General features: G+C 44.7%; 53 protein-coding genes and 1 tRNA gene (2 of these 54 only partly in view). 45 read left to right on the top strand and 9 right to left on the bottom strand.

All coding sequences use genetic code 11. From position 1 onward, the window contains the following. The 19 genes from ruvC to NL643_RS00920 form a co-directional block, all read left to right on the top strand. A protein-coding gene (gene ruvC, locus NL643_RS01010; protein WP_012841980.1) for a crossover junction endodeoxyribonuclease RuvC crosses the window boundary here: on the top strand, positions 1-65 show its 3' end. It extends 457 nt beyond the left edge of the window; the window shows 65 of its 522 coding nt (coding positions 458-522); its start codon lies off the left edge, out of view; it ends in the stop codon at positions 63-65. A 67-nt stretch (positions 66-132) separates the two neighbouring features. Next, positions 133-744 carry a Holliday junction branch migration protein RuvA gene (gene ruvA, locus NL643_RS01005; RefSeq protein WP_012841979.1) on the top strand — a complete coding sequence of 204 codons (612 nt, stop codon included), beginning with the start codon at positions 133-135 and terminating at the stop codon, positions 742-744. A 286-nt stretch (positions 745-1030) separates the two neighbouring features. Beyond that, complete coding sequence (ruvB, locus tag NL643_RS01000; protein WP_031780162.1) at positions 1031-2035, top strand: Holliday junction branch migration DNA helicase RuvB; 1005 nt, start codon at positions 1031-1033, stop codon at positions 2033-2035. A 461-nt stretch (positions 2036-2496) separates the two neighbouring features. Continuing rightward, the gene (gene cydA / locus NL643_RS00995) at positions 2497-4083 is read left to right on the top strand and encodes a cytochrome ubiquinol oxidase subunit I (RefSeq protein WP_012841977.1); all 1587 of its coding nucleotides are present in this window, start codon (positions 2497-2499) and stop codon (positions 4081-4083) included. Positions 4084-4100: 17 nt separating this feature from the next. Beyond that, positions 4101-5237, top strand: coding sequence for a cytochrome d ubiquinol oxidase subunit II (gene cydB, locus NL643_RS00990; protein ID WP_006742909.1), 1137 nt, complete (start codon positions 4101-4103; stop codon positions 5235-5237). A 12-nt stretch (positions 5238-5249) separates the two neighbouring features. Then, entirely contained in the window at positions 5250-5357 is a 108-nt protein-coding gene (gene cydX / locus NL643_RS00985) for a cytochrome bd-I oxidase subunit CydX (protein WP_000270284.1), read from the top strand. Beyond that, complete coding sequence (ybgE, locus tag NL643_RS00980; protein WP_046874743.1) at positions 5350-5652, top strand: cyd operon protein YbgE; 303 nt, start codon at positions 5350-5352, stop codon at positions 5650-5652. The genes cydX and ybgE overlap by 8 nt, the downstream gene beginning before the upstream one ends. Positions 5653-5824: 172 nt before the next feature. Then, positions 5825-6244 (top strand): tol-pal system-associated acyl-CoA thioesterase, encoded by a 420-nt coding sequence (gene ybgC / locus NL643_RS00975; protein WP_012841975.1) that lies wholly within the window; start codon positions 5825-5827, stop codon positions 6242-6244. Further along, entirely contained in the window at positions 6234-6932 is a 699-nt protein-coding gene (tolQ, locus tag NL643_RS00970) for a protein TolQ (RefSeq protein WP_005378301.1), read from the top strand. The genes ybgC and tolQ overlap by 11 nt, the downstream gene beginning before the upstream one ends. Positions 6933-6935: 3 nt before the next feature. Next, positions 6936-7379 carry an ExbD/TolR family protein gene (locus NL643_RS00965; RefSeq protein WP_005378298.1) on the top strand — a complete coding sequence of 148 codons (444 nt, stop codon included), beginning with the start codon at positions 6936-6938 and terminating at the stop codon, positions 7377-7379. A gap of 13 nt (positions 7380-7392) precedes the next feature. Next, positions 7393-8457 (top strand): cell envelope integrity protein TolA, encoded by a 1065-nt coding sequence (gene tolA / locus NL643_RS00960; RefSeq protein ID WP_053303231.1) that lies wholly within the window; start codon positions 7393-7395, stop codon positions 8455-8457. 15 nt (positions 8458-8472) lie between these two features. Further along, positions 8473-9825 carry a Tol-Pal system beta propeller repeat protein TolB gene (gene tolB / locus NL643_RS00955; RefSeq protein ID WP_005390758.1) on the top strand — a complete coding sequence of 451 codons (1353 nt, stop codon included), beginning with the start codon at positions 8473-8475 and terminating at the stop codon, positions 9823-9825. A 30-nt stretch (positions 9826-9855) separates the two neighbouring features. Beyond that, positions 9856-10380, top strand: a complete 525-nt coding sequence (gene pal / locus NL643_RS00950) for a peptidoglycan-associated lipoprotein Pal (RefSeq protein ID WP_005378293.1) — start codon at positions 9856-9858, stop codon at positions 10378-10380. A gap of 15 nt (positions 10381-10395) precedes the next feature. Further along, positions 10396-11148: a tol-pal system protein YbgF gene (gene ybgF / locus NL643_RS00945; RefSeq protein WP_006742904.1), complete on the top strand. Its 753-nt coding sequence runs from the start codon at positions 10396-10398 to the stop codon at positions 11146-11148. 253 nt (positions 11149-11401) lie between these two features. Beyond that, positions 11402-12463: a quinolinate synthase NadA gene (gene nadA, locus NL643_RS00940; protein WP_005390762.1), complete on the top strand. Its 1062-nt coding sequence runs from the start codon at positions 11402-11404 to the stop codon at positions 12461-12463. A 118-nt stretch (positions 12464-12581) separates the two neighbouring features. Beyond that, entirely contained in the window at positions 12582-13625 is a 1044-nt protein-coding gene (locus NL643_RS00935; protein WP_048626195.1) for a potassium channel family protein, read from the top strand. Continuing rightward, complete coding sequence (locus tag NL643_RS00930) at positions 13625-14041, top strand: DUF350 domain-containing protein (protein WP_152812465.1); 417 nt, start codon at positions 13625-13627, stop codon at positions 14039-14041. The genes NL643_RS00935 and NL643_RS00930 overlap by 1 nt, the downstream gene beginning before the upstream one ends. A gap of 8 nt (positions 14042-14049) precedes the next feature. Further along, complete coding sequence (locus NL643_RS00925) at positions 14050-14619, top strand: DUF1190 domain-containing protein (RefSeq protein WP_253643758.1); 570 nt, start codon at positions 14050-14052, stop codon at positions 14617-14619. A gap of 8 nt (positions 14620-14627) precedes the next feature. After that, positions 14628-15794, top strand: coding sequence for a glutathionylspermidine synthase family protein (locus NL643_RS00920; protein ID WP_253643757.1), 1167 nt, complete (start codon positions 14628-14630; stop codon positions 15792-15794). 73 nt (positions 15795-15867) lie between these two features. On the opposite strand, the gene NL643_RS00915 is transcribed toward NL643_RS00920, so the two are convergent. Further along, positions 15868-16479 (bottom strand): YecA family protein, encoded by a 612-nt coding sequence (locus NL643_RS00915; RefSeq protein ID WP_005390772.1) that lies wholly within the window; start codon positions 16477-16479, stop codon positions 15868-15870. A 53-nt stretch (positions 16480-16532) separates the two neighbouring features. Between NL643_RS00915 and NL643_RS00910 the strand changes: the two genes are divergently transcribed. The 7 genes from NL643_RS00910 to NL643_RS00880 all read left to right on the top strand — a co-directional run bounded on the left by NL643_RS00910 (position 16533) and on the right by NL643_RS00880 (position 27563). Beyond that, the gene (locus NL643_RS00910) at positions 16533-18953 is read left to right on the top strand and encodes an ATP-binding protein (RefSeq protein WP_253643756.1); all 2421 of its coding nucleotides are present in this window, start codon (positions 16533-16535) and stop codon (positions 18951-18953) included. Positions 18954-19471: 518 nt separating this feature from the next. Beyond that, positions 19472-19921 carry an L-alanine exporter AlaE gene (locus NL643_RS00905; protein ID WP_005390779.1) on the top strand — a complete coding sequence of 150 codons (450 nt, stop codon included), beginning with the start codon at positions 19472-19474 and terminating at the stop codon, positions 19919-19921. Between the two features lie 143 nt (positions 19922-20064). Then, positions 20065-20152 (top strand) — tRNA-Ser (locus NL643_RS00900). A 358-nt stretch (positions 20153-20510) separates the two neighbouring features. Continuing rightward, on the top strand, positions 20511-22148 hold the full coding sequence (locus NL643_RS00895) for a methyl-accepting chemotaxis protein (RefSeq protein WP_253643755.1): 1638 nt from the start codon (positions 20511-20513) through the stop codon (positions 22146-22148). 463 nt (positions 22149-22611) lie between these two features. Then, positions 22612-23751 (top strand): efflux RND transporter periplasmic adaptor subunit, encoded by a 1140-nt coding sequence (locus NL643_RS00890; protein WP_253643754.1) that lies wholly within the window; start codon positions 22612-22614, stop codon positions 23749-23751. A 2-nt stretch (positions 23752-23753) separates the two neighbouring features. Next, positions 23754-26915 (top strand): efflux RND transporter permease subunit, encoded by a 3162-nt coding sequence (locus tag NL643_RS00885; protein ID WP_253643753.1) that lies wholly within the window; start codon positions 23754-23756, stop codon positions 26913-26915. A gap of 192 nt (positions 26916-27107) precedes the next feature. Then, a complete protein-coding gene (locus tag NL643_RS00880; RefSeq protein ID WP_012841967.1) occupies positions 27108-27563 on the top strand; it encodes a MarR family winged helix-turn-helix transcriptional regulator in 456 nt (151 codons plus the stop codon). A 46-nt stretch (positions 27564-27609) separates the two neighbouring features. Here the strand turns inward: NL643_RS00880 and NL643_RS00875 are convergent, their stop codons facing one another. Further along, complete coding sequence (locus NL643_RS00875; RefSeq protein WP_253643752.1) at positions 27610-28566, bottom strand: AEC family transporter; 957 nt, start codon at positions 28564-28566, stop codon at positions 27610-27612. A 600-nt stretch (positions 28567-29166) separates the two neighbouring features. Here NL643_RS00875 and trpS point away from each other — a divergent pair. After that, complete coding sequence (trpS, locus tag NL643_RS00870; protein ID WP_253643751.1) at positions 29167-30189, top strand: tryptophan--tRNA ligase; 1023 nt, start codon at positions 29167-29169, stop codon at positions 30187-30189. 104 nt (positions 30190-30293) lie between these two features. Here the strand turns inward: trpS and NL643_RS00865 are convergent, their stop codons facing one another. Together NL643_RS00865 and NL643_RS00860 are read right to left on the bottom strand one after the other, a co-directional pair. Then, the gene (locus tag NL643_RS00865; RefSeq protein ID WP_253643750.1) at positions 30294-31250 is read right to left on the bottom strand and encodes an ATP-dependent dsDNA exonuclease; all 957 of its coding nucleotides are present in this window, start codon (positions 31248-31250) and stop codon (positions 30294-30296) included. After that, positions 31247-32575: a sphingomyelin phosphodiesterase gene (locus NL643_RS00860; RefSeq protein ID WP_253643749.1), complete on the bottom strand. Its 1329-nt coding sequence runs from the start codon at positions 32573-32575 to the stop codon at positions 31247-31249. The genes NL643_RS00865 and NL643_RS00860 overlap by 4 nt, the downstream gene beginning before the upstream one ends. Positions 32576-32867: 292 nt before the next feature. Here NL643_RS00860 and NL643_RS00855 point away from each other — a divergent pair, with 292 nt between their 5' ends. Together NL643_RS00855 and NL643_RS00850 are read left to right on the top strand one after the other, a co-directional pair. Next, on the top strand, positions 32868-33134 hold the full coding sequence (locus NL643_RS00855; protein ID WP_012841963.1) for a hypothetical protein: 267 nt from the start codon (positions 32868-32870) through the stop codon (positions 33132-33134). Positions 33135-33288: 154 nt separating this feature from the next. Next, positions 33289-34917: a methyl-accepting chemotaxis protein gene (locus NL643_RS00850; RefSeq protein WP_253643748.1), complete on the top strand. Its 1629-nt coding sequence runs from the start codon at positions 33289-33291 to the stop codon at positions 34915-34917. Between the two features lie 129 nt (positions 34918-35046). On the opposite strand, the gene NL643_RS00845 is transcribed toward NL643_RS00850, so the two are convergent. Both NL643_RS00845 and NL643_RS00840 read right to left on the bottom strand, forming a co-directional pair. After that, a complete protein-coding gene (locus NL643_RS00845) occupies positions 35047-35817 on the bottom strand; it encodes a tRNA isopentenyl-2-thiomethyl-A-37 hydroxylase MiaE (RefSeq protein WP_104974277.1) in 771 nt (256 codons plus the stop codon). Between the two features lie 97 nt (positions 35818-35914). Next, positions 35915-36679 carry a hypothetical protein gene (locus NL643_RS00840; protein WP_006742886.1) on the bottom strand — a complete coding sequence of 255 codons (765 nt, stop codon included), beginning with the start codon at positions 36677-36679 and terminating at the stop codon, positions 35915-35917. A gap of 313 nt (positions 36680-36992) precedes the next feature. Between NL643_RS00840 and cysB the strand changes: the two genes are divergently transcribed. Together cysB and NL643_RS00830 are read left to right on the top strand one after the other, a co-directional pair. After that, positions 36993-37967, top strand: a complete 975-nt coding sequence (cysB, locus tag NL643_RS00835; RefSeq protein ID WP_006742885.1) for an HTH-type transcriptional regulator CysB — start codon at positions 36993-36995, stop codon at positions 37965-37967. Positions 37968-38020: 53 nt separating this feature from the next. Next, positions 38021-39217, top strand: a complete 1197-nt coding sequence (locus tag NL643_RS00830; protein WP_006742884.1) for a methyltransferase — start codon at positions 38021-38023, stop codon at positions 39215-39217. Between the two features lie 93 nt (positions 39218-39310). Here NL643_RS00830 and ald read toward each other — a convergent pair whose 3' ends face one another. After that, the gene (gene ald, locus NL643_RS00825) at positions 39311-40435 is read right to left on the bottom strand and encodes an alanine dehydrogenase (protein ID WP_005378241.1); all 1125 of its coding nucleotides are present in this window, start codon (positions 40433-40435) and stop codon (positions 39311-39313) included. Positions 40436-40591: 156 nt separating this feature from the next. Here ald and lrp point away from each other — a divergent pair, with 156 nt between their 5' ends. The 5 genes from lrp to serS all read left to right on the top strand — a co-directional run bounded on the left by lrp (position 40592) and on the right by serS (position 47748). After that, on the top strand, positions 40592-41086 hold the full coding sequence (gene lrp / locus NL643_RS00820; protein ID WP_005378234.1) for a leucine-responsive transcriptional regulator Lrp: 495 nt from the start codon (positions 40592-40594) through the stop codon (positions 41084-41086). 152 nt (positions 41087-41238) lie between these two features. After that, a complete protein-coding gene (locus NL643_RS00815; RefSeq protein ID WP_253643747.1) occupies positions 41239-44292 on the top strand; it encodes a DNA translocase FtsK 4TM domain-containing protein in 3054 nt (1017 codons plus the stop codon). A 74-nt stretch (positions 44293-44366) separates the two neighbouring features. Continuing rightward, positions 44367-44993 carry an outer membrane lipoprotein chaperone LolA gene (gene lolA / locus NL643_RS00810; protein ID WP_253643746.1) on the top strand — a complete coding sequence of 209 codons (627 nt, stop codon included), beginning with the start codon at positions 44367-44369 and terminating at the stop codon, positions 44991-44993. Continuing rightward, positions 44994-46349 (top strand): replication-associated recombination protein A, encoded by a 1356-nt coding sequence (locus NL643_RS00805; RefSeq protein ID WP_212762630.1) that lies wholly within the window; start codon positions 44994-44996, stop codon positions 46347-46349. Between the two features lie 91 nt (positions 46350-46440). Then, entirely contained in the window at positions 46441-47748 is a 1308-nt protein-coding gene (gene serS, locus NL643_RS00800) for a serine--tRNA ligase (protein WP_167426732.1), read from the top strand. 69 nt (positions 47749-47817) lie between these two features. On the opposite strand, the gene bioA is transcribed toward serS, so the two are convergent. Beyond that, positions 47818-49095 (bottom strand): adenosylmethionine--8-amino-7-oxononanoate transaminase, encoded by a 1278-nt coding sequence (gene bioA / locus NL643_RS00795; protein WP_253643745.1) that lies wholly within the window; start codon positions 49093-49095, stop codon positions 47818-47820. A gap of 130 nt (positions 49096-49225) precedes the next feature. Between bioA and bioB the strand changes: the two genes are divergently transcribed. From bioB to bioD, 4 genes are read left to right on the top strand one after another with little or no spacing between them, the layout of a single operon-like run. Next, a complete protein-coding gene (gene bioB / locus NL643_RS00790) occupies positions 49226-50278 on the top strand; it encodes a biotin synthase BioB (RefSeq protein ID WP_047008583.1) in 1053 nt (350 codons plus the stop codon). Then, complete coding sequence (gene bioF / locus NL643_RS00785; protein ID WP_253643744.1) at positions 50265-51416, top strand: 8-amino-7-oxononanoate synthase; 1152 nt, start codon at positions 50265-50267, stop codon at positions 51414-51416. Before bioB ends, bioF begins: the two co-directional genes overlap by 14 nt. After that, a complete protein-coding gene (bioC, locus tag NL643_RS00780; RefSeq protein WP_253643743.1) occupies positions 51416-52222 on the top strand; it encodes a malonyl-ACP O-methyltransferase BioC in 807 nt (268 codons plus the stop codon). The genes bioF and bioC overlap by 1 nt, the downstream gene beginning before the upstream one ends. After that, complete coding sequence (bioD, locus tag NL643_RS00775; RefSeq protein WP_053807203.1) at positions 52219-52905, top strand: dethiobiotin synthase; 687 nt, start codon at positions 52219-52221, stop codon at positions 52903-52905. The genes bioC and bioD overlap by 4 nt, the downstream gene beginning before the upstream one ends. A 77-nt stretch (positions 52906-52982) precedes the next feature. Here the strand turns inward: bioD and NL643_RS00770 are convergent, their stop codons facing one another. Next, complete coding sequence (locus NL643_RS00770) at positions 52983-53150, bottom strand: hypothetical protein (protein ID WP_005378215.1); 168 nt, start codon at positions 53148-53150, stop codon at positions 52983-52985. 509 nt (positions 53151-53659) lie between these two features. On the opposite strand from NL643_RS00770, the gene htpX reads away from it, so the two are divergent. The 5 genes from htpX to NL643_RS00745 all read left to right on the top strand — a co-directional run. Beyond that, positions 53660-54529: a protease HtpX gene (gene htpX / locus NL643_RS00765; RefSeq protein ID WP_005390832.1), complete on the top strand. Its 870-nt coding sequence runs from the start codon at positions 53660-53662 to the stop codon at positions 54527-54529. A 224-nt stretch (positions 54530-54753) separates the two neighbouring features. Next, positions 54754-55173, top strand: a complete 420-nt coding sequence (locus tag NL643_RS00760; RefSeq protein ID WP_005390833.1) for a nuclear transport factor 2 family protein — start codon at positions 54754-54756, stop codon at positions 55171-55173. Further along, on the top strand, positions 55170-55895 hold the full coding sequence (locus tag NL643_RS00755) for an SDR family oxidoreductase (RefSeq protein WP_253643742.1): 726 nt from the start codon (positions 55170-55172) through the stop codon (positions 55893-55895). The genes NL643_RS00760 and NL643_RS00755 overlap by 4 nt, the downstream gene beginning before the upstream one ends. Positions 55896-55907: 12 nt before the next feature. Further along, complete coding sequence (locus NL643_RS00750; RefSeq protein ID WP_253643741.1) at positions 55908-57218, top strand: NAD(P)/FAD-dependent oxidoreductase; 1311 nt, start codon at positions 55908-55910, stop codon at positions 57216-57218. Position 57219: 1 nt separating this feature from the next. Next, a protein-coding gene (locus tag NL643_RS00745) for a DUF1365 domain-containing protein (protein WP_253643740.1) crosses the window boundary here: on the top strand, positions 57220-57671 show its 5' portion. 367 nt of this gene lie beyond the right edge of the window; 452 of the gene's 819 nt are visible here — the first part of the coding sequence; it begins with the start codon at positions 57220-57222; its stop codon lies beyond the right edge, outside the window.

Raw genomic sequence — 57671 nt, 5'->3', positions numbered from 1 at the left:
CGAACAAAACCCTCGTTGCCTTAGCGGGCAAAGCAACCAGTGCCAGAAAAGGGCGCTACCGATAAAATTAACTGGATGTCTATCCAGTTCTTTATTATCCTGTCGCAAATTCATTTCCAAAGAGTATTTATAGTGATTGGACGTCTTCGTGGCACACTGATTGAAAAACAACCACCTGAAGTATTAATTGAAGTTAATGGCATTGGTTATGAAGTCCAGATGCCAATGAGCTGTTTTTACGAGCTGCCAAATGTTGGCGAAGAAGCCATTATTTATACTCACTTTGTCGTCCGTGAAGATGCGCAATTGCTATACGGTTTCAACACAGTAAAAGAACGGGCACTTTTCCGTGAAGTGATCAAAGCCAATGGCGTTGGTCCTAAACTCGGTCTTGGTATTCTCTCTGGTATGACAGCAACGCAATTTGTTACTTGTGTTGAACATGAAGACGTTTCTACGCTGGTTAAGCTTCCAGGCGTTGGCAAGAAAACCGCAGAGCGATTGGTTGTTGAAATGAAAGACCGCTTGAAAGGGTGGGGTGCTGGCGATCTATTTACACCATTTACGGATGCTGCTCCTGCGGATTCTGGTGCGACATCCAACAACGCGGAAGAAGAGGCAATTAGCGCGCTTCTAGCTTTGGGTTACAAGCCGACTCAAGCGTCGAAAGTGGTGTCTCAGATCGCTAAACCGGACATGAGCAGTGAGCAAATGATCCGTGAAGCTCTAAAATCAATGGTGTAACGCTGGTTTCACAGTGAGCATTTGTTCAAGATAACTCATTCTCTAAGGTTAACGCCAATCGCTTAACGATATTTTTTGTGTCATTCCAGCGAGCCTAGCGAGACTGGGAATCTAATAGCAGCACGCTGAGCGGTTAATGAAACAATTTGACCATAAACCGCTCGGATAGAAGATCCTGTATCACGCTCCTTCGTCGCTGTACAGGATGACGAGATACAGAAATATGCCACTTGCTGTTAAACGAGCGGCATTATTCTCTCAGGTAACCATTTTTCAAGGTAAAAAGATGATTGAAGCCGATCGTTTAATCGCGCCAGAAAACCCTGCCTTTCGTGATGAAGATGTCATTGACCGTGCTATTCGACCAAAAAAATTAGCGGATTACCAAGGTCAGGACCATGTCCGTGACCAAATGGAGATCTTCATTAAAGCTGCTCAGTTACGTAGCGAAGCACTTGATCACCTGTTAATTTTTGGCCCTCCGGGTTTGGGTAAAACCACGCTAGCAAATATTGTCGCCAACGAGATGGAAGTAAACATCCGTACTACTTCAGGGCCAGTTCTTGAAAAAGCAGGCGATTTAGCCGCGTTACTAACCAACCTAGAAGAAAATGACGTTCTATTTATTGACGAAATTCACCGCTTAAGCCCGATGGTTGAAGAGGTTCTGTATCCGGCGATGGAAGATTATCAACTGGATATTATGATCGGTGAAGGTCCGGCCGCTCGTTCTATTAAGATCGATTTGCCACCGTTTACTTTGATTGGTGCAACGACCCGAGCTGGCTCTTTAACGTCACCATTACGCGATCGTTTTGGTATTACTCAGCGTCTTGAGTTTTATAAGATAAAAGACCTACAAGATATTGTGCAGCGCAGCGCGGATTGTTTAGGTTTGTCAATGGAACCTGAAGGCGCCTTGGAAGTGGCAAGACGTGCACGTGGCACACCACGTATTGCTAACCGTCTACTACGTCGTGTTCGCGATTATGCGGAAGTGAAAGGAAATGGTCACATTTGTGCAGAGGTTGCCGACAAAGCGCTGAATATGCTTGATGTGGATGCCGAAGGTTTCGATTATATGGACCGCAAACTGCTACTCGCAATTATGGAGAAATTTGGTGGTGGTCCGGTCGGACTCGATAACATGGCGGCAGCGATTGGTGAAGAAAAGGATACTATCGAAGACGTTCTTGAGCCTTATCTTATTCAGCAAGGTTATTTACAACGCACTCCACGTGGAAGAATCGCGACAGATCGTGCGTATTTGCATTTCGGAATTGAAAAATAAGATTCCCTCGCTGGGCCTTTGCGGCCCAGCGCTTCATTAAAGTTGACCAAACTCACATTTTTTGAATTTCTTCTCATACCAGTTTAGTAAGTAAAAAGCATTGATTGTTAACTCTATGTTTGCTCACAACTGGTTAATTTCTCTCCTGATTACTCTCTCTTAACATCCGTATCTAATACTGGTTGATCTGGATCAATGTGATGGATTTTTGTGCAAATTCCGCGCATAAACATTGATGTATATCAAAGCGCATTCCGGCTATAAACCTTTTGAAACAATCTGTTTTTACAAGTAATATTAGCCCTAGCTATATTAGCTGATGCTTAACAATTAACTAACCAATGAAGCACATTTTTGCAACAATGAGTTGTGATAATTCAACATTTTTCAAGTGTAAATAACACTTGAATATGGATTGCAATATGTAGAGAGTGTCATTCAGCCGACACATAGGAGTTACCATGATTGACGTAGTTGATCTATCGCGGTTGCAGTTTGCACTGACAGCGATGTATCACTTCCTATTCGTACCATTGACCCTTGGTATGGCCTTCCTTCTGGCCATTATGGAATCGATGTACGTAATGACGAACAAGCAAATCTATAAGGACATGACCAAGTTCTGGGGTAAGCTATTCGGTATTAACTTTGCACTTGGTGTGGCGACAGGCCTTACCATGGAATTCCAGTTTGGTACGAACTGGTCTTACTACTCCCACTATGTAGGTGACATCTTCGGTGCGCCGCTAGCGATCGAAGCCCTTGTCGCATTCTTCCTGGAGTCAACTTTTGTTGGTCTATTCTTCTTCGGGTGGGATCGTCTATCTAAACGTCAACACTTAGCGGTTACTTGGCTTGTGGCGTTGGGCTCTAACTTCTCTGCACTTTGGATTCTTATCGCAAACGGCTGGATGCAAAACCCAGTAGGCGCGGACTTCAACTTCGAAACTATGCGAATGGAAATGGTGAGCTTCTCTGAGGTTGTACTAAACCCAGTAGCTCAGGTTAAGTTCGTGCATACGGTTGCTTCTGGTTACACTTGTGGCGCAATGTTTATTCTAGGCATCAGTTCATACTACCTATTAAAAGGTCGTGACATTGCGTTTGCTCGTCGTTCATTTGCTATCGCTGCATCTTTCGGTATTGCAGCTATCTTATCTACCATCGTTCTTGGTGACGAATCTGGCTACGAGCTTGGTGAAGTTCAAAAAGTGAAGCTTGCTGCAATTGAAGCAGAATGGCACACAGAGCCAGCTCCAGCAGCGTTTACGTTGTTTGGTGTTCCTAACCAAGAAACCATGCACACAGATTACGCAATCAAGATCCCTTACGTAATGGGTATCATCGCGACACGTTCTTTTGATGAGCAAGTAACAGGTCTTCGTGACCTACGTGATGAGCACGTCGATCGTATTCGTGACGGTATGTACGCGTATGAACTTCTAGAGAAGCTTCGCGCAGGTGACAAGTCAGAAGAAAACATGACTGCGTTTGATGAAGTGAAGGGTGACCTAGGTTACGGTCTACTTCTAAAACGCTACACAGACAATGTTGTTGATGCGACAGAAGAGCAAATCCAAGCTGCTGCGGACGATTCAATCCCAACAGTATGGCCGCTATTCTGGTCATTCCGTATCATGGTTGCTTGTGGTTTCATCATGCTATTCGTTTTCGGTGCGGCGTTTATTCAAACGTGTCGTCAGAAGATCGAACAAAAACAATGGATTCTTAAAGCTGCATTATTCAGCATCCCACTACCGTGGATTGCGATTGAAGCGGGTTGGTTCGTTGCTGAGTACGGTCGTCAGCCATGGGCTGTTGGTGAAATTTTACCAGTGCACGTTGCAGCTTCTGCACTAACTGCTGGCGAAATCTGGACTTCACTCTTCGCAATTCTGGCGCTATACACGGTATTCCTGGTTGCAGAAGTTTACCTAATGTTGAAATTCGCTCGTAAAGGCCCAAGCAGCCTGAAAACGGGTCGCTACCACTTCGAGCAAAATGCTGACTCTGTTGAAGACAAAGTTAGTCGCCAAGTAGAAGCGTAAGGTAAGGAGATAACAAGATGTTTGATTACGAAATCTTGCGACTCATCTGGTGGGTACTAATCGGTGTTCTACTAGTTGGTTTTGCAGTAACAGACGGTTTCGATATGGGTGTAGGCGCGCTTGTACCTATCATCGGTAAAAACGACACTCAACGTCGTGTCATGATTAACTCAATTGCCCCTCACTGGGATGGTAACCAAGTTTGGCTTATCACTGCTGGTGGTGCATTGTTTGCAGCTTGGCCTTTGGTTTACGCAACGTCATTTTCAGGCTTCTACTTAGCGATGATTTTGACACTAGCAGCGCTATGGCTTCGTCCTCTGGGCCTAGACTACCGCTCTAAAATTGAAGATCCAAAATGGCGCAATACCTGGGATATCTGTATCTCAATCAGTGGATTTGTTCCACCAATCATCTTTGGTGTAGCGTTTGGCAACCTACTACAGGGTGTACCATTCCAATTGAGTGAGTTCTTGATGCCAACATACCATGGCTCATTCTTTGGTCTTCTAAACCCATTTGCACTGCTGTGTGGCCTAGTTAGCTTGTTCATGATTTTGATGCAAGGTTCGACTTGGCTACAAATGAAAACAACGGGCGAAGTGCATGTGCGTGCTCGCAACGTTGCTCAGTTGGCAGGTTTACTGACGGTTGCCGCGTTTGTAGCGGCTGGTTTCTGGATCCAAAATATCGATGGTTACGTCATTGTTGGCGGTATCGACACTAATGCAGCTTCTAACCCTCTAAACAAAGAGGTAATCCGTGAAGCTGGTGCATGGATGAAGAATTTTGAAAACTACCCACTACTATGGGCTGCCCCTGTACTAGGTGTTGCAATGCCGCTTCTTGCCGTATTGGCATCTCGTCTTGAAAAGTGTGCGATTTCGTTCATTACTTCAAGTCTGGGTGTTGCTGGCGTTATCTTTACTGCAGGTTTTGCGATGTTCCCATTCATCATGCCTTCAGACTTAATGCCAAGCCACAGCTTAACAATGTGGGATGCAACGTCATCTGAACTGACTCTGAACCTAATGACAGGCGTTGCGTTTGTTATGGTACCAATCATCCTTGGTTACACGTCTTGGACTTACTACAAGATGTTTGGTCGCCTTGATGATCAGTACATTGAAGACAACAAAAACTCACTTTACTAAGGAGCATTTACTATGTGGTATTTCGCATGGATTCTAGGTGTACTACTTGCTTGTGCATTCGGTATCATCAACGCTCTTTGGTTAGAGCACTCAGAAATGATGGACAAAGACAGTGAGTAATCTCGCTGATAAGGTAGCGCAACTTCACGCTCCGATGGATAAGACTCTGTTAAGAGTCTTATCTCTCATCCTTGGCTTTATGCATGTAGGATTGGTGATGTGGGATCCTGAAGCTTACCATCAAGCAATTGGTGGTTTTAACTCAATCATCGCACCAGCACTGATTTGGTCTGTATGCTCAAGCATGGTTTACGGTGTGGGCTTCAAACCGAGAAACTGGTACTGGCAAGTTTTGTTTAGTCCTTATTTCTCGTTAGCTATCTTAATTTATTTAACGGCACTTTATTTCTTTTAGGCTGAAATACGCTGTAATAAAGTCGGTTACTAAATCATCGAATAAAAGCTAGGTATTTCGCCTAGCTTTTATTTTTTCTACAAATTTCAAAAATATTCCCTTAGCTCGGTACCAATTGCTGTCGCTTCAGTTATAGTAATTACTTTAAAGAATTGAATATATTGGGACTCCCTTGCAAGGCACATCAAATCTCTTTCGCTGGCCGATCACCGTGTACTATGAAGACACCGATGCGGGCGGCGTTGTATATCATTCTAATTATCTAAAATTCTTTGAGCGCGCGCGGACAGAAATGTTACGTGCCAAAGGCATTTCTCAACATGTGTTACTGGAACAAAATATCGGCTTTGTTGTCCGACACATGGATATTGATTTCAACCAAGGGGCAAGGCTGGACGAGCATTTGACAGTATTAACCCGAGTGTCAGAAATAAAACGTGCTTCCCTGCAATTCTGTCAAGAGTTGGTCAATGATCAAGGCAAGATATTGTGCAAGGCCTCTGTTAAGGTAGCATGTATCGATAATAAGAAAATGAAACCAATAGCTATTCCAACCTTTATAAATTCGGAGCTAACAAATAGTGACTGCTGATATTTCCATTTTAGATCTCTTTCTTCAGGCTAGTCTGTTGGTAAAGCTTGTGATGCTGACGTTGCTTGGTATGTCAATTGTGTCATGGGCAATGATCATCAAGCGCAGCAAAGTGCTTTCTCAAGCCTCAAAGAATGCAGAGCAGTTTGAAGACAAATTCTGGTCGGGTACTGATCTTTCTCAGCTTTACCAAAAAGTAAAAGCGCGTAAAGACGAAATTGAAGGCACAGAAGAAATTTTTTACGCAGGTTTCACGGAGTTTGCTCGTCTACGTAAGAGCAACGCAAACTCACCAGCGTACATCATGGAAGGCACTGGCCGCGCAATGCGCGTTGCTGTCTCTCGTGAAGTTGATGAACTAGAAACAAGCTTACCGTTCTTAGCGACAGTCGGTTCTATCAGTCCTTACATCGGCCTATTTGGTACCGTTTGGGGCATCATGCACGCTTTTATTGCGTTGGGAGAAGTAAAACAAGCTACGTTGTCTATGGTTGCACCGGGTATCGCCGAGGCGTTGATCGCGACAGCGATGGGTCTATTTGCGGCTATTCCGGCAGTAATGGCGTACAACCGCCTAAGCAATAAAGTGAGTAAACTAGAGCACACTTACGCAACATTTTCTGAAGAATTCCACAGCATCCTTCATCGCCAAGCGATGGCTGGCCGAGACAGCGCGGATAAGGAATAAAGCATGGCGGGTTATCAACCTAAAAAGCGAAAAATGACAGCGGAGATCAACGTTGTTCCGTACATTGACGTAATGCTCGTACTGTTGATCATTTTTATGGCGACCGCTCCATTTGTGACTCAAGGCGTCGATGTTGATCTTCCGAAAACATCGACCGCTGAATCTATGCAAGACCTTGCTGGCGAAACTGACAGTAGTTTTATCATCATCGAAATTGATAGCGAGGGTAATTTAGGCCTAAGCGTAAACGATGAAGAAGTTCAGCGAGGTTTGTCGTTGCAAGATGTTATTGTGCGAGTGAAAGCGGAGCGAGAGGTTAAGCCAGATTCACCAGTTGCGGTAGGTGGCGACGCGGCAACACCATATGCCGATGTTGTACTATTACTGGATGAACTAAGTCGAGCTGGTATCCCTAAGGTAGGTCTAATGACCGATATCAGGGAATAGACATCAATTATCTATGAAAGATCACAAGAAGAAGCCCAACCAATACGCCAAACCGATAGCAATATCGGTTGGTTTGCATGCAATTCTAGTTGCAGCCCTGCTTTGGGGGACGGACTTCAACATGTCTAAACCAGAGCCTACAGGGCAAATGGTTCAAGCTGTTGTCATCGATCCAAAACTTGTGCAGCAACAAGCGAAAGAAATTCGCCAGCAACGCGAAAAGGCAGCGAAAAAAGAACAAGAGCGTCTTGATAAATTGAGACGCGAAGCAGAGCAGCTAGAAAAAAACCGTAAAGCTGAAGAAGAGCAAATTCGCAAGTTGAAAGAGCAGCAAGCGAAAGATGCTCAAGCGGCACGAGAAGCAGAAGCTGCACGTAAGAAAAAAGAACAAGAGCGCAAGCAGGAAGAAGAACGCGTTCGCAAAGAAAAAGAGCGAGCTGCTAAGCTAGAGAAAGAGCGTAAGGCAAAAGAAGAAGCTGTGCGTAAAGCTGAGCAGGAGCGTTTAGCAAAAGAAGCCGCTATTGCAAAAGCAGAGCAAGAACGTCTAGCTCGTGAAAAAGCTGCAAAAGAAGCGGAAGAAAAAGCACGTCGTGAGCGTGAAGCTGCTGAAAAAGCTGAACAAGAGCGCATCGCAAAAGAGAAAGCTGCAAAAGAAGCGGCAGAGCGAGAGCGCAAAGCGAGAGAAGCTGCAGAACGTGCGGAGCGCGAGCGTAAAGCGCAAGAAGCCGCGCTAGATGATATTTTTGCGGGCCTTGAGAGTGAGTCAGAACAGAATCAGCAAGCTAAAAATCAACATGTGCAATCTGAAGTCGACCGCTACGGTGCAATTTACAAACAATTGATAGAGAGTCGTATCATTAAGGACGATTATCTTGTGGGAAAGTCGTGTAGGCTTAATGTGAAGCTAGTTCCTACTGGGACTGATGGTATTGTAAGTAATGTTACTGTGTTAAACGGTGACTCTCGTCTTTGTAGTGCAGCTAAAAGTGCAGTTGCCCAAGTTGGTAACTTTCCGATGCCGAAAGACCGAGATGTTATTGATAAAGTTAGAGATATCAACTTAACCGTTGAGTACTAGAATAAGGAATAAGACGTGATTAGACGCCTTTTACTAGGAATGTTTGTACTGTTTAGCAGTATGACAAATGTGGCGAATGCCGCATTAGAGTTGGTCATTACCGATGGTATTGATTCAGCACGACCAATTGCTGTTGTTCCGTTTAAGTGGGAGGGCACTCAAGCGCTTCCAACGGATATTTCTGCTGTTATTGCCTCGGATTTGCAACGCAGTGGTAAGTTCAGCCCCGTTCCAACGAGCAAGATGCCACAAACTCCGTTCAGTGAATCAGAAGTCAATTTTGATGCCTGGACTAATTTAGGTGTAGATGCTCTGCTGACTGGCTCAATCAAACAAAATGCTCAAGGTGATTACGTTATCAACTACCAACTTGTTGATATTGTGCGTGGCCAGCTAACGGGCGGGAAAAGTAAAGCGCTTGGTAGCGATGGCGAATTAGTACTGTCAAAAGATCATGTGCTGTTCAATAAGGTCGCGACCGTTCAAGGCCCTCGCATGCGTGAGTACGCTCACCGCATCTCTGATTTGGTGTATGAGCAGTTAACGGGTGACCGTGGTGCCTTCATGACCCGTATTGCATACGTAGTGGTGAATGATAAAGACCGTTTCCCTTACCAACTTCGTGTGGCTGATTACGATGGTTACAACGAGCGCTTGGTTTTACGTTCTAAGCAACCATTAATGTCACCAGCATGGTCGCCAGATGGTAAAAAGCTTGCGTATGTTAGCTTCCAAAATGGTCAAGCAGAAATCTTTATCATGAACATCTACACCGGTGAGCGTGAGAAGATTACTTCATACCCACGTCATAATGGTGCGCCAAGATTTTCGCCTGATGGCAACAAGTTAGCGATTGTTCTCTCTAAGACAGGCTCGCTTCATGTTTATACGTTCGATCTTAACACTCGCAAGCTGACGCAAATTACGCGTGGCAGATCAAATAATACTGAACCGTTCTGGCATCCAGATGGAAAATCGTTGATTTTCACATCGGATAGGGGTGGTAAACCACAGATTTATCAAGTAAATTTGGGCAGCGGTTCTATTGACCGTTTGACTTGGCAAGGCAGCCAAAATTTGGGTGGCCAGATTACTCCTGATGGGCGATTCCTAGTAATGGTGAACCGCAGCAACGCAGGATTTAACTTGGCGAAACAAGATTTGGAAACTGGTGCTCTTCAAGTCTTAACTAAGACCTTGCTTGATGAGTCTCCTAGTATTGCCCCAAACGGTGGCATGGTTGTGTATAGCTCGATTTACAACAAGAAAAACGTACTATCGATGGTGTCAATTGATGGTCGATTCAAAGCTAGATTACCGGCAACAAATGGGCGTGTTAGAGCGCCTGCATGGTCACCGTTTTTGTAGTAATAAGTTTGATTAATAAAGGAAAATAAGATGCAACTGAACAAGGTTCTAAAAGGGCTACTAATCGCGCTTCCTGTAATGGCTGTTACAGCGTGTAGTTCAAGCGACGACGCTGCTTCTAACACTGGTGCAGCAACAAACAACAATGGCGCAGTTGAAACAACAGTAGCTACGCCAATTGATCAAAGCGGTCAGCTAACAGAGCAAGAGCTAAAAGAGCAAGCGCTACGTGAAACTCAAACAATCTACTTTGCTTTTGATAACTCAACAATTGCAGCAGATTACGAAGAGATGCTTGCAGCTCATGCTTCTTACTTAAGCAAGAACCCAGCTCTTAACGTAACTATCGAAGGTCACGCTGATGAGCGTGGTACTCCTGAGTACAACATCGCTCTTGGTGAGCGTCGTGCACAAGCAGTAGCGAACTACCTGCAAGCACTAGGTGTTCAAGCTGACCAAATCTCAATCGTTAGCTACGGTGAAGAGAAGCCACTTCTTCTAGGTCAATCAGATGAAGTTTACGCTAAGAACCGTCGCGCGGTTCTAGTATACTAATTCGAGGTAATCCTCATGTTCAGTAACACTAAGCGCGCTGTTGCGCTTACGTTACTGGCAAGTGCAGCGAACTTTGCGTTCGCTGCACCAGCTCCAGTATCCGATCTCAACAGCACATCATCCGTCTCTAAGAGCCGTTCATCTGAAACGGAAGTAGAGCGTCTAGAGCGCTTGCTACAAAACCGCAATCGCGTTCAGCTCCAAATGCAACAACAAATTGACCAAATGTCACAAGAGATCAGTGAATTACGTGGTCAATTAGAGCGAAATAGCTACGAAATGAAGCAAATGTTGCAACGTCAACGAGAGTTGTTTGTCGAGCTAGATCGTGTGCGTGGAGAAATCAAATCCGCGCCTGCGCAAGAAGCGAAACCGGCTAAAACAGGTGGTCAGTACACACCAAATGTTGATGAGCAAACGGCATACCAAAATGCAGTCGACCTCATTCTCAAGAAACGTGACTACACTGGCGCAATTGCAGCGTTCCAGCAATTCCAGAAAGATTATCCTGACTCCACATACTCAGCGAATTCTCACTATTGGCTAGGCCAATTGTACTTCGCTAAGAAGCAGGACAAAGATGCTGTAAAGAGCTTTGCTGCGGTGGTGTCTTATAAAGACTCCAATAAGCGAGCCGATGCTTTGCTCAAGTTAGGTGAAATCGCTGAGCGTAATAACAATGCAGCTCAAGCGAAAAAGTACTACCAACAAGTGGTTGATGAATACCCAGGTAGTGCATCTGCAAAACTTGCCAGCTCTAAGCTGTAAGACGTTATGTTTTAAAAAGGAAGCTTCGGCTTCCTTTTTCTTTTCCGTTTCTTTATCGGTGGTGATCGAATAAATCGAGAGGAATGGCATCGAGCCTTTTATCCCCATCTTGCAACGGATCCTTTCAATCAGAAATGCTACCTGTAACAAAGATATACGGCTAGATAGCTAGAAATCCCCGCGACAAGTTGGTTTTTGAAAATTAACGAGGTTACAATACTCGGATTAAAGGAAGTTGCGTAGAGCAAGAGCAATGAGCCATATATTAGATAAAATCGACACTGTTTACCCATTCCCACCGAAGCCAGTTCCATTAAGCGAAGAAGAAAAAGCGTCTTACATTGAGCGCATTAAAAAGCTGCTAAAAGAAAAGGATGCGGTACTTATCGCACACTATTATACCGATCCTGAGATTCAAGCCCTAGCTGAAGAAACGGGTGGTTTTGTTGGTGACTCGTTGGAAATGGCGAAGTTTGGTAATCGTCATCCTGCAAGCACACTGATCATTGGCGGTGTTCGCTTTATGGGCGAGTCGGCCAAAATCCTAACACCAGAAAAGCGAATTCTAATGCCAACGTTGGAAGCGGAATGTTCGCTTGATCTTGGCTGTCCAGCGGATAAGTTCAGTGAGTTCTGTGATGCTCACCCTGATCACACGGTTGTGGTTTATGCAAATACGTCTGCCGCAGTTAAAGCTCGTGCCGATTGGGTCGTTACATCAAGCATTGCGCTTGAAATCGTGGAACATTTAGACGCCGAAGACAAGCCAATCATCTGGGGACCAGACCGTCACTTAGGATCGTACATCGCTAATAAAACTGGCGCAGACATGCTGCTATGGCAAGGTGAGTGTGTGGTTCATGATGAGTTTTCTGCTGATGCGCTACGCAAAATGAAGAGCGTGTATCCAGATGCGGCTATTTTGGTTCACCCTGAGTCACCAGCAAGCGTCGTAGAACTTGCCGATGCCGTTGGATCAACGAGTCAGCTGATCAAAGCAGCGAAAGCGCTTCCTCACAAACAAATGATCGTTGCGACAGACAAAGGCATTTTCTTTAAAATGCAGCAACTAGTGCCAGAGAAAGAACTTATCGAAGCTCCAACCGCAGGTGCTGGCGCAACATGCCGTAGCTGCGCACACTGCCCTTGGATGGCAATGAACGGTTTGAAAGCGATAGAGAAAGCGCTTAGTGAAGGCGGTGAAGAACACGAGATCTTTGTTGATGAAGAATTGCGTGTTAAATCGCTCATTCCGTTAAATCGTATGTTGGACTTTGCTGAGCAGCTAAATATGCAAGTGAAAGGTAATGCTTAAAAAGTAGGCGTAACTGAAAGTAAATCTCAAAAACCAGCCGAATATGGCTGGTTTTTTTGTGTCTTACTATCAATGAGTTACTATTGATGCAATCAATGAATGTCGAGGTTATAAATTTATGGCGGTGTGGTTAGTAGTTAAAAAGTGGCTTAGTTCACACCTTTTTAAATTGAGCAACCGAAGTCTTCTCATCTTTAGTGGCTTATATGTGAGCGTTTCTTGGGGGGTGCTCATTCTCGCTGGTGAAACCGCATTAACAGACAGCTTCTCTAACTTTATCTATTACCTTATGGTTACGGCGAGTACGGTTGGCTATGGCGATTATTCTCCAGTGACAGATTTGGGTAAATGGGTTGTTGTACTGTTTGTGATCCCAGGCGGCTTGAGCCTATTCGCTGCATTATTGGGACGTGTCGCTGGAGCAGCGATGGATTACTGGCGAGCGGGTATTTTAGGAAAACGGAGAGTAAGAGTGGAAAACCATATTGTATTGTTGGGTTGGAATGGATCGAGAACGATGCACCTTATTCGCATGTTACAACATGAAGAAGAGGGGAAGCGTCCGATTGTTTTGTGCAGCCGTTCAGAAATAGAAAACCCGTTGCCAGGCGAGATCAGTTTTATCAAAGTGACCAGCTACACGGATTCGCAAGAGATGAAAAACGCCAATATTGCTGAAGCAGCTTGCGTTATTGTTGATAACCTCTCGGACGATATCACGCTGTCAGCCGCGCTGTACTGTGCTTCTGTGAATCCTTCCGCACATTTGGTCGCTTACTTTAAAGATGAGGCGTTAGGCCGTCTTTTAAGTCAACACTGTCCTAAAGCGGAATGCATACCTGCTGTTGGCGCAGAAATGTTGGCAAAAGCGGCGGTAGATCCAGGCTCAAGTGCACTTCACCAAGAGCTATTAGCTTCAACACGAGGCATGACTCAATACTCGGTTATTTATCCTGAAAGGCTGCCAGTAACTACTGTTGAGAGTCTCTTTGTTTTTCTCAAAAGACGTCATCATGCCACGCTAATTGCTTTTGACATTGGCCATGGTATCCAACTCAACCCAGATTTAGATGCAGAAGTACCACCGAGTACCAAGCTGTTTTACATTGCAGATGAACGTATTGAAGATTTTGCATGGAAAGAAATGAACAAGGAACAATAATGCACATGATTGCTGACCTGTTAGCAGGTTTTCCCAACTTTTTACTCTATTTTTCTGTTTCTATTATTTTCGTTTTGGCGTTTAAGTTCATCTACGTCAAGTTTACGCCTTACGATGAATGGCACCTGATCAAAGAAAAGCAAAATACAGCGGCAGCGATTGCACTGAGTGGCGCATTTCTTGGTTATTGTATTGCGATTTCGGGGGCGGCAAAAAACTCAGTCAACATTGTCGATTTTATGGTATGGGGCGTTGTTGCAATGCTGGCGCAGATCATTGCATTTGCGATTGTACGTTTTGTTTTACTTCCAAAAGTGACTGAGCGTATCGAAAAAGATGAGCTGCCTGCCGGTATTGTATTAGCGGCTGTTTCTATATCGGTCGGTGTATTAAATGCCGCTTGTATGACGTACTAGGAGGAACGATGAAGCGGAGTTCTAACGTTAAACGTTCTTCCATGGACAAAAGTTTAAAGCTTGGGAAAATTATTCCCTTTGCTGCTTTTGGCGGTATTTTCTTCTTTGCGACACAAGAATCGAAAACCGAAGGCTACATTTTTTCTGACGCTGATGAATGCAAATCAAACTCGCCAGAGTTCAGTGAGCAGTGTGACATTGCTTATCAAGAAGCTTTGGCTCGCGCCGAACGAAATGCCCCTCGCTACAACAATGAGTTCGAATGTGAAAATGATTTTTACGAAGACGATTGTTACTACAGTTCCAGTTCCCGAGCTTATGTGCCTCACTTTGGGGGCTTCTTTTACAGTCGAGCACTGAGCGGTTTGAAAGGTTACAACAAGAGCTATTACTCTGAACTAATGTATCGCTATAAATCCAAATTCTATAATGGTGCGGGACAATTTTTTGGTTCCTATCGTAATCAGCCGACGAAGGTTGCGACCAGTAACCTAAATAAACGTGGTGGCGGAACTATTGGTAGAGCGATGTCTCGAGGCGGGTTTGGTAAAGCGGTATCGGTCAGCCGAGGCGGTTAATAAGCACTATGTTTCGACGAGAAATACAAGAACGAGAAAACTGGCGTGAGTTAGCACGCCAGTTTGGTTTTGGCTTCCATTCCATGTATGACCAACCGTATTGGGATGAGAGTGCTTACTATCAATTCACGCTTGAGCAAATAGAGAACGATATTGAAGCACCCACTGAAGAGCTGCATCAGATGTGTCTGGCTATTGTGGATGAAGTAGTTCGGAGTGAGCGGTTGCTGACGCAATGTGCGATCCCTGAATTTATGTGGGAGCAGGTCGCTTCTTCGTGGCACCGAAATGAACCCTCGCTCTATTCGCGTCTGGATTTTGCATACAACGGAACTTCGCCAGCTAAGTTACTGGAAAACAATGCGGATACGCCGACCAGCCTGTTTGAAACGGGTTTTTGGCAGTGGGTGTGGTTAGAGGATGTTGTAAATAAAGGTCTAATTCACCAGAGCGCGGATCAATTCAACATTCTTCAAGACTTTTTGATTGAGCGTTTTTCCGAGATAGCCAAATATCAACCCGGGCAAACCCTTCACTTTAGCTGCTGCAAATACACTGAAGAAGATAAAGGGACTGTCCAGTATTTAGAAGATTGCGCGCGCGAAGCTGGGTTAGCGACGGCGTTTGTTTATGTCGAAGATATTGGTGCGACGGAAGATGATCAGTTCGTGGATGCAGATGACAGAGCGATTCGTTGGATGTTCAAGCTTTATCCGTGGGAGTTTATGTTTGAAGAGGAATATGCGAAATACCTAGCGACCGCGAAAGTGAATTGGTTAGAACCCATGTGGAAGTCGATTCTATCCAACAAAGCACTTTTACCGTTATTGTGGGAGCGCTTTCCGAATCATCCTAATCTTTTACCTGCCTATTTTGCTAACGATTCAAAAGCGAACGGTTTAAAAGACTATGTAATCAAACCACTATTCTCTCGAGAAGGCGCAAATATTGAGATCGTCAAAGGTGGGAAACGCATACTCAAAACGGCAGGGCCTTATGAATCTAAATTCAATATCGTCCAGCAGTATCATCCGTTACCCAAGTTTGGGCAAAGCCATACGTTAATTGGCAGCTGGCTAGTCAACGATAGAGCCGCTGGGATTTCGATTCGGGAAGACACTAGCTTAGTCACGCAAGATATGGCGCGATATATTCCACATGTGATTTTAACATGATCAAAAAAGCTCTCCATCCAGAGAGCTTTTGTCTATTCAGCGGTTCAATCTTGATGGTCGACAGCGTTGTGTCTTATTGTTCTTCAGCTAATGCAACACCGCGCTGAGTAAGACCACATAGCATCACTGGCATGGCATTGAAGATCTCTTCAAACTGTTCTAAGCCTTCCATGCCTTGTTCTGCCAACGTTTCAATGGTCGTTTCTGGATCGTAAAGCATTGTAAGAGAAAGCAAAACACCGCCGAGCAGAGCATTATCTTCGCTGTCCTCTGGCATTAGCGTTTCCCAGTCATCACGAGCAAGTTGCCAACCTTGTAATACACCTTCACAGAAATCACGGGTCTGGCTTGTTACGATATCTTGTTCATCTAACGCGCATCCTTCAGGCCACTGCCAAGATCCTTCTAGAAGAGCAGGACGAGTTTGGTTCCACATTTGCACAATCTCATCAATGTATTGTTCTAGTTGCTCACCGTCAGTAAATGGCGCTGTTTCTTCACCACCCCATAAGAATGGCAACCACTCTTGAGGCATTAATACGTTTGGCGCTGCAGCCATCGCTGTTACAAAGCCTTGAGTTTTTGCTAGGTTTAGTAGTTTACCGTCAAGTTCTGGGAGAGAAAGGATGTCTTGTAGTTTCAAAATAGAATACCATTTGTTAATGGGCTGGTTGATTGCGCTCATCTTACCAATCAATTTGTGATAAATCGATATTAGGGAATGATTCACAGACATCTATGGAAATTCGCTCATCACTTAGAAAAAAAAGCATTCTCGCCCTGACACTGTACCTGTGTTTCTTTATCGCAACGATTGGTTCTGTTGCCTATTTGGTTGTCGAGCCTCCGGTTAGGCAAAAGCTAGAGCAAAACCTAGAGTTACGCACCCAACTCCTTGCTCTAGAGATTAAAGAGCCTCTCCTTAGCTCTACTGGTGTATTGAGCAGCCTAGCAGGACTCGCCCAGGGGACTGAAAAAATTCAATCTCTCAACACGACAATTCCGCATATTCTCCAATTGAGTGATGAGATGCTCGTCAGTGGTGGCGTATGGCCTAAACCAGAACTCAAAGCTGAACAATGGCGATATAAAAGCCTATTCTTCAACAAAAACAGTGATGGCGGTATTGACCAAATTCACTCCTACAATAATCCTGAATCTGGCGGCTATGATAATGAACCATGGTATAAGGCAGCTGCTGACGCGCCAGTTGGTTCTGTGAGTTGGTCTACGGTTTATATCGACACTTTTACTCAGGTTCAGATGATTACTGCGTCTTCCCCATATTATCAAAACGGTCAATTCGCTGGCGTTGTAACGGTAGACTTATCGCTTGATGCACTTTTTCAGTTTATTCGAGAGCACACGAACCTGCACTCTTTAGGTGTGGTGGTTCGCGATGCTGACTCGAACGTGATTATTGAGCACAACTTCCAACTAACAGACGAAATTTATGTCAGTGAGCTTGATTTTGGAGAGTTCGATTGGCGCATGGAAGTTGTCAACGCGAAAGCTAAAGTAGCCGATCAAGTGTTTGAACAAGTCATGAGTGTTGAGGGGAGGATCATTCCATTCTTACTCTTGTGTGTACTGGTCGGGTATTACTTGCTGAATCGTTACATTGTCGAACCGATTGTCCGTATTGCGGCTAAGATTGATGACTCGAAAACTGGCGGGATCATAGACATTGATTACGATAGCGAAGATGAAATTGGACAGCTCATCGAGAAGTTCAATGAAAAAACCATCTATCTAGAGCAAGAGAGAATAAAAGCCCAGGCTTCGACGAACGCTAAAACGGCATTTTTAGCCACATTATCCCATGAGATTCGTACGCCAATGAACGGTGTATTAGGAACCGCTCAGATATTGTTAAAAACGCCACTCACCGATGATCAACGTAAGCACCTGAGAACACTTTATGACTCAGGTGATCATATGATGACGTTACTTAATGAGATTTTAGATTACTCAAAAATTGAGCAAGGACATGTTGAATTCGAAAATACGCCTTTCCCAATTGAGTCGATCATCGGCAGCATAAAAAGTGTTTATCAAACACTATGTGCAGAAAAAGGCCTTCGCTTTAGAGTAGTGTCTCATTTGCCAACAGGGCGCTGGTACAACAATGACAAAGCCCGTCTGCGCCAAGTATTGTTTAACCTACTAAACAACGCTGTCAAGTTCACCGACCGAGGCATCGTAGAGGTAGAGCTGACCGAGAAATCGAGCAAGGCAGGTACCAAGCTTATTCTCGCGGTGAAAGATACGGGTATCGGTATTTCTCAAGAAGCGCAAAAACGCATTTTCCGTCCTTTTGAACAAGCGGAGTCCTCGACGACTAGGCGGTTTGGTGGTACAGGGCTTGGTTTAGCGATAGTAAAAGAAATTGCCGAGCATATGGGAGGGCATGTGATTGTGCAGAGTCAAGAGAATGTCGGGACAACCTTTACCGTCGAGATCGCGCTTACGCCTTGTGAGCCTGGGAAAGTGGAAGCAGTCAATGCACATAAGCTGAATTGCAAAGGTTTGAAAGCGCTCATTGTCGAAGACAACCGAACAAATGCAATCATTATGGAAACTTTCCTAAGAGCCAAAGGCTTTGAGTGCACAAGTGTTGAAAATGGTCAGCTTGCCGTCGATGAGGTGGCCGTTCAGTCATTTGATTTGATATTAATGGACAATCATATGCCTGTTCTTGATGGTGTTGGGGCGATATCAGCCATTCGAGCGATGAGGTCGCCTGTAAAGTCGGTACTGATCTTTGGCTGCACAGCGGATGTATTCAAAGAAACACAAGAGCGCATGATAAATGTAGGAGCCGACCACATAATTGCGAAACCAATTGTGGAGTCTGAATTAAATGATGCGTTGTATCTCCATGCAGCACGTTTATACCAATACCAGTCGGACTTTGGTGATAATACAACGGATATCCTTGATGCGGAAAAGTGGCTACTAAACTTCTATGTTGCTCTAGATAATGGTCATCTCAACGAAGCGCTAGAGGCTATTTCAGCGATTATTGCTCAAGTCACCCCTGATGCTAATAAAGACGTTTCTTTAGTTGCCGAGCGAATAAGGCGTAACTTAAAGCGTCAGCAGTCTCCAAACCAAGATGATATCGACACATTAACGCTCTTGCTCGCATCATCATAGCTTAATCCATATAGCGCGATTCAACGCAATCATGAATTGTCTTTACTCTTCATACCTAACCTTAGCTGAATCGTCTGTTTTTTCCTTACTTTCAATGAGCTTAGCGCTGCTGTTGGATTCTGTCATAAGAGAAACGGTGCGGCTCTCAGTTGCGCTCACATCGGGAATACTCTGAATTTTTACAACTCAGTAGCATAAGTTATTAGAATGATCGTTTATTCCCCGAACTTTATCCTAACCCTCCATCCAAACAATCACTTATCCCACTTTTTGTGTAAGTTAAATCCGTATTTTTCTACCATTTTTACGTCATTTTAGGCGTTTTTAGTTGTTGGTGGTGAAAAAAACTACTTTCATTTTAAAAAATGGTTATAAATTTACAACTTGATTTCAAATACAGTGCCATACGCTGCTTTTTATGTGATTTAATTGCCTTATTAACTGGTCATTTATTTGTTTGATGGTTGATAGTTTTATTTTGTTTATTGTTGGTGGTATTTAATTTTAGGGGTTGATTAATGAAGTCTCGCGGACCATTTTGTATTCGTCACGCCGCAGCGGATACCTTTGCTATGGTTGTTTTTTGCTTTATCACAGGGATGATTGTCGAGATTTTGATTTCAGGGATGACGTTTGAGCAATCTTTAGCATCACGTACACTATCTATTCCAGTGAATATTGCTATTGCTTGGCCGTATGGCGTTTTTCGTGATTGGGTGCTACGTCAGGGCAACAAGGTATCGCCGTCTTCATTTATGAAAAACGTATCTGATCTGGTCGCTTATGTGCTTTTTCAGTCTCCAGTTTATGCAGGAATTTTATTCGCAGTTGGTGCGTCTACAGACCAAATAGTGACCGCGGTGACAAGTAACGCCATTATTTCTTGCGGTATGGGTGTGTTGTATGGGTACTTCTTGGACATGTGCCGCCGTTGGTTCCGTGTTCCCGGTTATTCTCAAAGTATCTAAATGACCCAGTTTTGCTCAATTTAGTTACTTAGTGAGCAATCGAGTGGAAAAGGGCGCTTTTTTTTATGTTTAGCCTTGACCATCAGGCACATAATCATTAAATTAGCGCCTCGTTAGCCAATGATGCTAACAAAAATTGATTCGGTGAGTTGTCCGAGTGGCTGAAGGAGCACGCCTGGAAAGTGTGTATACGGCAACGTATCGAGAGTTCGAATCTCTCACTCACCGCCACATTTGAGCCCTAGCAGAAATGCTGGGGCTTTTTCGTATTACGCGACAAGTTCAATCCCAGAGCTGTATATCGTATTGATTCTCAATTACTCATTGAGTCGGCAAGCCCTTCAAAAAGCCTCCTTTTTTATTCATCTTTTGTTACACATTTTCCGTACAGGTAGTGCGTTTTTATTCGCATGTTGTGATGAGCGTTCCTTATTGAATTTTCCATAAAATCAATTAATTGTTGAAATTAGAACGCTTGTCAAAAGTCATCAGATATCATGTTTAATAGAGTCTTTTACCTAATGGGATACTCTATTTGTTTGATATAATTTCTGGCAGTTTGTATACCATAATTAAAGAGAGTCTATTCATGTTCCAGAACTTAACGATCAAGCAGAAGATAGTGATTCCGCTGTCACTGATTATTGGATTGTTTATTGTGAGCTCTGTATTAAACGTTATGACAAGTTGGAAACAATCTGAGTTGAGTGAAACACTTAACGAGCAGATAGTGCCGAACTTATTAACGATTGAGGATGCTTACCGCGATCTTTACCAAGCTACATCTGCAATCCAAGGTGTTGCTCTTTCTGATACTCAAACCGATATTGACCACCACATCGGTGAATACAAAGACAACGCATACAAGGCGCTGCCTCGTATGGAGAAAATGATTGAGCTATCGCAAGCTGGCGTGATGCCTTCTTCGCACGGTAATGAAGTGAGAAAGCTTGTCTCCCTAGGTGAAAAATGGTTGGCGAGTTATGAAGCGATGTTGCGTTTACCTCAATCACAATGGCTTGGTTACTACAACGAACACAAACACACCTTTGAAAATCAGTTTATCGAGGTAAGAGCGCAACTGAATGTTGTGAAAGATGCGATAGAAGAAAAACAAAGCCTATTGAAAGATGAAATCTCAGCAGCCGCAACACGAGCAGAGTTAATTCTTGAAGCGGGCATTGTGATTGTTATTCTGGCCGCTATTGCGATGGCGTTTTTGTTGTTGCAAACCGTCGTGAAGCCTATCAACGATATCAAAAATGCGATGACAGAAATTGCTTCTGGTGAAGGTGATTTAAGCCAGCGAATCGATGTGAAAACACAAGACGAAATTGGCAATTTAGCGAACGCGTTTAATCAGTTTGTGTCTAAAATCCAAGCGACAGTTTCTCAAGTAATTGAAAGTTCGAATACCTTGCGTAATGAGATGGAAAATCTTAGCTCGTTGACCACGACCATCGCGAATTCGACCGTTTCACAGCAAAAAGACAGCGAGGCGGTAGCGGCGGCAGTGCATGAAATGCAAGTCACCAGCAGAAATGTCAGCGATAGCGCTAACGAAGCTGCGGTTGCGAGCCAAACAGCGAATGATGAACTTACCAATACCAATGTTATTTTGGATCAAACCGTTAGCTCAATTCGTAGCCTCGCAAGTGAAATCGAAAGTGCAAGCCACGTCATTAACACATTGGATCATGATGTGAGTAACATTGCTTCTGTATTGGATGTCATTCGTGGTATCGCAGAGCAAACGAACTTATTGGCGCTTAACGCAGCGATTGAAGCGGCTCGTGCAGGAGAGCAAGGGCGAGGCTTTGCTGTTGTAGCCGATGAGGTCCGCTCGTTAGCCAGTCGCACACAACAGAGCACGGGTGAAATCCAAACCATGATTGAAAAGCTACAATCTGGTGCGGGACAAGCCGTAGAAGTGATGCGTGGTAGCCAAAATAGCAGTGATGAAACAATTCAATCGGCAGGGAGAGCGAGTCAATCCCTTTCTGAAATCTTGAACGCGATTTCACGTATGAACGAGATGAACACACACATTGCAACGGCTGCGAGCCAGCAAAGTACGGTAAGTGACGAAGTAAATAGCAACGTACAAGGCATTGCAGATAGCAGTACATCTATTGTGGAAGTCGTCAACCAAGCGCAAGCATCTTTAGCCATGTTATCAGAGCAAACCCAGCGCTTAGATCATCAGGTTAGTCAGTTCAAAGTATAAGCTTGAGAACTGCAGTCTCACTGACGAAATAACCCGCTTCTTAGTGGGTTATTTTTTAGATAAGGGTCGAACCTGGCTTGTGAAGGCTCGACTATATTTACATTCCTCTTTTACTTAACTTTGTATACCAGAGGTGCAAATAATCCTAGACAGCGGTGACAAACTCTGTACAGCGTGATGATGCTTTTATCATCACTTTTGCTGCTTTTTAACCATTGCAATTGCTCACAGGAAAGTGTGATTTCCAACCCAAAATCTTCAAATTTGAGAACTTCATTACACCTTTACCATAAACGTTTTTCGTAAGCGTATAGAACTGTAAATTTTGTTGTATGTACAACACTGGGTAATTATCATCCTAATTAATTTGTTCTGGATATACATCCGTTAGTCATCATTAAGTCATTCTAGAAGTTTTTAGCAAGGAATCTTGAAGGCTTGTAGGTAAAAGAGAGAAAAATTCATGAGACGTAAAACCACGCTATCTCTGCTGATTGCGTCGAGCCTTTTTGTGGTTGGATGTCAACCTAGCGAAGAAGGAGCGAGCCAAGGTAGTGGTCCTGCGCCCGCAACCGAAGTTGAAGTGTTAACGGTGGAACCAACTCGCCAAGCGTTAACTGTCGAGTTGCCAGGTCGTAGCCGTGCATTCAAAGAAGCGGAAGTTCGTCCGCAAGTTACAGGCATTATTTCAGAGCGAAATTTTGTTGAAGGGGGCCTTGTTGAACAAGGACAGTCCCTATATCAAATTGATGATTCATCATTTCAAGCGGATTTGCTGAGCGCTGAAGCGGAATTAATCCGAGCTCAAGCAGCGGCAGAATCGACCCATGCCACAGTGAAGCGTTACAGAACCTTGATCACCAAAAAGTCCATCAGCCAACAAGATTTGGATGAAGCAGAAGCAGCATACAAGGAAGCGCAAGCACAGGTCCTAGTCGCAAAAGCTAAGATCAATACGGCAAAAATCCATTTAGATTACACGCAAGTGAAAGCTCCGATTAGCGGTGTGATCGGTAAATCGAGTGTGACGGCGGGTGCGTTGGTTACGGCTAACCAAGCAGCCAAATTAGCGACCATTCAGCAGCTTGATCCTATCAACGTTGATATTGTGCAATCATCCGCGCAACTGCTGCGTTTAAAAGCGGCTCTTTCCCAAGGTCATATGCAAGAAGATGACTCTGCGCAAGTTACATTGATGCTTGAAGATGGCAGCACGTACGAACATAAAGGCACGATGAAGTTTACCGAGGTCAATGTGAACGAAAGTACGGGTAGCGTGACGCTTCGTGCTGAATTCCCAAACCCTGACGGTTTGTTACTACCAGGAATGTTTGTTCGTGCGACGGTTATTACTGGTGTTGACCCTGACGCGATTCTGATACCACAAAATACCGTTTCTCGTGATGCGACAGGCAAAGCAACAGTGATGATGGTGAATGGTGAGAACAAAGTGGAAGCGAGACCAGTGAAGACAGCCGAAGCGATCAATAATCAATGGCGTATTATTGATGGTTTGAAAGCGGGCGATAAAGTCATTACTGCTGGGTTACAAAAGGTAGGTCCAGGCAGCCCTGTAACTATCCAAAACGGTGAGCAGGAGTAATCATGGCACGATTTTTTATCGATCGTCCGGTATTTGCTTGGGTTCTCGCGATTCTAACGATGTTGGCGGGGGTAATGTCATTATTCAATTTACCCGTCTCGCAATACCCAACGATTTCACCGACAACGATCACCATCAGTGCACGTTATCCAGGTGCATCAGCGAAAACCGTTGAAGACTCGGTAACGCAGGTTATCGAGCAAAATATGACGGGATTAGATTATCTTCGCTACCTATCATCGAGCAGTGATGCATTCGGTAATGCGACAATTACCCTGACGTTTGATAGCGAAGCTGATCCTGATATCGCGCAAGTACAGGTGCAGAACAAGCTGCAATTGGCATTGACATCATTGCCGATGGAAGTACAAAACCAAGGTATCGTCGTGAATAAATCCAACACGGCGTTTCTCATGGTGGTGGCAGTTTATTCTGAAGATCCTGACTTTACAGAAAACGATATCGGCGACTTTGTTGTAACGAATATTCAAGACCCGATAAGTCGTGTAACTGGCGTAGGACAAGTGCAGGCGTTTGGTGCGCAGTATGCGATGCGAGTCTGGCTGGACCCATTTAAGCTTACGCAGTTCAACTTGACCGCAATCGATGTAGCGAATGCGATCAGTGAACAGAACGCGCAAGTTTCTTCAGGTCAACTTGGTGCAGCACCTGCACAGGAAGGTCAGTTGTTGAATGCAACGATTTCGTCTGCAAGTCGTTTGAGCAGTGTGGAAGAGTTCCAAGACATCATTCTTAAGTCTGATGCCAATGGTTCGAATGTTTATTTGAAAGATGTAGCTCGTGTTGAACGTGGTGCAGAAAGTTACGATATTCGAGGCCAATATAATGGCTTCCCAGCATCGGGGTTAGGTATTTCATTAGGTACTGGCGCAAACGCGCTTGAGACAGCCAATGCGGTAAAAGAGCGCTTAGACCAACTGAGTGCTACGTTCCCTGAAGGGTTGCAGATTGCTTACCCATTTGAAACGACGCCATTCGTCAAAGCCTCGATTCAAGAGGTGGTTAAAACGCTGTTAGAAGCCATTCTTCTTGTGTTCTTAATCATGTACCTGTTCTTGCAGAACTTCCGTGCGACGATCATTCCAACGATCGCAGTGCCTGTCGTACTGCTCGGCACCTTCGCTATTTTGTACGCGACTGGATTTAGCGTAAACACGTTAACCATGTTCGCGATGGTTCTGGCTATCGGTTTGCTGGTGGACGATGCCATCGTTGTGGTGGAAAACGTCGAGCGTGTGATGCATGAGGATGGGTTAGAGCCCAAAGAAGCGACCAAAAAATCGATGGGGCAGATCACTGGAGCTCTGATTGGTGTGGGTCTGACGCTTTCTGCGGTATTCGTCCCTATGGCGTTTATGTCTGGTTCTACAGGGGTTATTTACCGTCAGTTCTCGATAACGATTGTGGCGGCGATGACACTTTCAGTTTTGGTGGCGATAATTCTGACTCCAGCATTATGTGCAACATTACTGAAAAAAGGCGATGCTGAGCTTTTAGAAAAGAAAGGCTTCTTTGGCTGGTTTAACCGCAAGTTTGATGCGATGACAGCTGGCTATGAAACCGGTGTTGCTAAACTCCTCAAGCGCACAGGTCGTATGTTGGTTGTATTCTTGGCAATGAGTGCAGGTGCGGGCTGGCTGTTTATGAACCTTCCGACGTCATTCTTGCCGGATGAAGACCAAGGCACGGTATTCTCAATGGCCATTTTGCCGCCTAACTCAACGCAAGAGCAGACGGAAAAAACACTTGAGAAAATGCGTGACTTTTACCTAGTAGACGAAAAAGACAATGTAAAGTCTGTCTTCTCCGTTGCTGGATTTAGTTTCGCAGGCCAAGGCCAAAACATGGGGATGGCATTTATCGGTCTGAAAGATTGGTCAGAGCGTGAAGCGCCGGGTGCTGATGCAGCTTCCATTACGGGTCGAGCGATGGGGTACTTCTCGACCATCAAAGAAGCACTGGTGTTTGCATTTGCACCTCCTGCGATTCAAGAATTGGGTAACTCGACAGGCTTTGATTTCTATCTTCAAGATTCGTTGAACAAAGGTCACGACGCATTAGTCGCTGCGCAAGGTCAACTGCTTGGCATGGCTGCACAAAACCCGAAACTTGTCGGTGTTCGTCCGAACGGCCAAGCAGATGCGCCAATGTACAAAGTGAACATTGACCACGTCAAACTTCGTGCTTTGGATGTTAGCATTAATGACGTCAACCAAATCCTGTCAGCGGCATGGGGCGGAGCGTACATTAACGACTATATTGATCGCGGTCGAGTCAAAAAAGTCATGATGCAAAGTGATGCGGAATACCGTATGCAGCCAAAAGACTTCGATTCGTGGTACGTGCGCAACTCAAAAGGTGAGATGGTGCCTTTCTCTGCCTTTGCGAGCGGAGAGTGGACGTATGGTTCACCTCTTTTGCAGCGTTTTGATGGTTTGCCAGCGATGAATATCCAAGGCGGCGCAGCTCCTGGCGTCAGTACTGGTGAAGCTATGGCAGAAATTGAAGCAATGGTAGAAAAGCTACCAGAAGGCTTCACGGTGAACTGGAATGGTATTTCGTATGAAGAGCGCCTTTCCGGAAACCAAGCGCCAATGTTATATGCGCTGTCTATCCTCGTCGTATTCTTAGTTCTCGCCGCTTTGTATGAAAGTTGGTCAGTACCTTTCGCCGTGGTGTTAGTTGTGCCTCTTGGTGTGCTTGGTGCTGTGCTCGCGGTAATGACGCGAAGTATGGACAACGATGTATTCTTCCAGGTGAGCTTATTAACGACGGTCGGCTTGGCAACTAAAAACGCTATTCTGATTGTTGAGTTTGCGAAAGATTACTACGAGAAAGGTGCTGGCCTTATCGAAGCAACCCTGCATGCCGTTCGTGTTCGTCTGCGCCCAATTATTATGACATCGCTTGCCTTTGGTCTAGGTGTAGTACCGCTTGCTATCAGCTCTGGCGTGGGCTCAGCAGGTCAAAATGCGGTAGGTACTGGTGTACTTGGTGGCATGATCAGTGCGACGATCTTAGGTATATTCTTTGTGCCAATCTTCTTTGTGGTGGTTGAGCGATTGTTTGATCGACGTGCGAGAAAAGAATCGGAGGCAGAGTTGTCTGAGACTAATCCTAAACCGGCTCAGCAAAGCGAGTAAGACTTGGTTGCTGTAACTGAGTTATACTGGTGATAATAAACACGATAAAAGGGCGCTTCGGCGCTCTTTATTTTATGTTTTCACTTGGTGGTTACCGTCTTTGACGCAAACTTGAAGGGGGAGCGTTTTGCCTTATGCAGAATCTGTTTATTCCTTCCGACCGAATGAAAGCCTAAAGAAGAACAAACGACGATGAAAGATCAGAAAATCTCCCCAATTTCCGTTTTGGATCAAAGCCCTATGTTTGTCTGCGGTGTGATGCAGCGAATGTATCGCAACCGTGCTCAAGCTGAGCTCTCTCGGCAAAATTTAATGACACTCGAGATGGCAAGTGCACTGGCCGCTTTGGAAGAGTTTCAACCCATGAGTCAGCAAGCGTTGGCTGACGCGGTTCGAACTGAGCGAAGTGTAGCAAAGCGAATGGTGGATAATTTGGAAAAGCGAGGGTTTGTTCAAGTTTCTAAAAGTAAATCGAATCAGCGTCTCAAAATGCTCAGCATGACAAAAGAGGGGGCAAACGCTTTAAAGCAAGTGCATCAAATCATGACGAACTTACAGAAAGAATTTTTTGCTTGTTTGTCTGAATCAGAAGCGAGTGAGTTTTTTCGTTTGGTAAGAAAACTCACTTTTGCGAATCACGACCAGTAGCTTATCTTAATGCTATCTAGCGCGCCTTTACTTTATCGGTGATCAATTATATTAAGTCGTAAAACTTAAGAAATAGAATGCCCAACGTACACGTGATGGTAGAAAGTACCGTAGTGAGTGCGATGATATTTGCGGCTAATGTGGCATTGCCTCCCATAGAACGTGCCATGACATAACTGGCTGCTGCCACTGGGGAAGCGTTCATAAAGAAAAGAATACCTAACTCAATTCCTCGAAAACCTACTAAGTAAGCACCAATAGTGATCATTACGGGTGCCACGATGAGCTTGTAACTGCTTGCAAACCAAGATGGACCTTTCTCTTTTCTCATCAAGCTAAAATCGAGTGAGCCGCCCGTACACAACAGCGCTAAAGGTAATGTCATTTTGGACAAGTAGTCCCCTGCATCAATAACAACATTCGGCACTGGAATAGAGAGCAAATAGAAAGCCATCCCTAGGACGATTGAGATTATCAGTGGATTCCTCGTCAGTGTTCGGCCCATCATTTTTGCGGCTTGTGGGACAGAAGTTGCGCCTTTGGGAGATAAGCAAATTACCGCTTGGACGTTGTAAATAAACGTGGTGACCGCGACATAAAGCGCTGCTAACGCCACACCTTGAGAACCATACGCATTGGCAACGTAAGCGATGCCAATAATACCTGTGTTTGCTCGAAACCCACCCTGGATAAGAACACCTTGGTCAGGCGATGCTTTGAACAGAAGCTTGACCGAAAGGTAGGTGAAAATGAAAAACGAAATGCTAGCGATGACGCCGAAATTGACAAAGCCACTCGCCGCGGAAAAATCGTGTTCTGAAGCCACAATACTGACAAATAACATCGCAGGTAGCGTAACTTGAAACACCAGTTTGGAGCCTACTTCGATAAAATTATCGTTGATCAGCCCTATGCGTTTGAACATCACGCCAAGTATTAACATTAAGCAGATAGGGCCGGTTATCGACAAAGAGAATTGCAACTGATGTAGAACAGCTTCCATGTAAGTACCCGCAGCAAAAGAAAAATATTCCTGCTGTCTATTAAGCCATAAACTCTGGGAGACAGGACAGAAAAGTGATGAAATTTTCCTCTTTTGTTGTTTCCAGAACCATTTGCATTCCAAGTTATGGACGAGGTCCCAGTTTAACAAAGCTGTACTGGTTCTATGCGCGATATGTTGGTTTACTACTTATCGTGATGCATCCACATGCGTATTAAATAAAAGGGTTGGTCATTGTGGTTATGGATAGGAGTTCATCGATGAAAAGGAAACACAACAAAACCGTACTTTGTGCATTTGTCTCAGGTTCGGTGTTTGGTGCAGCTTTAGTCATTGCGATGTCTTTACCAATGTAATCGTTTCTGTAGGCTCTTTGAATACTTACGCTAATTCAATACAAAAACAGATTGAGTTCAGCTTGATGTACTGTTAGTTTGAAAACATGAAAATACACGTTAGCCCTTCATCAACAACCTTCTTTTGGTGGCGCTCTAAATAGAGCGGCACGGAATACTCACATTCTTAAGCTGCTGGATGGTAGCTAAGAGTGTTTGATCTTTTTATCTCCAGTAGCGATCTATTAAATACTTGGAGATAAATATGAACACCATTCAAAGTACATCACAGCATGAAATTATCCTGACCGGCGATCGAGCGACAGGTCCGTTACACCTCGGGCACTATGTCGGTTCATTGCAACAACGAGTCAAATTGCAAACGGAGCATGAGCAAACGATCTTAGTCGCAGATATGCAAGGTTTGACGGATAACGCGCATAACCCATCAAAGGTATCCTCTAATATTCTCAATGTCGTTGCAGATTATTTGGCTGTTGGTATCAACCCCGCTCAAACTACGATCACGTTGCAGTCTCAAATACCAGCGTTAGCTGAGTTAACTATGTATTACAGCAATCTTGTCTCTATTGCGCGTTTAGAGCGTAATCCCACGGTTAAAAATGAGATACAGAGTAAAGGCTTTGAACGCTCTATTCCTGCTGGCTTTTTAACGTATCCAATTTCTCAAGCTGCCGATATTACGGGGTTCCACGCGACGTTGGTTCCGGTAGGTGATGACCAACTGCCGATGTTGGAGCAAACTAATGAAATCGTAAGAAAAATAAACCACCTGGGTGGAAAAGAGGTTCTTAGAGAATGCCGTCCATTACTTAGTGATGCACCTCGTTTGCCGAGTACTGATGGCAAAAATAAGATGTCTAAAAGCATGGGGAATGCAATCAACCTAGGGGCGTCTGAAAAAGAGATTTCTGCGGCGGTGAAATCTATGTATACCGACCCCAATCACCTGAAAATTGAGGACCCTGGCCAAGTCGAAGGGAATATTGTATTTACCTACCTCGATGCTTTTCATCCTGATAAAAACTATGTCGAACAGCTAAAAGACCATTATCGACGAGGTGGGTTAGGTGATGGTTTGACCAAGAAAGTGTTAGAAGAATGCCTACAAGAGATGCTTCGCCCTATTCGAGAAAAGCGCGCTATGTATTTGAATGATAAAGCACAACTGATTGATATTTTAAAACATGGTAGTGAGCGTTCTCGCGAGAAAACCGAAAAAGTGCTATTTGATGTGAAAGATGTATTTGGTTTAAATTTGTTCTGAATTAAAAGTAGAGAGTTGAACATAAGGCACGACGGCTGAACATAAGGCACGACGGCTGGTTAGCAACGTGCCTTTTTAAGTTCCCAGTCAGTCAAAGCGCATTGTTAAGAAGAAAAAAATTCACGACGAAAATCCGCGACTTCTTGTTGGTAATAGCTTTGCCATTCCGGTTCTGACAAATTCGAATGGCTTGTGGCTCTCTCTTTTCTGAGCCTGGACTCAAGTTGTTGCAATGCTTGTTGGTAACCTCTGACTTGCTCTTTTTGCTCGGCAATTTGTTGTTCACGAGCGTGAATCTCTTCGCTTTCGTCCTTCGTTAAGTAAGTTTTTTGCAGCTCTGCGATGATAGTTTGGCGATCTGGAAATCTCATACTATTAGGAATCAGGGTGACCGCACGCTCATATTTTTCCCGGTCGCTTGTTAGCCCGATAGCATCTGCATGTTCTTGCCAGTCAATAGTGAGTTGCTCGAAAGCTCGCAAAAAGTTATCTGGGCTTTGAGTGTCCAGCTTTTGGGCTTCTAAGTTGAAATCGTACAGCGCGAACTCATCCGCGAAAATAACATCAGCCAACTCGCCCCAAATGCCTCTTGCCTCGGCTTTAAGTTGTGCAATACGTGAGGCTAGTGGTTGTTGCTCATCAAACAACAAATTACCCACACTTTCTTGCCATTGACTGTTGAGTTGATGGTAGCTCGCCAAAAGTTGAAATCGTGCTGAAGATAAATAAGGCTCGAGCAAGGCTAACTGTTCCTCACAGTCGCGGTTCGACATGCACTCATGCCAAAATGACTCAAGCTCTGCGACGAGTTCTCTCCCTTTGAGCAGAGTTAGTCTCTCAGTCGTTATTTGAGTCGCAGAAGGGAGCTCTGCGGTCTGTGGTGAAGCATCTGCACTGGGAGCGATATTGCTTGTTTTTAGTGATGTACTAGGGCCGTTCTTATTTTTTGCCTTTGGAGCAGAAGCGGACACCGCCGCTTCTTGCTGCCCATCTTGACTGAAAGTTAAAAACATCATGCCCGCCATAATGGCGGACATGATTATCAACGCGATTTTCTTCATGGCTTGATTGTTGCGCTAACTGGGAAATGGTCAGAAAGATTGTAGTGTTTCCATAAACTCTCTGCGGTTGTGCGCGGCACGTCTACACGGTTGTCATTGAATGATTTCACCCCGTATTCGCTACTCACCATGACATAGTCAAGGTATTCCACGTTTTCGCCGCCTGATAACGCTTCACCTGCGAAGTTATTGATGCGGGGATCAAAGGTTGACTCCGTGTAACCAGAATACTGAGGCTCTATGGCGCTTAAGTTGGCGATCATTTGTTGGTAGTCACCAGGGAACTTTCTTTTGTTTACGTTAAAGTCACCGCTGTATACCACAGTTTCGCTTGAAGGAATGTTGAGAGATTTAGCGAGTGCGCGGATTTGTTTGAACTGGCGCTGACGATACTCGCGAGCGGTGTCTGTATCGAAAGATGCGGTATGGGTAGCAAACACATGGTAAGCCTGACCACCTTTAATAATTTCCGCATAATTAACGCCTTTGTCGGCAAAGCAGTCTGTGCCAGAGCAGTCGGGGAAGACATATTGCGCTTCATTCACGATAGGATAGCGACTGACAATGATCACCCCACCATCATGAATATTAACGCCTTCTTTATCTAACATTTTAGTTTGGTACGGATATTCCTTAGCTAACTCACGTAGGAATGCTTCACGACCGCTTGCAAACACTTCTTGCAGCGCTAATACATCATAACCTTTGACGTATTGAGGAATCAGTTCGTAACGATCACCGATGTGCGATGCAATAGCCGTAAGAGCCCAGATGTTGTAAGTCATCAACTTAAGGTTTTGTTCTTCGTTATCGACAGATTCATTTACTTTGCTTGGTGTGATGGTGTAATAAAGATCGTCGTATCGAGCGGTACTGTCTGACTTAAATGCCAGTTCGGTTTCTCGGATGCCAAAAGCGTTAGTGTTGGCACGATGAATATCACGATCATCTTTAAGAGATAAATCGACATCGGCCGCCGATAAGCCATATTCAATGGTTGAATTATACCAATGACCTTCCATGACTTGATTGAGTGTTATGCTTTCACCTCTAGGGCTAGAAACCACAGTTTCAAAACGGTAAGTTTGGTTTGATTTCACGCCTTCCCAACGATTGAAGCTCAATACAGGTTTGGTTTCCCACGGACCAAGTACTTGTACATGTTGCTGCCACTCTTCTCCATATTGAAGTAAATCACTGCCTTCGTGCTTTACTTGAATAGTTAAAGGCTGATCAGAGTTATTGGTTAGATAAACATCTGTATCTGCAATGCTTGGCAATGCCACCAAGCCACTTAATAAAAGACCCCACTGCGATAATTTCATCTTATTTTTCCATCATTTGAACTAGAGCAATCATTCTTGTTTATAAATATTACTTGCACGTTAAATATGGATGACATCGAAGCCAGTACTAAAAATTGTTATCAGAATGTGATCTTTATTCAATGGTGAGGAGTCGGGGTAGAGAGTTAATGGTTGCTTAAGCGGTTGTAAATAATAGCGATGGTTAACGAATCGTACTCACTGCAATCAAGTTGTCATCTTCGCTCTATAAGTTGTGCGGCGTCATTCATCCAGCCACATGGCTAGAACTTAAATTGATAGATGGAGCACCATGGCTAGAGCAGTAAATCCAATCGATGAAACCATCATTAAATTACTACAAGACCAAGGTTTGATTAGAAGCGAAGCAGAAGCGCGTTTAAAGAAAGAGGTATACCGCTTACAGCCTAATGAGATTGAAAAAGTCAAAAATTATGCCCAGCACTTTGGCATCAACGCTAAAGAAAAACTCATCGATGAGATCTTAGAGTTGCGCCGGGAAGCGCTCATAAAAAAATGTAGACACAATACGGAGCATGCGAGCCTATCTCTAAAATAGCACGTGATAAAAATATCAATTACTGGTCAAGATTTGATCTTTCAGGCCGATGTATATAAGAGCGCTCAATGATATCGAGCGCAAAAACAGTGTGTTTTAGAGGTTAAGCTTTCACTTAAGTGAGAGGTTTGGAAAGGCTGCAGGGAGAAAGTGCGTGCGTATTAAAGACTTAAGTGTCGTAAAGAAAATATCGGTTAGTTATTTAACCGTTTTTGCCGTGTTTGGTTTAGTGTCAGTAATGTTGGTACAAGGTTTGTTAACACTGAATAAAGACATCTCAGTGCTAACGGATAAAAGCTTACCTTCTGTTGCGATTTTGAAAGGTATCCAAGTTGATATTACTAAAGTGCGCAAAGATGAGTTCTCTTTATTGCCAAACGCAAATCACCCCAAAATTGGTGAGTGGTTAAAAGGCCTCGACCAATGGCGTTCTGATGTGCAGGCTGGTATTGCAGAATACGAAAAGCTCGACCTTAATCAGCGTGAAACGCAGTCTTTTAACGTTTTTAAAGAAACTTGGAATCAATACATCAAGGAAACGAAGACTTACAACGCACTGCTAAGCCAAGGTGATGCTGAAAGTGCAAATGATGTGATTTTATCGAGTTTCGATACTTACTCAAAAGCGTTGAGCAGCTTGGATGATACCCTCGCGTTGAACGATGAGTTGGTGAATTTGATTGGCGAAGAAGTACAAAATGAAGCGGCATTTACACAATACAGCGCTGCTGTTGGTGCGCTTGTCGTCGCATTGGTCATGGTAATGTCTGCCATGTTGCTTTCTCGAGTCATTTGCGGGCCTGTTGATCGAGCATTGGAATTCGCTTCCAAAATCGCCAAGGGTCAATTGAATAATCAAATCGACGAAAGTGAATTGAGCAAGGACGAGTTAGGAACGTTGCTCAAAGAGCTTGTCGGTATGCAAACAAACTTACATTCGCTGGTTTCTGAGATTAATGACTCAACGATTCAGCTAACGGCAGCAGTAGAGGAGGTGAGTGCTATTTCTTCTCAGACCGCTTCTGGTATGCAAAATCAACAAATTGAACTTAGCTCGGTGGCTTCTGCGATGACAGAAATGCAAGCTGCTGTAAGTGAAGTGGCACAAAATACCGAAGTTGGCGCGACCTCCGCTTACTCGGCAACGGAAGTGGCAAAGCAAGGAACGGCGACGTTACAACAAACTATCGCAGTAATTGAGCGTGTATCACATACGATCCAAGAGTCTGATGAACTGGCACGTGAGCTTGAATCTAGCTCAAACAATATCAATGTGGTCGTAGATGTGATCCGCGGGATTGCGGAGCAAACAAACTTGTTAGCACTGAACGCCGCAATAGAAGCCGCTCGGGCCGGTGAACAAGGACGTGGGTTTGCTGTTGTGGCAGATGAGGTTCGTTCTCTGGCGCAACGCACTCAAGACTCCACTTCACAAATTGTGGAAATTGTTAATCAACTACAAGAGAGCAGCAGCAAAATAGGGCATTCAAGCCGTGATTGTCAGGAGGGCATTTCTCAGTGTGTTGAGCAAGTCAATGACGCTGATAGCCAGATAAAAGAAATTGAACATTCTGTCGATAACATAGCGCAAATGAGCCCACAAATCGCAACGGCGTGCAGCGAGCAGAATTCAGTATCCGAAGAGCTGAATCGCAGTGTGGAGCATATTAATAGTGCCTCAACAGAGATGGCTGAGGGAGCTTCGCAAACGGCTGTAGCTTGCCAGCAGATCAGTAGCCTAGCGCACAACTTGAAAACTCGAATGGGTTCATTCCAGCTCTAGTTGTTGTGTTTCAGCTTTATTCCTAACCTCATTGCTACAAAAAATAAGCCGGACGAAATGTCCGGCTTATTTATTCTCTGTCTATATAAATAAGTTCAGAGCATGCTCAATCTTGGGAGAATATGCTCGCTAGGCTGGAATACCACTATGGAACTTAAAATCTGTATCTGGCGTAGAAATTAAATCCGCCTCAACTCGGCCAAAATAGGCTATGCGTTCGCTGATGTCTTTGCCCGCGATTTGCTCTGCCAATACAAGATAATCTTGATAGTGGCGTGCTTCTGAGCGCAGTAAAGAAACGTAGAATTTTGCGATATCGTCATCCATATGTGGTGCTAGTTTGGCAAAACGCTCACAAGATCGGGCTTCTATGTAGGCACCAATGATGAGTTTATCGATCAGCGTTTCAGGTTCATGAGTCTTCATATGCGAAATGAGCCCTTTAGCATAGCGACTTGCGGGAATATTTTTATACTCAATTCCACGACTTTCCATGATCTCTAAAACTTGATAAAAGTGGTGTAACTCCTCTTTAATCAAAAGCACCATTTTATCGATCAAATCTTGGCTGTACGGTGAGTTGGACTTAGCCATGATCGCTTTGGAAATATTGCTCTTACCTTTTAAAGTTTCTAGTGAGCCTACATTGCGATAAGCAAAGTCTTCATAGGGTTTAAACCAGTCAAGCAGAGCATGTGAACTGGATTGGTCAACGGCATATTTACGAATTAAAAACATCGCAGATTGGCCAGCTTTTAGCTCACACAGTAGGTGGTCTAATAAAATGGTTTGAAGGTTTTCTGGTTTCTTTGCTTCCTCTACCCATTCATCAGGTGTGCTGCATTGCAGAAATTGGTTAATGGGAGCAAGAAGATCTTGATAGGCGTCTAGATTCATCATTTTAGTTTTAGTACTTCACATTCTAATTGGGCATATCCGCTATCTTACGGATAGAAAAAAGGCTGCGATTGCAGCCTTTATTGACCTTAAGTGAATGTTACCACTTTTTCTTCTCGCCGAAGAGTGCTTCCATGTCATTGTCGCGCTCTTTATCGGCGATCTGCTGCATTTCAGCATCACTTTTATCTTGGCGTTTTTTATCTAGGTCGCCCAACATGTCTTCAAGCTTCTGTTTCGCTTGAATCGAGTAGGGGTCGCTCTTTGTACTCAAAGCATCGATACCTTTACGCAGTAGTTGAAGCGCGGTGCCTGGTTGGCCACGAGCGATAGAGTCGTTTGCTCTTTTAATGACGTTTTCGATGTTGATACGAATCTGCATCGTTTCTAAACGCGCATTTTCAGCGACATAAGTCTGGGTGTCGATACGGCCTTTATTGTGTTCGTTACGGATAGTATCGCGAAGGCGCTTCACCAACTTAAGCATGACGATGGCTTGTTTATCACTGCTCGGCATTTTGAACGTGGTACTCTCGCCAGTGGGACCATTCTCTTTCAGTTGCTCAATCTGTTGCTTCATGTTTTCGATACGTTGAGCAAGTTGCTTATTCTTCGGGTCAAGCTCATGCATGCTTTCTAGCGCGTCAAGAATACGATTGTTTAGACACAGCAACAGCTCCTTGCTAAAAGGGATATGGTGCGCATGACCAATCAACTCTTCAGTGCCATCAATCAAGGCAACATAGCGTGCGGACTCCTGTCTTTTCGCAGTTTCTACCTTGACCTTATACTGCAACATAATGTTATAGCCTAGGATCAACACCAGTAGGATGGCTACCAAAGCGATTATTAAACCAATATTCATATCTTTGCGTCTGCTTTACTTTTCTACGGCTAGCGTTAAAGAATACATGAATCTTATCTTACTCGGCACCCTATTTGTTTGATTATTTTGTCTCTCCCACGTTTTAGCTACTGATAGAAGTCACATCATAGAACTTCAGTCATTTATTGGCTCAACTTTGTGCATATTGTTTCTATGTTGAGGATTATCAGTATGTGATTGAGGTATAAGTTAGAAATTACTGTTCATTTCGATTTGAACGCGTTATAACTAATTATTATATCGCTCGTCCGAGTGGCCAATAAATTATCTCATGAACAAGTAAGGGATTACGATGAAACTGCAGCAGCTGAAGTATATTGTTGAGGTTGTAAACCATAATCTGAATGTATCCGCAACGGCAGAAAGCTTGTATACCTCTCAGCCAGGTATCAGTAAGCAGGTTCGGTTGCTGGAAGATGAGTTAGGCATTCAGATTTTTGAACGTAGCGGTAAGCACTTAACACAGGTGACACCTGCTGGTGAAGAAATTGTACGTATTTCCCAAGAGATTCTGGCTCGCGTAGAAAGTATCAAAGCTGTAGCAGGGGAGCACACCCACCCAGAAATGGGGACGCTGAATATCACCACGACACACACGCAAGCGCGTTATGCTTTGCCGGATGTCATCAAAGGTTTCACTTCTCGCTACCCAAAAGTGTCATTACACATGCATCAAGGTACGCCGTCACAAATGTCTGAGGCGATTGCCAAAGGTACGGCGAACTTTGCGATTGCGACAGAAGCGCTTCACTTATATCAAGATGCCATCATGCTGCCTTGTTATCACTGGAACCGTTCAATTGTCGTGCCTAAAGATCATCCATTAGCGAAGAAAGATAAGGTAACGATCAGCGATCTTGCCGCTTATCCATTGGTCACTTATGTATTTGGTTTTACGGGCCGTTCAGAGTTAGATACCGCATTTAATCGTGAAGGTTTAACCCCGAGAGTGGTGTTCACTGCAACTGATGCGGATGTTATTAAAACGTATGTTCGCATGGGTATTGGTGTCGGCGTAATTGCTAGCATGGCTGTGGATGAAGAGCAGGACAGCGATTTAGTCGCAATAGATGCGAGCCATTTATTCGGGGCTAGTACGACAAGTATTGGTTTCCGTCGCGGTACATTCCTGCGCTCATACATGTTCGATTTTATGGAACGCTTTGCTCCTCATTTAACTCGCCCAGTGGTAGAGCAGGCGATTTCGTTGAAATCTAATGCAGAAATCGAAGAGATGTTTAAAGACATCGAGCTCCCGGTGAGATAACACTTCATTGATGTTTCGATTCCCTCTACAATGCGCTCGTTGTAGGGGGAGCTATGAAAACGCAATTTCAATTTATTAATGACTGCTTATTGGAAAACGAATCGCTATGGCGGTTTGAACCATTTAAAAGTAGCATTCACACCTCATTACCTTGGCAAGAGCAACACCCTCAGTTGTGCCAGTGGTTAGTGTCTCTTTCTCCCTCTCAAATCGAAGAGTATAAAGCGGAACCTGAACTCGCCTTAAAAGCGATAAGCGCGTTCGTGCCTCAACTCGAACAACTCGCTTATCACACGCGTTTAGAGTCTTTAACCTTAAATGGTTTGGCACTCGCTCGTGGTTTAGACAACGGCATTCCCGGACGTAAGCTGGAGCAAATCAGCTCGATGGGTGAAGCTGCAATTCAACAACACTGTGGCGAAGAATGGTTAGAGTGGTGTTCAGGGAAAGGTTATTTAGGACGAATCCTGGCAACACAAACCGATCAGCCTGTGACCAGTTTCGAATATCAACAAGCACTGTGTGATTCAGGGCAACAAGCTGCGAATGAACACCATTGGAAAATGACGTTTATTCAAGGTGACGCGTTTGATAGCAAAGCAAAAGCGGTATTCAAGCCAACGCAACACGCGGTGGCACTGCATGCGTGTGGTGACCTCCATGTTCGTCTAATGCAGTACGGCAGTGAGAATGGGATTGCTGCGATGACCATCTCACCTTGTTGTTATCACTTGATTCAGTCGGAACAATACCAGCCGATGTCGAAACCGGGGAGGGTTTCTTCTCTCTCATTGTCTAAGCAAGAACTGCGTATCCCGTTACAGCAAACGGTGACAGGGGGGGAGCGTGTACGTCGCCATCGTCAGCAGGAAATGGTGTTTCGTCTTGGCTTCGATTTGATTACTCGACGAGCGTTAGGCATGGCAGAATATCAACCTGTCCCCAGTATTCGTAAGTCGCAATTAAGTGAAGGCTTTGAATCTTTGTGTCGCTGGGCGGCGGAGCAGAAAGGTATCGTTCTTTCTCAAGAAATCGATTTCGATCATTTTGAAAAGTTAAGCGAACAACGCTTCTGGCAAATGGAGAGAATGAGCTTAGTGCAACTGGTTTTTCAACGTCCATTGGAGATCTGGCTCGCATTGGACAAAGCACTTTATCTTGAAGAACGTGGTTATCGTGTTAGATTGTCAGAGTTTTGCCCTAAATCAGTTACACCTAGAAATATTTTAATTTGCGCATATAAGAATTAGTTATTTTTTATAGCTAAACGCTCTATATGAAAAAGCCCACTTATGCGTGGGCTTTTGTAAACAAAACGTGACAAATTGTGTTTTATTTTGTCATTAATTGAACATAGCGATAGCTTGAGTTGGTTCAACGTATTCCAAGTCAAAGCTTTCTGCTACTTCTTTACATGTTACTTTTCCGTGAATAACGTTTAGACCTTCAAGGAAGCCTTTGTCTTCTAGAAGTGCCTCACGGTAGCCTTTGTTTGCGAGTTTCACAATGTAAGGGAGTGTTGCATTGTTCAATGCGAAAGTCGAAGTACGTGCAACCGCACCAGGCATATTTGCTACGCAGTAGTGAACCACTTCATCCACGATGTAAGTTGGATCTGCGTGGGTTGTTGCGTGAGATGTCTCGAAACAGCCACCTTGGTCAATAGCCACGTCAACCACTGCCGCACCAGGTTTCATCTTAGCAATGTGCTCTTTTGTTACCAGCTTAGGCGCTGCTGCTCCAGGAATTAGAACGGCACCGATAACAAGGTCAGCTTCTAGAACATGCTTCTCGATAGCGTCTTCAGTAGAATAAACCACTTTAGCGCGACCTTGGAATTCTTCGTCAAGCTTACGAAGTGTATCTACGTTACGGTCTAGAATGGTTACGTCAGCGCGAAGGCCAACAGCCATACGAGCTGCGTTTGCACCAACAACACCACCACCAACGATGACGACTTTCGCTGGCTCAACACCAGGAACGCCACCTAGAAGTAAACCACGACCCCCGTGTGATTTTTCTAGAGTTTGGGCACCAGCTTGGATAGACATACGACCTGCCACTTCTGACATTGGTGCTAACAGTGGCAAACGACCCATATTATCTGTTACAGTCTCATAGGCTATACAGACAGCTTTGCTCTTGATTAGCTCATCAGTTTGTGGAAAATCTGGTGCTAGGTGTAAATAAGTAAATAAAATTTGCCCTTCGCGGAGCATTGCTCTCTCTACTGCTTGGGGTTCTTTTACTTTTACAATCATGTCTGCTTGCGCGAATACGTCTGCAGCATGAGGGAGAATGGATGCGCCGACAGCGATGTAATCATCGTCTGAAAAACCAATGCCGGCACCTGCATTGGTCTCAACTAAAACTTGGTGACCATGTGAGATGAGTTCTCTCACGCTTGCTGGGATCATACCAACACGATATTCGTGGTTCTTGATTTCCTTAGGTACGCCAATGATCATCCTGTATCCTCTTTCTATAATGGTTGTATTAACTGTTTGTAGGGTGTTATTGTCGAATTAATAACTAGTATAGTTATAGATTTGTAAAATTTGGCACCAAATATTAAAAAGTTGTAGTATATTTTTTTGCAAGGAAGTAATAAGGTGGAATAAAAAATGGCAGACAACTATAAAAAGCCGTCCAAGGAACTAGACCGTATCGACCGCAACATTCTTAATGAACTGCAGAAAGACGGTCGTATTTCAAACGTTGAGCTTTCAAAACGTGTGGGACTTTCTCCAACGCCATGTTTGGAGCGTGTACGTCGCTTAGAGCGTCAGGGTTACATCACAGGATACACTGCATTATTGAATCCGCAGTTCCTGGATGCGTCACTATTAGTATTCGTTGAGATTACATTAAACCGTGGTGCGCCGGATGTATTTGAGCAGTTTAACTCAGCTGTTCAAAAGCTAGACGACATACAAGAGTGTCATCTTGTATCAGGTGACTTTGACTATCTTCTTAAAACCCGTGTATCAGATATGGGTGCTTACCGCCGACTATTGGGCGATACGTTACTACGTCTACCTGGCGTAAATGACACTCGCACATACGTTGTAATGGAAGAAGTGAAACAATCTAACCAGCTTGTGATCAAAACTCGTTAATTTCTTGCAAAGAAAGCGGTATATGCTTCCGCTTTCGCCAGAGAGTAATTGGGTTTTTCTCTTTGATATGGTTAAATCAATTTACCGAGCGGCTTGATGCCGCTCGGAATGTTTTGCAATTTCCTATTTCATTTCCATATTCAAGTTGATTTATGTTCAAAGAGAACGCAAAGAAAGTCGAAACCATTATCAAAACCAGTGAAGAGCCCCAGTCTTCACGCTTAAATGGCTTCCAACGCTTAAAAGAGTGCTGCTTTATCGTTGGCGTTCTTAGCTCGGTATTGCTTGCGGTTGCACTATTTACCTTCAGTCCGGCCGATCCTTCCTGGTCCCAAACCGCATGGGGAGGGGAGATCGACAATGCTGGTGGCCTTTTCGGCGCTTGGCTTGCGGACACACTATTCTTCACATTTGGCTCTCTCGCTTATCCCATCCCTTTCTTGCTAGCTGCGGCTGCATGGGTGATTTGCCGTAAACGAGGAGAAGATGAGCCAATTGATTTCATGTTATGGGGTACGAGGTTACTCGGCCTCGTCGTCCTTATAATGACGAGCTGTGGTCTAGCCGATATTAATTTTGATGATATTTGGTATTTCTCGTCCGGTGGTGTCGTCGGGGACGTGTTGTCTAGCCTAGCTTTACCTACATTGAATGTACTTGGCACGACATTGGTTCTGCTGTTCTTATGGGGAGCGGGCTTTACGCTCTTTACTGGCATCTCATGGCTTAACATCGTTGAGTGGCTTGGAGATCGTGCGTTAGCGCTAATTGCCGCGCTTGCAAATAAGGCAAGAGGTTCAGAGCAGGAAGTTTTAGAACCTCAGCTTGATGAGTTTGTGGAAGATAAAGTCTCTACGCCTAGACATAACGTAGACCATGACATTGATGATGAACCGCTTCCTCATTTAACGGCGTTCGATGTCGATGAGCCGAAAGAATCGGCGCCTGCGCATGAGTATCCTATTTATATGCCGCAAGCTAAACCTGAGAAGCCAGCGGAACAAATGATGGTGGAACCGACGCCGCCACAACACAAGGCTACGGTTAATGCTGCGCCAGTTTATGCTCAACCTGAGCACCAAATGCAACCTGTCCATGCGGTGAATACTGATAACGTTGATCCGCTTCTGGAGCGTACCAAGCAGCTGAATGTCACGATAGAAGAGCTTGAAGCTGCAGCGCAACAAGCAGATGACTGGGGAACTGAAGAACAGGCAGCCCCATCATTTGCAGACACTTACTCTTCCTATGTAGACCAACATACAGCTACAGAAGAACCGAACAGTGTTGAACCAGATTATGCGGAGTACGAACAATTTGAAGCAGAGCAAGTACAGCAGCCAAGTATTGAGCATCCTGTGCATGAAGAGCCTGTAATTGATTCCGCTGCGCTAGATAGCATCACGGAGCAAACAGAATCGAGTCAACACATTGAACCTACGATCTCTGATTTTGACGTGTTAGACGATGAAGACGAAGTGGAGTCACAGTCTGTACAACAAGTACAGCCAGCTCCAGCAACACCTCATCAGCAAGTGGCAACACCTTCAACAACATTTGAACCTGCACTTCAAAAAGCGGAGGTTGAAGAGGTTCAAGACGGCGACGAAGATGTAGCGGCATTCCAAGACATGGTTTCTAGTGCGCAAGCCAAAGTAGCAGCGACACAGAACCCATTTTTGGTACAGAAAGAAGAAAACTTGCCTGTTCCAGAAGAACCACTTCCAACGCTCGAGTTGCTTTACCATCCAGAAAAACGCGAAAACTTTATCGACCGTGATGCGCTAGAGCAGGTCGCTCGATTGGTTGAGAGCAAGCTAGCGGACTACAAAATCAAAGCCGACGTGGTGGGGATTTATCCTGGTCCAGTGATCACTCGTTTTGAGCTTGATTTGGCGCCGGGGGTAAAAGTAAGCCGTATTTCTGGTCTTTCAACTGACTTAGCTCGTGCATTGTCTGCAATGGCTGTACGTGTTGTAGAAGTAATCCCAGGCAAGCCTTACATCGGTTTGGAACTGCCAAACATGAGTCGTCAGACGGTCTATTTATCTGATGTAATCAGTAGTCCTCAGTTTGAGCAAGCAACGTCACCAACAACGGTTGTGTTAGGTCAAGACATTGCGGGTGAAGCTGTTGTGGCTGATCTCGCGAAGATGCCTCACGTGCTAGTAGCAGGTACAACCGGTTCTGGTAAGTCGGTGGGTGTGAACGTGATGATTTTGAGCATGCTGTATAAAGCTGGCCCAGAAGATGTACGCTTCATCATGATTGACCCGAAAATGCTAGAGCTTTCTATTTACGAAGGTATCCCTCATCTTCTTTCTGAAGTTGTGACTGATATGAAAGACGCATCAAACGCTCTACGTTGGTGTGTGGGTGAGATGGAACGTCGTTATAAATTGATGTCGGCATTGGGCGTTCGTAATGTGAAAGGCTTTAACGAGAAGTTGAAGATGGCAGCAGAAGCAGGTCACCCAATTCATGATCCATTCTGGCAAGAAGGCGACAGTATGGATACGGAACCGCCATTGTTAGAAAAACTGCCTTACATCGTTGTTGTTGTCGATGAATTTGCTGACCTGATGATGGTGGTTGGTAAGAAGGTAGAAGAACTGATTGCACGCTTGGCACAAAAGGCGCGTGCGGCAGGTATTCATTTAATTCTTGCGACTCAGCGTCCATCGGTGGATGTTATCACGGGTCTGATTAAAGCGAATATTCCAACTCGTGTTGCGTTTACGGTATCGACTAAAACAGACTCCCGTACGATTCTAGACCAAGGTGGTGCAGAATCACTGCTTGGTATGGGTGATATGTTGTATCTACCGCCGGGCTCAAGTCATACAACTCGTGTCCACGGTGCATTTGCATCAGATGATGATGTTCATGCTGTTGTAAACAACTGGAAAGCGCGTGGTAAACCGAACTACATTGAAGAGATCATCAGCGGAGATCAAAGTCCAGAAAGCTTATTGCCAGGTGAGCAAATGGAAGCGGATGAAGATGTGGATCCACTCTTCGATCAAGTCGTTGAGCACGTAGTTCAGTCACGTCGAGGCTCTGTTTCTGGCGTACAGCGTCGATTTAAGATCGGTTACAACCGTGCCGCCCGTATTGTTGAGCAACTCGAAGCGCAAGGTATCGTGAGTGCACCGGGTCACAACGGTAACCGCGAAGTTTTAGCTCCTGCGCCGCCAAAAGATTAATGAACTTGTTTTACTCACTTCAGTCCAACTGAGGTGAGTAACTTTAGGTCTTTGACCCTCTGATAGGTATCTGAATGAAAAAACGATTTTCAGCGAAACTTTTCTCAGCGCTAGTTTTAAGCGTTTCTTTCTTCTCAGCTGCGAATGCAGCATCTCCAAAAGATGAACTCAATAAACGTCTCGCAATGAACGAGGGTTTCAGTGCCGATTTCTCTCAGCAAGTGATTAGCCCTGAAGGTGAAACGGTAATGGAAGGTGAGGGCACGGTTGAAATCGCTCGTCCAAGCTTGTTCCGTTGGAGTACGACTTTCCCTGATGAAAACCTTTTAGTATCTGACGGCAAGACGTTGTGGTATTACAGCCCATTCATTGAGCAAGTAAGCATTTACTGGCAAGAGCAAGCGACCGAGCAAACACCATTTGTGTTGTTAACTCGCAATAGAGCACGCGATTGGGATAACTATAAGATTTCTCAGAAAGGTAATGAGTTTACGCTCATTCCAACGGCAATTGACTCTACTCAAGGCCAATTCCAGATTAATATTGATACAAAAGGCGTAGTGAAAGGCTTTAACGTCATTGAGCAAGATGGTCAGAAAGGGCTGTTTACTTTTAGTAATGTTAAGCTTGGTAAACCAAAGGTAGACAGATTTACATTCACAATTCCAGATGGCGTGGAAGTGGATGACCAAAGGAATTAATTGGTAGTGAGTAATTACACGTTAGATTTCTCAGGGGACGAAGATTTTCGTCCCCTTGCTGCTCGTATGAGACCACAAACAATCGAACAGTATATTGGGCAGCAGCATATTTTAGGTCCGGGTAAACCCCTACGCCGAGCGCTAGAGGCGGGACACATTCACTCGATGATCCTTTGGGGACCACCAGGCACAGGCAAAACGACATTAGCGGAAGTGGCAGCAAACTATGCCAACGCCGAAGTTGAGCGTGTATCTGCGGTGACGTCTGGCGTTAAAGAGATCCGGGCTGCGATCGACAAAGCGCGTGAAAACAAAATGGCAGGTCGCCGCACTATCTTATTCGTGGATGAGGTGCATCGCTTTAACAAATCGCAGCAAGATGCGTTTTTACCGCATATTGAAGACGGTACGGTTACGTTTATCGGTGCGACCACAGAGAACCCTTCGTTTGAGTTAAACAACGCATTACTCTCGCGTGCTCGCGTTTACAAGTTGACTTCTCTTGACCAGAGCGAAATATCGCTGGCGCTTGATCAAGCGATTAACGACAAAGAGCGCGGCTTGGGGAATATACCAGCACATTTCGCCGATAACGTACTAGATCGCCTAGCAGAGCTAGTGAACGGTGATGCTCGCATGTCTCTCAACTACCTTGAGCTGCTATACGATATGGCAGAAGACAACGCGCAGGGTGAAAAAGAAATCACGCTTAAGTTGCTTGCGGAAGTGGCTGGAGAAAAGGTCTCTCGCTTCGATAACAAAGGTGATATCTGGTACGACTTAATCTCTGCAGTTCACAAATCCATTCGTGGTTCAAATCCAGACGCCGCTTTGTATTGGGCTGCACGTATGATCGCCGCAGGTTGTGATCCGCTCTACATCGCTCGCCGATTACTTGCGATAGCATCGGAAGATGTTGGCAATGCGGACCCTAGAGCCATGCAAGTCGCACTCTCCGCGTGGGATTGCTTTACCCGTGTTGGTCCGGCAGAAGGTGAACGTGCGATTGCACAGGCGATCGTTTACTTAGCGTGCGCGCCAAAAAGTAATGCGGTGTACGTGGCATGGAAACAAGCGCTCACAGATGCTCATAACTTACCTGAATATGAAGTGCCTCATCACCTTCGAAATGCACCTACCAGTTTGATGAAAGACATGGGTTATGGAGCAGAGTATCGTTATGCTCACGATGAGCCGGGTGCCTATGCAGCCGGTGAGCAATATTTGCCACCAGAAATGGCAGATCGTAAGTATTATCAGCCAACAAATCGCGGTCTAGAAACCAAAATCGGCGAAAAGTTAGATTACTTGGCTAAATTAGACGCAAATAGCCAACAAAAGCGCTATGAAAAGTAGGCGTTTTTGGATACATTTGTTCAGTAAATTTTTTTAACGCGTACGCTTGGAAAGTGCGCGTGATTTCACAACAAAAAGCATAGGATTAACAATGCTGGATTCTAAATTACTTCGTACAGAGCTGGATGAAACAGCTGCTAAACTGGCGCGTCGTGGCTTTAAGCTAGACGTAGAGACTATTCGTAAACTTGAAGAACAACGTAAGTCCATTCAAGTAGAAGTAGAAAATTTACAATCCACGCGTAACTCCATCTCCAAACAAATCGGCCAAAAAATGGCGGCTGGCGACAAAGAAGGCGCAGAAGAGATCAAGAAACAAATCGGTACTCTAGGTAGCGATCTTGATGCGAAGAAAGTTGAACTTGAGCAAGTAATGGCTCAACTAGACGAATTCACGCTTTCTGTACCAAACATCCCAGCAGATGAAGTGCCAGATGGCAAAGACGAGAACGACAACGTTGAAATCTCTCGTTGGGGTGAGCCTAAGACTTACGACTTCGATTTGAAAGACCATGTTGACCTAGGTGAAATGGGGGGCGGTCTAGACTTCGCAAGTGCAGTTAAGATCACTGGCGCACGTTTCATCGTGATGAAAGGCCAATTTGCTCGTCTACACCGTGCAATCGCTCAGTTCATGCTAGATCTTCACACAGAAGAACACGGCTACACAGAAATGTACGTACCTTACCTAGTAAACTCTGACAGCCTATTCGGTACTGGTCAGCTTCCTAAGTTCGGTAAAGACCTTTTCCACACAGAGCCTCTAGCGGAAAAAGTAAACGACGAAGAGCCACGCAAACTGTCGCTAATCCCTACGGCAGAAGTACCTGTAACGAACCTAGTTCGTGACACGATTTCTGACGAAGCGGATCTACCTATCAAGATGACAGCACACACGCCATGTTTCCGTTCAGAAGCAGGTTCATACGGTCGTGATACTCGTGGTCTGATTCGTATGCACCAGTTCGACAAAGTTGAGCTAGTACAAATCACTAAGCCAGAAGATTCAATGAACGCACTAGAAGAGCTAACAGGTCACGCTGAGAAAGTTCTACAACTTCTTGAACTTCCTTACCGTAAAGTCGTTCTATGTACTGGCGACATGGGCTTCGGCGCTCGTAAGACTTACGACCTAGAAGTGTGGGTTCCTGCTCAAGAAACTTACCGTGAAATCTCTTCATGTTCTAACATGTGGGACTTCCAAGCTCGTCGTATGCAAGCGCGTTTCCGTCGTAAAGGCGAGAAGAAACCTGAGCTTGTACACACGCTAAACGGTTCTGGTCTAGCTGTAGGTCGTACAATGGTTGCTATCCTAGAAAACAACCAAGAAGCAGACGGTCGCATTGCAATCCCTACAGTACTTCAGAAGTACATGGGCGGCGCAACGCACATCGGTTAATGAATTAACCACTAGAACACCAAAACCCAGCCATAGTGCTGGGTTTTTTGTTAGCGGTGGCCGCCAAAATTACTGAAAGCACGCGGGTGTTTGCAGCGCGGCTTCCACGGCGTTAACCAGTTTTTCTATGTGTTCAGGCTGGCTAATAAATGGCGGCATCATATAAATCAGTTTGCCAAATGGACGAATCCAAACACCGTGCTCAACAAAGAGAGCCTGGATGGTTTCCATATTCACAGGTCGATGCGTCTCCACTACGCCAATAGCACCCAACCAACGGGTGTTTTTCACCAAGTCGTATTCTTCAAGTTTTGGTAGTAACTCAGAAAACAGCGTTTCAATTTGTTGGGTTTGTTGCTTCCAATCACCTTGCTCGATCAATTCCAAACTTGCAGTAGCTACAGCACAAGCGAGTGGATTCCCCATAAAGGTTGGACCGTGCATAAAACAACCAGCATCACCACCACAAACAGTGTCTGCTACGTGTTTGCTCGCGAGGGTCGCAGAGAGGGTCATGTAGCCGCCAGTGAGTGCTTTCCCGACACACAGAATGTCTGGTTGAATATCTGCATGTTCGCAGGCAAACAATTTGCCTGTGCGTCCAAAACCGGTAGCGATCTCATCTGCAATCAATAACAAACCGTATTTGTCGCAAAGTCTACGCACGCCTTTGAGAAATTCGGGATGGTAGATACGCATGCCACCTGCGCCTTGAACGATAGGCTCAAGGATCACCGCAGCAAGTCCTTGATGGTGCGTTTCAATCTGGTGCTCAAAGTCGGCTAGATCTTCCGGCTTCCATTCATCCCAATAACCACAAGTTGGTGACTCCGCAAAGATATGCTCAGGCAGAAAGCCTTTGTAGAGAGAGTGCATGGAGTTATCAGGATCGGTTACCGACATCGCCGCAAAGGTGTCACCGTGATAACCGTGTCGTAAAGTAAGAAACTTCGGTCGGCGTTCACCTTTTGCATGCCAATATTGCAGTGCCATTTTTAAGCTGACTTCTACGGCAACGGAGCCTGAATCGGCAAGGAATACATGTTCAAGATTACTTGGCGCAAGGGATAGCAACTTCTTACACAAACTGATTGCTGGCTGGTGGGTAATCCCGCCAAACATCACGTGAGATACTTGATCGATTTGCTGGTGAGCCGCTTGATTTAAGTGCGGATGGTTATAGCCGTGGATCGTCGACCACCAAGAAGACATGCCATCGACAAGCTCAGTACCGTCTTCCAGTTTAATGTGAACACCATTTGCCGATGCCACTGGGTAGCAGGTCAGAGGTGTCAATGTCGAAGTGTAAGGATGCCAGATATGCTGGCGGTCGAAGGCGAGATCCATGTGCGATTCCAATAATAATTGAGATTAAAAAATAAACAGATGTAAGCTTTGTTATTTTGTGTTGTGTTGACAGTTTATCGAGACTCAGTAGACTGTCAACACAACAACAAAAGTGACTAAAGGAATACACGTGGAAGTTCGTCATAACTGGACGCATGCTGAAGTGCGCGATCTCATGGAAAAACCATTCATGGATCTCCTATTCGAAGCGCAGCTTGTACATCGTCAATATCAACAAACCAACCATGTTCAAGTAAGCACGCTTCTGTCGATTAAGACAGGTGCTTGTCCAGAAGATTGTAAGTACTGTCCTCAGAGTGCTCGTTACACCACAGACATCGAGAAAGAGCGTCTGATGGAAGTAGAACGCGTACTCGATGCTGCGCAAAAAGCCAAAAATGCTGGTTCTACTCGATTCTGTATGGGCGCAGCATGGAAAAACCCGAAAGAGCGTGACATGCCGCATTTGACTGACATGATCAAAGGCGTGAAGGGCATGGGTTTAGAAACGTGTATGACATTGGGCATGTTGACGCCAGATCAAGCTAAGCAATTGGCTACTGCAGGTCTGGATTACTACAACCACAACCTAGATACCTCACCTGAGTTTTACGGCAACATCATTACCACACGTACTTACCAAGACCGTTTAGACACTTTGTCTCACGTTCGTGATGCTGGCATGAAGATCTGTTCCGGTGGCATCATCGGCATGGGTGAAAGTGCTAACGACCGAGCAGGTTTGTTGGTTGAATTGGCTAACTTGCCGGTACACCCTGAAAGCGTTCCAATCAACATGCTCGTGAAGGTAAAGGGCACACCATTGGAAGAAGTGGACGACGTTGAGCCGTTCGACTTTATTCGTCTGATTGCAATAGCACGAATCATGATGCCTCAATCAGCCGTTCGTTTATCCGCTGGCCGTGAAAACATGAACGAACAAATGCAAGCGCTATGTTTTATGGCGGGTGCAAACTCCGTCTTCTATGGCTGCAAACTTCTGACGACCCCAAATCCTTCTGAAGATAAGGACATGATGCTGTTTAATAAGCTTGGCATTAACAGACAAGAAGTGTCTCAAAAACCTGATGAAATTGAAGAAAACGAGTTGCTGGACCGCGTTGTAGAGCGCGTGGCTGCTCGTCCAACAAAAGACGACCTTTTCTACGATGCCAGCGTTTAAATCTCGTATCGAGTCCGCCCTTGCCGATCGTAAAGCACAGGGGCTGAATCGTTCGATGAATGTGGTGTTTTCCGGCAACCAATCGATTTTGGAATACGAAGGCAGACGCTACATCAACTTCTCAAGTAATGATTATTTAGGCTTGGCCAATGACCAAGCGCTCGTTCGTGCTTGGCAGCAAGGCTTGAGTGTATACGGCAGTGGCAGTGGTGCATCTCCAATGGTCACAGGTTTTAGTGCAGCGCACAGCAATTTAGAAGCGGCACTAACCGAATGGCTGGGTTACGAAAGGGCAGTCCTGTTTGGCTCTGGATTCAGCGCTAACCAAGCTTTGTTATTCACCTTGCTAGAAAAATCAGACGTACTTATCCAAGACCGTTTTAACCATGCCTCTTTGATGGAAGCGGGGGCGTTGTCACCAGCTAAGATGAAGCGCTTCAAGCACAATGACATCGAACACCTGAAGTCGCTGATTAATAGCGAAGACAACCATCTAGTTGTGACTGAAGGGGTATTCAGCATGGACGGGGATTGTGCCCCACTTGCTGATATCGCTGACGTCACCGGTAATCATGATGCATGGCTTGCTGTAGACGACGCTCATGGTATCGGTGTTCTAGGGGAATCTGGCGGTGGCTCATGTGAATTAGCGGCGGTTAAGCCTGAGATACTGATCGTTACTTTCGGCAAAGCGTTTGGTATGTCTGGCGCGGCTATTTTATGTGACCACGCAACGGGGGACTTTTTAACTCAGTTTGCTCGTCACCATGTGTATTCCACGGCGATGCCTCCGGCACAAGCCTATGCGCTCACGCATGCGGTTTCGATGGTTCAAGAACAGTCTTGGCGACGTGAAAAGCTCACAGAGTTAAGTGAAGTGTATCGAGATAGCCTCAGCGACGTTGAGGGCTTTGTTGAGACTCAAACTTCGATTAAGCCGTTTGTGATTGGTGAATCTGATTTGGCTTTGCGAGTAGCAGGTGCTTGTCGCCAAAACGGTATTTGGGTTACTGCTATTCGTCCTCCAACAGTTCCGAAAGGGACGTCTCGTCTGCGAATCACACTCACTGCTAATCACACTAACGAACAAGTTAAAACGCTTTCAATGGCATTGAAGCAAGCATTAGGAACGCAGTAATGGATAATGCAGAGCAAATGAAGTTGGATTGCTTACTGCCTAATAAACAAGCGATCGCCGCTTCCTTTAGTAAAGCAGCTAACACGTACGACAAACATGCCGCTTTCCAGCGTGATGTCGGCCATCGCTTACTAGACAAACTTCCGAATGACTTAACTTATAGACGTGTTTTGGATTTAGGATGTGGTACGGGCTATTTTTCTCAACTTCTTCAAGAGCGCGGCGCTGAAGTGTTTTGTGTGGACATCTCTCAAGAGATGTTAAGCAAAGCTATGGTGCGCTGTGGCCATGAGCGAATGAATTATGTGCTAGCCGACGCAGAAAACTTGCCTTTCGACGATACAATCTTCGACTACGTATTCTCTAGCTTGGCTTTGCAATGGTGTGCCGATTTAAGTTACCCCCTGAGAGAAGTTCGTCGTGTACTAAAAGCTAATGGGAAGGCGGCTTTTTCTACCCTAGCTGAAGGGTCACTGTGCGAGTTGCGTGCATCATGGAAAAAAATTGATGCATATCAACACGTCAATAACTTTCTATCGCTCAATCAGGTAAAAATTGCGTTAGCGCAATCTCGATGTGACAACCATCAACTAGACTTGACCACCATCACAGTTTGGTACGACTCAGCATTTTCAGTTATGCGTGACCTCAAAGGTATAGGTGCAAATCACGTAAGCGGGCGCTCACATGGTTTAACCAGTCGAGAGACTTTGTTGCAAGTTGAGCATGAGTACCAAGCGTTTAAAAATGATCAAGGTCTTCTACCTGCAAGTTATCAGGTTTGTTTTGGAGTAATACATCTATGATTGATGCTTTTTTTATTGCTGGTACGGATACTGATGTAGGAAAAACGGTAGCGTCTAAAGCCATTTTGCAAGCGTTGGCAGCAAAAGGACTAAACACTATTGGTTATAAACCAGTGGCAGCAGGGAGTGATAAGACTGAAGCTGGATGGCGTAATTCTGACGCCTTACATTTACAAGCGGCCGCGACACTCGATGTCGCTTATGATGATGTGAATCCATACGCTTTAGAATTGCCTGCTTCTCCTCACATCGCGGCAAAACATGAACATGTCGAAATAAAATACGAACTCCTCAGTGAAAAGCTGGCTCAACACAAGCAGCAAGCTGATGTCGTTCTCGTTGAGGGCGCTGGTGGTTGGCGTGTGCCTGTGTCAGATACCGACTGTTTATCTACTTGGGTACAAGCAGAGCAGTTACCCGTAGTCTTGGTGGTTGGTATTAAATTAGGTTGTTTGAGCCATGCTTTACTCACGGCTGAGAGTATTAAAGCGGATGGCTTGAATCTTGTTGGTTGGGTGGCAAACCGAGTTAACCCTGGCACCGAGCACTATGCTGATATTATCGAGATGCTTGAAGCGCGTATCGGTGCGCCTAAGCTTGGCGAAATCCCATACATTCCAAGTGCTAAGCGCAAAGAGCTAGGCAAGTACATTAATATCGAGCCTTTGCTAAATACTGACTGATTGTGTTTAAAATACTAAAAAAACCAAAGGGCTGCGCAATGCAGCCCTTTTTTATTGGTGTAATCTATAACATCAGATTACTTATCTTGGCTAAGCCCCATCAATGCTTGCTGAGTTTCTGCAACACGCTGAGACATATGATGATCGGTTGAAATACCAAGTTGTTGCTTCGCCTCATCCTCTGAGATGCCTAGATGACAACGTAGTAAATCAATAGCCATTTGATAGTCGTTAGTTTCTACCATGGTTTTTCCCTCAATACATGGAAGTTTTGAGCTCGCCTAATGTACCTTTTTAATGTACTTAGAGTGGCTCTGTTTTGTTCATCTCGTTTGAATCTAGCATGTCCATGTCACCGCACAATAAGACCAAAGTCTATAGCGGGGCTAACATACTGTTTTTGGTCTAGTAAAATATTTCTAGCTAAGTTGCCTAGAGGTGATAGATTTAACATCAAGGTCATCCATTGATAGATGAGGTGCGATTCAAAGTACTTTTCATTACGGAAAGGAATGAATATGAATGGAGGTAATGGCTTTTATCAGCACGTGCCTAGAAATCGCTTGAACATAATCTTTCAGTCTCGAAAACAAATGTTGCAATTTATTGCTTAACCTTGTTTTTATCGCGGATAGACTATATCTATAACGCACGGAGCATGAAACTTAGCGGAATTGGCTTTTACAGCGATTACCACCTGTTCCTTATAACAATCCGTTTTAAAAAAAACGATAAGCTTCCTCGGAGAAAAGTAATGAAGCGAATTATGTTATTCCTAGCAACTAACCTAGCTGTCGTGCTAGTGCTTAGTGTTGTTCTGAATATTGTTTACGCTACCACTGGAATGCAACCTGGCAGTCTTTCTGGTTTGCTAGTTATGGCCGCCATATTTGGTTTTGGTGGTGCACTGATTTCGTTGATGATGTCAAAGGGCATGGCACTGCGCTCGGTTGGCGGTATGGTCATTGAAAGTCCGCGTAACGAAACTGAGCATTGGTTAGTCGAAACTGTGGGTCGTCAAGCTCAGCAAGCGGGTATTGGTATGCCAACGGTGGCTATTTATGACTCACCAGATATCAATGCATTCGCGACGGGGGCAAAGCGAGATGACTCTCTTGTCGCGGTTTCCACTGGCCTTTTACACAATATGACTCGTGATGAAGCAGAAGCGGTACTGGCCCACGAAGTGAGCCATATTGCAAATGGTGACATGGTCACGATGACATTGATGCAAGGCGTTGTGAACACGTTTGTTATCTTCCTATCCCGTTTTATCGCCAATATTGTGGCATCGAACGATGATGAAGAAGGTCAAGGTACAAACATGATGGTTTACTTCGGTGTATCTATGGTGCTTGAGCTAGTGTTTGGTTTCTTAGCAAGCTTTATTACCATGTGGTACAGCCGTCATCGCGAATTCCATGCCGACGCAGGTGCTGCTCACTTAGTTGGTAAAGAGAAAATGATCGCGGCATTGGAACGTTTGAAGATGAGTCACGAATCTCAACTTGATGGCACAATGATGGCATTCGGTATCAATGGCAAGCAGTCATTGACTGAGCTACTGATGAGCCACCCTCCGCTAGATAAACGTATTGCAGCGTTACGTAGTCAGCAATACTAGTTGTAAAAACTGACAGCGCACACGAAAGTAATCGTTAATTTCCTGAAAAGGCTTGGTTTTGACCAAGCCTTTTTTTTGATCGATTGATCGCTTGCGAGATCCATCACGTATCTACCTACAGAAACAAAGTTATACAAAATAATTTTTGTACAACTTTTAAGGAATGAACTATCTTGTACATATAATAATTTTGTACAACTTGATGGGCATGTAGGAGTAAACACATGGACATACAGTCTGTTGGCAATATCTATCAAAAGCTGAATAAAGCGAACTTACATCTGCTTAAAGACGTATATCACCAAGATGTCGTCTTTGAAGATGCTGCTCATCGTTTAGAGGGGTGGCCTGCACTTTCAGATTACTTCACATCATTATATGCCAACGTCATAAGCTGTGACTTTGTTATCCACGAACATCAACAAGTCGGAGATACTGGCTTCCTAACGTGGACCATGGATCTTCAGCATCCCAAACTTCAAAAAGGTGCACCTATTCTCGTTAATGGTGTGTCGCATCTTAAATTCAGCGAAGGCCAAGTTATTTATCACCGAGATTACTTTGATCTCGGAGAAATGCTTTACGAAAACTTACCTTTACTTGGCTCAGTCGTAAAAACCATCAAGCAGAGGTTAGGACAATGAACAATACTATCTTAATCACTGGCGCTACCTCCGGAATAGGGAAGCAACTGGCTTTAGATTACGCGAACTCTGATTGGAGCGTTATTGCTTGTGGGCGAAACAAAGACGTTCTTACTGAATTGGGGGCTGCTTCTTCTAATATCCATACATTGCAGTTTGACGTGACAAACCATGAACAAACTCAGCAGGCGCTGTCCAGTTTGCCTTTCACGCCGAGTACCTGGGTTTTTAATGCTGGGGATTGTGAGTATATGGACAACGGTGTGGTTGACGCGAAACTCATGGCGCGTGTGATGAATGTAAACGTCGTTGGTGTTGCCAACTGCGTAGAAGGTTGCCAACCACTCTTAGATAAAGGGCATCGCATCGTTATCGTGGGTTCTATTGCTTCAGAAGTTGCGTTGCCAAGGGCTGAAGCCTACGGCGCTTCTAAGGCTGCTGTGAGCTACTTTGCTCGCACATTAGCTGTTGATTTGAAGAAGAAGGGCATTCAAGTGGTGACCGTGTTCCCAGGCTTTGTGGAAACCCCGTTAACTGACAAAAATGACTTCGAAATGCCGATGATTATTTCTACGCGGCAAGCCTCGAACTCTATCAGAAAACAGTTGGCTGCCAACAAGACTCACATCTATTTCCCCGCGAGGTTTACCAGTATTTTACGTTTTATCTCGTTACTTCCATACAGTTGGCAAGCTCGCCTAACTGCTAAACTCGTGTCATAAGAAGGAATAAAAATGAAAACAGCAGGAAGAAAGAAGGTAGCGATTGTGGGGACCGGAATTTCTGGTCTTACGTGTGGTTACTATCTACATAAAGAGCACGATGTCACCGTATTTGAAGCTAACTATTACATTGGCGGGCACACCGCGACGGTGGATGTAAAACTCGATGGTAAAGAATATGCGATTGATACGGGCTTTATCGTTTACAACGATCGCACTTATCCTAATTTCATCAAAATGATGAACGAGATTGGTGTCGAAGGATTGCCAACCCAGATGAGCTTCAGCGTAAGAAACGACGGCAATGGCTTGGAATATAACGGTCATACCGTGTCGACATTATTTGCTCAAAAGCGCAATTGGGTAAATCCTAAGTTCTATCGTTTTATCTTCGAGATCCTTCGTTTCAACAAACTTGCCAAAAGCGTCGCTAGCAAACAATCGAGTCATTCTCAGACGCTAGGTGAGTTTCTTGATGAGCATAACTTCAGTACTTTCTTTTCAGATAACTACATTTTGCCGATGGGCGCTGCAATTTGGTCTTCGACTTTAGCGGACATGCGCGCATTTCCGCTGATGTTTTTCCTTCGCTTTTTCTTAAATCACGGATTGCTTGATGTCACTAACAGGCCGCAGTGGTATGTAATTAAAGGTGGCTCTCGTGAGTACATTCCACCTTTGACTCAAGGTTTTATCGATAAAATTCGACTCAATAGTCCGGTAGAAAAAGTGCTCCGTAGTGAGAATGGTGTGGGTTTAAAAGTTAGCGGTGAAATGCACTGGTTTGATGATGTCATCTTTGCTTGTCACAGTGATCAAGCGATGAACATGTTAGGTGACATTAGCCCAGTCGAGCAAGAGGTGCTGGGTAATATGGCTTATCAAGCGAATGAAGTGGTGCTTCACACTGATACGAGTTTACTTCCAAAGCGTAAAGCGGCGTGGGCTTCGTGGAACTACCTACTGGAGGGCAGTGAAGACGAACAGCAACGTCTCCCTTCGCTTACTTACAACATGAATATTCTCCAACATGTTCAATCTGAGCACACATTCTGTGTCACGCTAAATAGCACTGAGCAGATCGAACCGAGCAAAGTATTACGGACGTTTACCTATCACCATCCAGTGTTTTCTACCGATTCTATCGCTGCACAGCAACGTAAAGAAGAGGTGCAAGGGCTGAACAATACTTGGTTCTGCGGCGCTTACTGGTACAACGGTTTCCATGAGGATGGCGTTCGCAGCGCGTTGGACGTAGTGAAAGGGCTTGAAGAGAAATATCGCGTTCAAACTGCTGTCAACTTAGAAAAAGGTGCAGCGTGATATGGATAGCCAAATGAACAGCCAGTTGTTTGTTGGCAACGTTCGACATCGCAGGTTCACGCCGATAAAACATGAATTGAACTACTCATTGTTTATGCCAGCTATTGACGTCGATGAGCTAAAAAGACTAGAGGAAAAAGTTTGGGGTTTTGGCTCTCGTTGGTGGCATTGGGCACACTTTAAACGCAGTGACTATGTTGGTAAGGGCTGCTTAAAGGTGGCCGTACACGACAAAATTGAAGAGTTAACAGGTGTTCGTTGTACCGGCAAAGTCATCGCTGTTTGTCATTTGCGCTATTTAGGACTTTATTTTAGTCCGGTGAATTTCTACTACGTTTATAACAAAGAAGGGGAATGGAAATACCTCTTAGCTGAAGTCAGCAATACACCTTGGAACGAGCTTCATTACTACGCAGTCGCTGCTGAGCAAAACGATGAAAACTTTGGATGGGA

This window comes from Vibrio sp. Y42_MX_L11, assembly GCF_024181785.1.
In the GTDB taxonomy this organism is placed as follows: Bacteria; Pseudomonadota; Gammaproteobacteria; order Enterobacterales; family Vibrionaceae; genus Vibrio; species Vibrio diabolicus.
This window is presented reverse-complemented; position numbering and strand designations above follow the sequence as displayed.

What these genes read in the sequence shown, in the direction of transcription:
- bioD (WP_053807203.1), top strand. Translation starts at nt 52,219, where the DNA reads ATGATTGATGCTTTTTTTATTGCTGGTACGGATACTGATGTAGGAAAA.
- NL643_RS00865 (WP_253643750.1), bottom strand. Translation starts at nt 31,250, where the DNA reads ATGAAGAAAATCGCGTTGATAATCATGTCCGCCATTATGGCGGGCATG.
- cysB (WP_006742885.1), top strand. Translation starts at nt 36,993, where the DNA reads ATGAAACTGCAGCAGCTGAAGTATATTGTTGAGGTTGTAAACCATAAT.
- NL643_RS00905 (WP_005390779.1), top strand. Translation starts at nt 19,472, where the DNA reads ATGAAGTCTCGCGGACCATTTTGTATTCGTCACGCCGCAGCGGATACC.
- bioC (WP_253643743.1), top strand. Translation starts at nt 51,416, where the DNA reads ATGGATAATGCAGAGCAAATGAAGTTGGATTGCTTACTGCCTAATAAA.
- pal (WP_005378293.1), top strand. Translation starts at nt 9,856, where the DNA reads ATGCAACTGAACAAGGTTCTAAAAGGGCTACTAATCGCGCTTCCTGTA.
- NL643_RS00920 (WP_253643757.1), top strand. Translation starts at nt 14,628, where the DNA reads ATGTTTCGACGAGAAATACAAGAACGAGAAAACTGGCGTGAGTTAGCA.
- NL643_RS00750 (WP_253643741.1), top strand. Translation starts at nt 55,908, where the DNA reads ATGAAAACAGCAGGAAGAAAGAAGGTAGCGATTGTGGGGACCGGAATT.
- lrp (WP_005378234.1), top strand. Translation starts at nt 40,592, where the DNA reads ATGGCAGACAACTATAAAAAGCCGTCCAAGGAACTAGACCGTATCGAC.
- cydX (WP_000270284.1), top strand. Translation starts at nt 5,250, where the DNA reads ATGTGGTATTTCGCATGGATTCTAGGTGTACTACTTGCTTGTGCATTC.
- NL643_RS00760 (WP_005390833.1), top strand. Translation starts at nt 54,754, where the DNA reads ATGGACATACAGTCTGTTGGCAATATCTATCAAAAGCTGAATAAAGCG.
- lolA (WP_253643746.1), top strand. Translation starts at nt 44,367, where the DNA reads ATGAAAAAACGATTTTCAGCGAAACTTTTCTCAGCGCTAGTTTTAAGC.
- NL643_RS00925 (WP_253643758.1), top strand. Translation starts at nt 14,050, where the DNA reads ATGAAGCGGAGTTCTAACGTTAAACGTTCTTCCATGGACAAAAGTTTA.
- NL643_RS00890 (WP_253643754.1), top strand. Translation starts at nt 22,612, where the DNA reads ATGAGACGTAAAACCACGCTATCTCTGCTGATTGCGTCGAGCCTTTTT.
- NL643_RS00930 (WP_152812465.1), top strand. Translation starts at nt 13,625, where the DNA reads ATGCACATGATTGCTGACCTGTTAGCAGGTTTTCCCAACTTTTTACTC.
- ruvB (WP_031780162.1), top strand. Translation starts at nt 1,031, where the DNA reads ATGATTGAAGCCGATCGTTTAATCGCGCCAGAAAACCCTGCCTTTCGT.
- NL643_RS00815 (WP_253643747.1), top strand. Translation starts at nt 41,239, where the DNA reads ATGTTCAAAGAGAACGCAAAGAAAGTCGAAACCATTATCAAAACCAGT.
- nadA (WP_005390762.1), top strand. Translation starts at nt 11,402, where the DNA reads ATGAGCCATATATTAGATAAAATCGACACTGTTTACCCATTCCCACCG.
- ald (WP_005378241.1), bottom strand. Translation starts at nt 40,435, where the DNA reads ATGATCATTGGCGTACCTAAGGAAATCAAGAACCACGAATATCGTGTT.
- NL643_RS00855 (WP_012841963.1), top strand. Translation starts at nt 32,868, where the DNA reads ATGGCTAGAGCAGTAAATCCAATCGATGAAACCATCATTAAATTACTA.
- NL643_RS00880 (WP_012841967.1), top strand. Translation starts at nt 27,108, where the DNA reads ATGAAAGATCAGAAAATCTCCCCAATTTCCGTTTTGGATCAAAGCCCT.
- NL643_RS00840 (WP_006742886.1), bottom strand. Translation starts at nt 36,679, where the DNA reads ATGAATATTGGTTTAATAATCGCTTTGGTAGCCATCCTACTGGTGTTG.
- trpS (WP_253643751.1), top strand. Translation starts at nt 29,167, where the DNA reads ATGAACACCATTCAAAGTACATCACAGCATGAAATTATCCTGACCGGC.
- NL643_RS00860 (WP_253643749.1), bottom strand. Translation starts at nt 32,575, where the DNA reads ATGAAATTATCGCAGTGGGGTCTTTTATTAAGTGGCTTGGTGGCATTG.
- serS (WP_167426732.1), top strand. Translation starts at nt 46,441, where the DNA reads ATGCTGGATTCTAAATTACTTCGTACAGAGCTGGATGAAACAGCTGCT.
- NL643_RS00770 (WP_005378215.1), bottom strand. Translation starts at nt 53,150, where the DNA reads ATGGTAGAAACTAACGACTATCAAATGGCTATTGATTTACTACGTTGT.
- NL643_RS00910 (WP_253643756.1), top strand. Translation starts at nt 16,533, where the DNA reads ATGGAAATTCGCTCATCACTTAGAAAAAAAAGCATTCTCGCCCTGACA.
- NL643_RS00965 (WP_005378298.1), top strand. Translation starts at nt 6,936, where the DNA reads ATGGCGGGTTATCAACCTAAAAAGCGAAAAATGACAGCGGAGATCAAC.
- NL643_RS00830 (WP_006742884.1), top strand. Translation starts at nt 38,021, where the DNA reads ATGAAAACGCAATTTCAATTTATTAATGACTGCTTATTGGAAAACGAA.
- NL643_RS00915 (WP_005390772.1), bottom strand. Translation starts at nt 16,479, where the DNA reads ATGAGCGCAATCAACCAGCCCATTAACAAATGGTATTCTATTTTGAAA.
- ybgF (WP_006742904.1), top strand. Translation starts at nt 10,396, where the DNA reads ATGTTCAGTAACACTAAGCGCGCTGTTGCGCTTACGTTACTGGCAAGT.
- NL643_RS00845 (WP_104974277.1), bottom strand. Translation starts at nt 35,817, where the DNA reads ATGATGAATCTAGACGCCTATCAAGATCTTCTTGCTCCCATTAACCAA.
- NL643_RS00755 (WP_253643742.1), top strand. Translation starts at nt 55,170, where the DNA reads ATGAACAATACTATCTTAATCACTGGCGCTACCTCCGGAATAGGGAAG.
- bioA (WP_253643745.1), bottom strand. Translation starts at nt 49,095, where the DNA reads ATGGATCTCGCCTTCGACCGCCAGCATATCTGGCATCCTTACACTTCG.
- NL643_RS00895 (WP_253643755.1), top strand. Translation starts at nt 20,511, where the DNA reads ATGTTCCAGAACTTAACGATCAAGCAGAAGATAGTGATTCCGCTGTCA.
- tolA (WP_053303231.1), top strand. Translation starts at nt 7,393, where the DNA reads ATGAAAGATCACAAGAAGAAGCCCAACCAATACGCCAAACCGATAGCA.
- NL643_RS00885 (WP_253643753.1), top strand. Translation starts at nt 23,754, where the DNA reads ATGGCACGATTTTTTATCGATCGTCCGGTATTTGCTTGGGTTCTCGCG.
- NL643_RS00935 (WP_048626195.1), top strand. Translation starts at nt 12,582, where the DNA reads ATGGCGGTGTGGTTAGTAGTTAAAAAGTGGCTTAGTTCACACCTTTTT.
- NL643_RS00875 (WP_253643752.1), bottom strand. Translation starts at nt 28,566, where the DNA reads ATGGAAGCTGTTCTACATCAGTTGCAATTCTCTTTGTCGATAACCGGC.
- cydA (WP_012841977.1), top strand. Translation starts at nt 2,497, where the DNA reads ATGATTGACGTAGTTGATCTATCGCGGTTGCAGTTTGCACTGACAGCG.
- bioF (WP_253643744.1), top strand. Translation starts at nt 50,265, where the DNA reads ATGCCAGCGTTTAAATCTCGTATCGAGTCCGCCCTTGCCGATCGTAAA.
- cydB (WP_006742909.1), top strand. Translation starts at nt 4,101, where the DNA reads ATGTTTGATTACGAAATCTTGCGACTCATCTGGTGGGTACTAATCGGT.
- htpX (WP_005390832.1), top strand. Translation starts at nt 53,660, where the DNA reads ATGAAGCGAATTATGTTATTCCTAGCAACTAACCTAGCTGTCGTGCTA.